The organism is uncultured Salinicola sp., from assembly GCF_937921195.1.
Lineage (GTDB): Bacteria > Pseudomonadota > Gammaproteobacteria > Pseudomonadales > Halomonadaceae > Salinicola.
Map to the genome: position 1 here is coordinate 1 of NZ_CALFQK010000082.1, position 57,430 is coordinate 57,430.

Genomic DNA, 57,430 nt, shown 5'->3' on the forward strand with positions numbered 1-57,430 from the left:
GAGGGTCAGCAGCCGCTGGGACTGCGACAGGTCGATGTCGAAGGTGTCGAGTAGGTCGTTGAGCATGTTCTCTTCCTGATGACGGGACTCAGGTTTTCGTGTGGCCCGGGCAACCGGCTACGCTCTGTCCGAAAAATGCCTGCGCTCACCCATACGGCGTTAAAAATCGACTGGTGCGCCAGCCCGGTCAAAATGCTCATTTACCCGCGTAAACTGGAGCGCCAGCCCGGTCCTTTTTTCGCCGATTTTTGCCTTGTCTGGCCATCGCTCGTCGATTTTTCAGACAGAGCTGGGCGATGACCGTCAAAGATACCTTTCGGTAGGATAATGCAGATTACTAGAAAGGTTTGTAAGAGAATTGCCATTGATGACTAAGATTTTTGATGATTTGACGGCTCTCTCGATGAGTCGGGGTCATTTGAAGACTGCCGGGCCGAAGCAGATCGACATGGCCCCGCATCATTCGGTGTTGACTCCATGACTGCGCCATCGCGTAATCTAGGTCGATTCGTTCACACGTCGTCTCGATAAGAGATATCACTGTATGGCACCTGCCATCCCGCAGACTTTCTCGACCTTCAATATCCCCCCGACGCGAAGACATGTCGAAACCATCGACTTTCTGCTCGCGCGACCGTCGCTGGAGCTGCTGCCGGAGGCGTTGCGTCCCAGCGCCCGAGGTTTTCTGTTCTATCTCGCCACGTTACCCTCCAGCGCACCCCATGAGTGTCCGGCCTGCGCGAGCCGCTCGATCGCCTTGGCCACACCCGCTGGCACGCATGGGTTAAGGCGCGATGGCTATTACTGCCGGGACTGCAACAAGCGATTCAATGTCCTCAGCGGGACTCCACTTCGCCTGCTGCGCTCGGAAGATAAGTGGAAACCCTGGATGAGTTATCGGTTCCAGGGGTTCTCGCAAGAGCTGATCGCAACCTTCCTCGGTATCAGCAACAAGGCCTCCATGACCTGGAGCCGGGCCTTCATGGCGGCCATGGCCGACTATGACACCGAATTGCACCGGTGGTGGGAGGATCATCAGTCCACGCATATCTCCGAGCTGACGGATGAAGCCGAGAAGGCCTTGGAAGCGTGTGTCGCGACACTCACCGAGCTCGCCGCCCTGACAGACAGGCACTGTCCCTACTGCGGCTCTTCATCGACCCAGGTGCTGACCAGCCGGCGCGCCACGGAGTATCAATGCCATGGCTGTGAGCGCCGCTACAACAACCTGACCGAAACGCCGCTTTCGCATATCCAGCACATGGAACTGTGGCCCGAATACCTGCGCCTTCTCGTGGTGGGCTATCACGATACGGAGATCGGGGAGCGATTGGGGTTGAGCAAATCGCTGACCAACCTGTGGCGGCAACGTTTTCTCGAGTTCATGCAGGCCCGTTGGCCGCTCTTGGTTCACTGGACCCTGTGGCAATGGTCCCGGCGTCGCGTCAGCGTACCGAGCGGGCCGCAGACCTGAGGCGCCTTGCGGTCCGAACAAGACGTGTCTGCGAACACCAAGTACATCCACTTGGCAGCCTGGCGGCCCATCGACCATGCTGAGAGCCCCGAACCCGGCAAGGAGACCCGCATGAAACCCCACACGCTCTGGACCATCATCGGCACGTCCACGGCCATCATCTCGGGCGTGGCGACGCGAGAAGCGCTCAAGCGCACCACTAGACGCCACGCCTTCGAACCGCCGGTCAATCCGGACGACCCCGATGTACGTTGGCGCGAAGCGCTCTTGTGGGGCGCCGCTTCCGGCGTCGCGGTAGGGGTGGGTCGTATCCTGGGCTGGAAAATGGCCTCCAGCGGACTGCGCCGCGCCCGCCGGACTCGCCGGGGCCAACGCCTGCTCTCGCGTCTAGAGGATTGACGGCTTGGCGCATCACCGGTCGCCCCGGACAGGAGCCTGGCACATCACGCCCAAGCATGAACGCGAATCTAACTGAGAAATATTATTGATTGCATGAAGATCTCTAAGGATAATCCCCGACTCCGCCACTAAAAAACCGCGGGCCGATAAAAAGGGATCATTCACTCTTGGGGATCAACACGATGAGCGATCGCAATCGCACGATCGTGAGCCGTGGGAATTCGCCTTGGTGGCACCAGACCACCATGGCGGTTTTCTGCGGCTCGACACTATTCACCCTTCCCGCGACCGGTAACGCGCAGCAGTCGGGAAGCGACGACGATTACCGCCTCTCGCCGGTCACGGTTAACGCGCAGGCCGTGGGGGATGACAACGCCGATACCATTCTCGCCCGCGAACTCTGGGTCGGCGGCAAGGTCGCGACCAGCATTCAGGACACCCCGGCTTCGGTGTCGGTGATCACCGAGAAAGAGATCGAGCAGCGCAACGCCAAGACCACCGAGGAAGTGCTGCAGTACACGCCTGGCGTGGTGACCGGCTACTACGCCACTGACGATCGCAACGACTACTTCACGATTCGCGGCTTCCAGGCCACGACCTATCGCGATGGAATGACGCTTGGCTCCATGCGCGGCGTGCGTGAAGACCCTTACGCCTACGAGCGTATCGAGGTCCTGCGTGGCGCCAACTCGACGCTGTTCGGCCCCGCCGATCCGGGCGGCTCGGTCAATTTCGTCAGCAAACGTCCTCGCTTCGAGTCCTTCGGCGAGGGTTACCTGGGCTTTGGCTCGTTCGACCATCAGGAAGTGGGACTGGATATCGGTGACACCCTTGGCGACGGCAACACCGTGGCCTGGCGACTCACCGGCAAGGCCAAGGACAGCAGCTACGAGTACGACCATTCGGATGACGACGATCAGTTCATCATGGGCGGAGTGACCTGGGAGCCAACCGACCGAACCTCGGCCACGCTCATCTTCGACTATCTCAACCGCGACGGCACCGCCAACAGCGGCGGCTACCCGTTCGATCGCGAATATGACCGCAGCGATTTCTTCGGCGAGCCCGACTACAACTACCACGATGTCGAGCGCACCAATGTCACCGGTCTGTTCACGCATGACTTTGACAACGGTCTCATCTTCCGTGGCAACGTGCGCTACAGCGACCTGACCGACGATTACGGTTATGTCTATCTGACCGATAGCGCAGGCCGCGTCGGCAGCGAAGTGGACCGAGGCTATATCGGCTCGGACACGGACGCCGAGGAGCTGATCGGCAATGCCATGCTGCAGTACGATGCCGACCTCGGCGAAGTCGACAGCAACACCGTGGCCGGCGTCGAGTTCCGCGACGGCGAGTCCACCGGGTACTCCGTCTACGCCGCTGGCACGCCGATCGACATCGACGATCCCGTCTACAGCGGCGCGCCCGCCTCGCTGACGCCGTACGACCACGAAAAGCAGGAGTACGACACCCGCGCCGTCTTCCTGCAGCAGAACTTCTCGTTCTACGACACCTTCGTGGTCACGGCCGGCGTGCGTAACGACGATCTCGATCTCTCCAGCACCGATTACCTCACCGGCACCAGCGACTCTGACGACATCTCGGAAACCACCTGGCGCGGTGCCCTGACCTACATCATCAATCCGGAAGTCTCCACCTACGTGAGCTACGTGGAATCGGTGGCACCGCCCACCATCGGGGTCACACCGGAGCGCGGCAAGCAGTACGAAGTCGGCGTGAAATATTCACCACTATGGACCGACGCGCTATTCTCCGCCGCGATTTATGACCTGACTCGGGAGGACGTCGGCATCGCCGTCACCCAGGACGACGGCACCATCGACCAGCAGACAGTCGGCGAATACCGAGTGCGTGGACTCGACCTCGAGATCAAGGCCGAAGTCACCGATAACCTCAGCGTGATCGGCGGCTACACCTACATGCAGCCAGAGGTGGAAGAGGGCTCGATCACCGTCAGCGGCGTCGTGACCCCGATCGACGGCAACGACATTCAGATCGCGCCTAGACACAGCGCCATGCTGTGGGGCTACTACACCTTGCCCGACCTCGACATGAGCTTCGGCCTGGGCGCCCGCTACACCGGCACCTACTACTTCAATGCTGCCAACGACGCCAAGAGCGAAGCGGCGACTCTGTTCGATGCAGCCTTCGACTACGAGCTCCTGCCCAACACCGACTTCAGCGTCAACGTCACCAACCTGCTGGACGAACAGCACGTCGTCGGATCCGGCACCGCGGACTACTACAACCAGGGGCGCGAGATCTTCGCCAAAGTGCGTTACCACTGGTGATGGCGTGTGGCGCCACCCGAGCGGCCCCGGTCGCTCGGGATCCTTGTCCGTTCCTCTGCCATACGCGTCATCGGATTCTCGGGGACAAACGAGATATCAGTCTGGCGATGATCTGGGATCGGACCGGTGCCAACCAGCGGTTCGAGACCTCCCACACCTGCGCCATCTCCCGCGTCATCGAGAGGGTCGCGCTGGCATGCGCTCATCCTTCTCCCCTCATCCCCCGGCCTTCACTCCGGACTCGGTAACAGCGAGCGATTCGCCTCGACGACCTCCTTCAACACCTCAATGAAACGCTCCGCCGCCGGCGTCAGCTCACGGCGGCGAGACGTCAGCACGCCGATGTCACGATAAAGCCTTTCCCGGATCGGAATCAGGCAGACATCGTCACGGCGAAACATCATCTTGAGCGACGACGGCAGCGCACTGACGCCGATATCGTTGGCGACCATGCCAAGAATGGTCGACTGATAGGCGGCGACCTGTACCGGCAGCATCGGCCTGCCAGTCATGGCGAACCCCTTCTCGGTCAGACGCCGCATGCTGGTCCGGGTCTTCATGGCGATGAACGGCCACTCGACGATCTGCTGCCAGCTCACTTCGGAAGCGCCGGCTAGGGGATGGCGCGGCGAACAGACGAAGTAGAGGTAATCCTTGTAGATCGGTTGGAAATCCACCTCGTCGACGGCGGTTGGCGCCACGCTGACGCCGAAGTCGACATCCCCGGCCATTACCTGCTGATAGATCGGCTCGTCGCTCTCCTCCAGATACTCCAGCACGATATCGGGATAGCGCGCCTGAAACGAGGCCATGGCGGCAGGGACCAGGCTACCGCCAACGGTGAGCAGGGCCGCGAAGCTGAGGCGGCCCCGCTGGCCACTGGCGAGTGCGCGCATGTCTTGCATGCCCCTCTCCAGCCTTGCAAGCACCCGCTCCGCCACCGGTAGAAACTCCTGCCCCGCGGCGGCAAGTCGCACTTTTCGCGTGGTCCGCTCGAACAGCCTCACGCCGAGAATGTCCTCGAGCTGGCGAATCAAGTGACTTAGCGAAGGCTGAGAAAGGTGAAGCTTTTCAGCGGCTTCGGTGAAGCTGCCGAGGTCGGCAACGGCGATTAGCGCCTCGAGCTGACGTGCGGTTACATTATTCATCGGGATATCCAATCAATCCATTCTTCATTCGAATTTATCCGATTAATTGCGCCACGTATTCTGCTTCTACACCCAAAATCCCTCCTTGGCATTCAAGGGCGCAACATGCTCAAGCAAGTCATCGATCTCCACGAAATCCTCGACAGCCCCGGCGCCTCGGGGGATCGCGTCAAGGCGTACCTAGTCGCGTGCGGTGCGATGCCGGAAGCGATCAAGGTCACCCGCGTCACCTCCGACAAAGGCGCTTCCGACTTCCTGCATGTGACGATCGCAGGCAATCGCGGCAAGCAGACCGGCGGCGACGCGCCGACACTGGGCGTGATCGGTCGGCTCGGAGGGGTCGGCGCGCGTCCGGAGATCACCGGTTATGTCTCCGACGGTGATGGCGCACTGGCCGCCACGGCGGCGGCGGCAAAGCTGATCGGTATGGCCGCAAACGGTGACCGGCTCGCCGGCGACGTGATCGTGACAACGCACATCTGCCCAGACGCGCCGACCCGTGAACACCATCCGGTGCCGTTCATGGATTCACCGATCAGCTTCGAGGACACCTGGGGGCACGAGATCGATGCCGCCATGGACGCCATCGTCTCCATCGACACCACCAAGGGCAATCGCATCATCAACGTGCGTGGCGTGGCGATATCACCGACCGTCAAGCAGGGCTACATCCTGCGTACCAGCGAAGACCTGATGGATATCCTGTCCCGTGTCACCGGCCGCCTGCCGGAAGTGTTCGCGCTGACCCAGCAGGACATCACGCCCTACGGCAATGGCCTGCATCATCTCAACAGCATTCTGCAGCCCGCTGTCGCCACCTCGGCACCGGTGATCGGCGTGGCGCTGGCCGCCGAAATCGCTGTTGCGGGCTGTGCCACCGGTGCCAGTCACGAGGTGGATATCGAGCAGGCCGCGCGTTTCGCCGTCGAAGTGGCCAAGGACTTTACCGCCGGCATCTGCCAGTTCTTCGATGCCGACGAATTTTCGCGGCTGATCGAGTTATACGGCGATCAGACCCGTTTCCAGCAGGGTGGCGCGCGGGGATGAGCGACGCAGCCTGCAGAGCGCGGCTCGGTATCGTCACCATCGGCCAGTCGCCGCGCAGCGATCTGCACGACGACCTCGCCACGCTGCTTGATGCGAGCATCGAGTGTCTCGAACGCGGCGCGCTGGATGCGCTGACGCTGGAGCAGATCGAGAACCGCTATCCGGTGAGCGACCAACCGCAGGTACTGGTCTCGCGAATGCGGGATGGCCGCCAGGTCACCATCGCCGAACCCGATCTGGAGCCGCTGCTGGACACAGCGATCCGCATCATGGCAAGCGACGACGGCGTCGACGCCATCGTAGTGCTGTGCACCGGTGAGTTGCCGGATTATCGCCATCTGGGCCTGCCGGTGCTGTCGCCGAAACGACTGGTACGCCATGGCATTCAGGCGCTGTTCCCCGGTGGACGACTGCTGGTGATGAGCCCGGAGCCGCGGCAAATGGCGAACACCCGAACGCGTTGGGAAGCGGCAGGATTCAGCGTCGAAACGCTCAGCGCTTCACCCTACGGTGATCCCGCCGAACTGGAGCGGGCCGCGAGGCAAGCCGCCGAGATGCACGGCGACCTGCTCTACCTGGACTGCATGGGATACACGCTGGCCCATCGGCGACGCATCGCAGCACTCTCCGGCAAGCGCACCGTCACGCCCAGGCAGCTCGTCTTCGGCGCGGCCAATCTGCTGCTGGCCGTCTGAAAGCATCGAACACAACAATGAGCGCGATAACGACATGAACGACACCACATCGCCGGCCACGCCCGGCACCAGCGGCACTCAGGGAAAACACCGCCATCCACGCTTCTTCGCACCAGGCCAGATGGTGGTCAACGTCATCGTCTGCGTACTGGGGGCGATCATCGGCATGGAGCTGATCACCCGCGTCGGCATCACACCCAATACCTCGATCATCGGTGCGCTGATCGCGATCCTGCTCTCCTACATTCCACTGCGGCTGTTCCGCCGCTACCGTTCGCTGGAGAGTCAGACGCTGGTACAGACGACAATATCCGGTGCCACCTTCTCGGCGGCCAACGGCCTGCTGCTGCCGCTGGCGATCCCGTTTCTGATGGGCGAATCCGGGATGCTGGTGCCAATGCTGATCGGGGCGGCGCTGGCGGTGATCACCGACGCCTCAATCCTCTATTTCTCCTTCGACAGCAAGGTCTTCTCGGCCCGCGCGGCCTGGCCGCCGGGGCTGGCCACGGCGGAAGCGCTCAAGGCCGCCGCCAACAAGGGACGTAACGCGCTGCTACTGCTGGTCGGCATGGTGGGCGGCGTGGTCGGCAAGGCGTTCGGCATTCCCGCGGACATGTTCGGTATCGCCTGGATCGCCAATGTCTTCGCGATGTGTGCGCTGGGCGCGGGCCTGATCCTGCGCGGCTACTCCGAAACGCTGTTCGGCTTCGATATCAGCACCGCCTACATCCCCCACGGGATCATGATCGGCGCAGGCCTGGTGGCGCTGATCCAGATCCTGCTGCTGATGCGGCGTGACCGCCGCCAGAGCGAGGCCGATGGCGAATCGACCCAGCGCCCGACCCGATCGGCCCTGCAGATGCGCACCGCCATGCTGAGCGGCTTCGGCGCCTATCTGGTCATCGCGCTGATTCTGGCGCTGGGTACCGGCATCTATACAGGCATGTCAATCGGCATGCTGATCGGCTGGCTGGTGTTCGCTGCGCTGGCCGCGATGGCATCGGAGTTGATCGTGGGCATCGCGGCGATGCACTCGGGCTGGTTTCCGTCGTTCGCCACGGCGTTGATCTTCCTGGTCATCGGCATGCTATTGGGTTTTCCAACCACCGCACTCGGCATTCTGGTCGCCTTCACCGTCGCGACCGGCCCGGCGTTTGCCGACATGGCCTATGACCTCAAGGCGGGCTGGACCATCCGTGACGAAGGCAGCGATCTTGAATACGAGATGGATGGTCGCCGCCAGCAGTACTTCGCCGAGCTGTTCAGCTTCGGCGTGGCGATCGTGATCGTGGCGTTCGCGTTCCAGGCTTACTTCGCCGCCGATCTGGTACCACCGGTGGCGCGCGTCTACGTCGCCACCATCGACGCCGGTGCCAGCCTCGACGTCGCCAGGCAGCTGCTGATCTGGGGTGTCGTCGGTGCCATCATTCAGTTCGCCGGCGGCGTGTCACGTCAGATCGGCGTACTGCTGGCGACCGGGCTGTTGATCACCTCGCCCATCGCCGGCATCGTGATCTACCTCGCCCTGCTGGTGCGCTGGATCGTGGTCCAGCGCTTCGGCGAGACCGGCAGCCACAAGCTCTATGTCCTGGGTGCCGGCTTCATCACCGGCTCGGCACTCTACAGCTTCTTCTCCTCGACCCTGAAACTGGGCTCGAAATAGATCCGATAAAGGCGCCCTTGGCGCCGAGGAGTCTTCCAATGTCACGCCTGCTGCTACTAAGCAGTTCTCGCGCCGGCACCACCGGCTATCTCGATCACGCTCAACCGCTGATGGCCGATTTCCTCGAAGCCAATCCGATATCCATCGAGCGTGTGCTCTTCATCCCCTTTGCCGGCGTGGGCAAGACCTTCGATGCCTATCTCGAACAGGTGCGCCCGGCATTCGCGGCCATCGGGCTCGAGGTCGACGGTATTCATCAGGCGCCGGATTCCAAGAGCGCCGTGCGCGAAGCCCAAGCGATCGCCGTCGGCGGCGGCAATACCTTCGCGCTGGTCAAACGGCTCTACGAGGCCGACCTGCTGGGCATCCTCCGCGAGCGTGTCGAGGCGGGCACGCCTTATATCGGCTGGAGTGCCGGTTCCAACATCGCCGGGCCAACACTCTGCACCACCAACGACATGCCGATCGTCGAGCCGCCGAGCTTCGTCACGCTCGGCCTGGTGCCGTTCCAGCTCAACCCGCACTTCCTGTCCGGCAAGCCCGCCGGCCACAACGGCGAGAGTCGCGAGGAACGTCTGGCGGAATATCTGGCGCTCAACCCCAAGGCGCTGGTCGTCGCGCTGCGCGAGGGCACCGCACTACGCCGGGAAGCAGATACGCTGACGCTCGTGGGTGAACTCGACGGGGAAGCGTTCGCCAAGGATGGCCAACAGCCGCTGGCCGCCGGTAGCCGGCTGGATCATTTGCTGGCTCCGGACGCCTCTGAATGAAGCGAGTCGGTATCCGGCGCGTGGTGACCGGCGAGGGCCGGGGGCTGTCGAGCATCACCAGCGCCTGATTCGGGCCAGTCTCGACGCCCGACACGCCGCTGCGGCGCGAGATCGCAAGCGGTTCAAGAAATCGATGCTATCGCCGATAATCGCTGGATGGACGATGACCGCTCGTCTGCCGCCAGCGCACGATTTTCCGAAGACGCCATGACGGCAAACCGTTTCTGCCAGGACTTAGACGGATCGACACGAACATGGCGTTCGACCCTGCCACGATATTGACCCTGACCATCGCCATCTCGGCCGCCGCCGCGCTCTATCTGCTGATGGAGTGGCGCTGAGCATCGGCGCCACGCGCTTCGAGCGGCCACCCGACGATCTCGAAGCCCTGATCGGCCACGGGGACGTGGCACTTTACGACGTCAAGCGCAGCGGCCGGAACGGCACGCGCATACTCGAACTGACCGAACGGCGATCGCCGACATCCGCGTCGAACGGCCTGCCCGGCCGCCCGGGCTTCCCTGGCCGGTGATATCAACCCTCCACGCTTTGTCTCGGCAAGCGGGATGATACCGGTGACTTGCGAACACAAGACATGTCATGGTCGACGACATCGAATCGAGCACCATGGTAGGAGGTTGGGTCATCGGAATCGCAGATGGCCGGCATCAGGAAATCCTTCAACACCCGCTGCATTCGTCGTCGCGCGCTCCGATTCTCCAGATCGAGAAAATGCCCGGCATCGGGTAGCGTGCAAAATCGGCTGCCGTCGATGTAATTGCCCAGTTCACGCACCGCTTCCGGCGACGTATGTTCGTCCAGCTCACCGTTGATAAACAGGATCGGCACGTCGATTTTCCGATAGAGGTCAGTGTAGTCCTCATCGTCCAGCGACAGGATCTGCTCGATGTGAAAACAGGCCTGGTGGTATTCACGACTATCCAGCGACGAGAGATGCCGATGATTGACGTGCTTGAGCAGCTTCGGCAGGTAGCGTCCCACCTCATCGTTCATCAGTTTGGCCACATCCCCGAAGCGCTCGTCCATCACCAGATCGCGTGCCTTCGAGACATAATTGCGCATGGGCTCGTTGAGATGGCTGGAGAATGAAGCCACGACCGCACGCTCGATGGAAGGCGGACGGCGGGCCAGAGCCATCATCGCGGCGTAGCCGCCCCAGGAGACGGACAACATCGACTGGGGCTGGTAACGATCGATCAAGGCCAGCAGGATCTCGACTTCCTCATCCTTGGTGACGACCCCCCCTGCCGGGTTGTGTGGACGGGACTGCCCCGTGAAAGGCAGATCGAACAAGATGATATCCAGATCATCGCGCAGGTATTTCACGCAGTGATTGAACGAGCCGGTCGTGGCCAGCGCCCCGTTGATCAAGATGATGCTCTTGCGGTTTCCCTCGCGGCGATACTGTTCTACGTGAATTCGGTATTCTTTGACTTGAACCAATTCTGTCGACGGTTTCATGCGATCCCCTGACGTAAGGCAGTTTGGACGGAAAGACTCCTCTCTCCCGCCGTCTCGGTCTGATTTCCTTTATCGTTAGACTGACTTTCAACTACTCTTATTAGTGTCAGTTTCTACTTTAGCATAAGATTAGTAAAATCTAATTTATGTTTCCATGACCATACAGGGTCATTTTCGAGTCTGGCCTCGATCGGGAAGTGTCGGGGTGAAACTCGTCGCGCGTCGCGGATGATCGACGTCGGCACACGCCCTGGGCGCCGGCGTCGAACCTCGTGGCAGTGGTGATCAGTGGCGGTCATCGCGCCGGCCAGCCGGGGCCTTCCGAATGCAAAACGCCCCGATCCGGAATCGGGGCGTTGCGACAGCAGGGGCGACGACGCCCGCCGGGCGGGCTACAAGGCGCCGTCGGCGATCGCCCTGGCCATGGTCGGCGAGAGCTTCTCAGCGGCGTCGGTCTCAGGTTTGATCGAAGCGAAGGACGTTATCGAGTTCAGCATCGATGGCGGCGGCCTGCTCCGCGCTCGTTGGCGGCATCGGCATACGCGGCCGCCCGGTCTGCACACCTTGCTTGCTCAGCACGTACTTGACGTTGGCAGGCAAATTGTCGGCGAAGATCGTATTCCAGAACGCTAGCAGCGCTTCGTGAACCTCTCTGGCGAGCTTGTGATCCCCTGCCTTGACGGCATTCCAGAGCGTTACGCAGACCCCGGGCACCGCTGCAGGATTGGCTGCTATCGTGCCGTGGGAACCAATGGCGAAAGACGGGTAGAGTAGCGCATCGACTGCCGTGAACACTCGACGGCCTTCGGGCACGCTCAGCATCAGATCAGCCATCAATTTGAGATCGCCGGCGCTCTGCTTGACCCCGATGACCTGGGGCAGGCCCTTCATGATCCGTACCAATAGCTGGGGCGAGAGATAGTTCCAAGGCACTACATTATAGATGATGACGGGGATATCGACTTCACGAGTCAAACGCTCGAAGTGTGCGTAGGTAGCATCCTCAGTGGGCTTGAAGACATAATGCACCGGGGTAATCTGCAGCGCGGCGACATCGAACTTCGAAACGGCCTTGGCCGCCGCGATCGCATCACGTGTGCTATTGGCGATGATCCCCGCGACAACCGGGATTTTACCGTCGATCTCCTCGCAAGCGATCTCGATGGAGCGCGCAAGCTCCTCGACGGATAGCGTATGCCCCTCCCCCGTACTACCCCCCAAGCAGATACCGTGGACTTTCTTCTTCAGCATGAAGCGGATGTTATCGCGCAGCGCCTCTTCATCCAGCGTCTCGTCCTCTTTGAACGGCGAGACCAGTGGCGGAATGATACCTTCAAGCTCGTGTTTCATAGCGGAGTCCCTATCAATGGAGTGATGTAAACCGATCGCCGACTCAGTCGCGATCTGGCGGGCATTATTGCCGCAACTCGCCGAGCACGCGCTCAGTTTGCTGTTCATGTTCGGCCATGAAGTCACCGAGTTCTTCGGCATTCATCCATACCGGACCAAAACCCCGATCTCTCATACCCTGCTGAAAAGCCTCGGCATCGAAGGCAGCTTTCACCTGCGCCTCGATGGCCTCTACCAGCGCCGGTGACATGCCCGCCGGCCCAGCGACGCCGCGCCAAGTCCCGCCGGTCACCGGCTCACCGACGGCCTCCTCGACGGTCGGGACGTCCGGGTAGCGATCCAGGCGCTGCTCGGCGAATACGGCAACGTTTTCGACTAACCCAGCTTCGCGCAACGAGTCGGTCTCAGGTAGCGACGACAAGACGACGTCCATACCGCCGGAGGTCAGCTCCTGTAGCCCTGCCGCGGCCCCCTTGGCCGGCACCAGATTGAGCTGAGTGACATCGACCCCCTCGTCGAGCATCAGAGAAACGAAAGGAATGTCCCAGCTGGCGTTGCACGTACCGCCGCAGGAAATCGTCAAGCTGGTGGGATCGGCTTTGAGTGCGTCGACGATGTCTTGTAACGATTCGAGATTGGAATCAGCAGCGACGTGAACTGCGGCCGGATCCATGTTCACCAGCGCGATGGGAGTGAAGCTCTCGCTGGTGAAATCGGCCTGCCCTAGTACGCGATACTGAGCAAAAGGCGACATCTGGCCGAGTGTGTAGCCATCGGGCTCCGCGTTGGTATAGGTCGTCATGCCGACAACGCCACCGCCCTGAGCCTGATTGACCACACTGAACGCCTGCCCCGTATTTTTCTCCAGTTCACGGGAAAGCAACCGGAAGACGTAATCGCTGCCGCCACCGGCCCCGGCGATCACGACCATCTGTACGGGCCGGGTTGGCCAGGCATCCTGCGCTTGCGCCGAGGATACCCACGCACTGCCAGCCATCATCGCAATCATCAGCATGGTCGTTTTCATTCGATGCCTCTCCTTTATTCCACGGCCCAGCTTCACTCGACACCCCGTCGCTAGAGGCCCTTGGAGATTCGCGCCGGCCCCCTTGGTCGCTTATCAAACTACCGGGTCCATACTTCCATTTTTATCGATTAATAGAAATTGAACTATCGTATAATTCCGAAATTCGGAATATCATTCGGTGGGTTTCGACTTAAGTTTCCTTTTAGGCCAAATTTGCAGCAGCACGACTCCCGCCCATACCGCGATAGTGACAATACCCAGCACAGCACCGATCTCGCGATCGAAGAAGATGCTCAGATCTCCCTGCGACTTGAGCATTGTCGTCATGAACGTTTCCTCGATCATCGGCCCCAGGATCAGGCCGAGAATCGCCGGTGCCAGCGGTATTTCGTTGGATTCCATGACGTAGCCGAGCAAGCCGAAGAGCGCGATAAGCCCTACCGAGAACAGCGTGTTCTCGACCGAGAACGCCCCCAGAATGCAGAACATCAACACCACGGCTGAGACATACGCGCGCGGCAACCGAAGGATGTAACCGAAGCCTCGAATACATAGGATGCCGAGAGGAATCAGTGCCAAGTTGGCAATAAAGAAGATCCCGAAGATCGTGTAGATGACCTCCGGCTGATTCAGAAACAGCGTCGGGCCAGGGTTGATGCCTTTGATGAACATGACCGATATGACGATCGCGGTGATGGCGTCACCGGGTATGCCGAAGACCGTGGCCGGAATGTAAGCCCCACCGAGACTCGCGTTATTGGCCGCGCTGGCCGACATAATCCGCTCCGACGCTCCTATATCGTCCTCCCGCCGCCCCTTCCGGCTTCCTCGGCGTGCAACCGCATAGGAGATCCAGGCGGCTATGTCCGACCCTGCGCCCGGCAGAGCACCGACCAATGTACCGATCGAGCCACCGCGCAGCGTGCCTAACCGGTGTCGCCATAGATTTATGAGGCTTGGGACGAGTATCGGCCCGCTGATGCTAGGTAACGCCTCGGCTCGGGGCGGGTTGGCCGCATTACGTAGCAGTTCGGAAACAGCGAACAGGCCGATCAGCACGGGGATCAGCCCAAAACCACCCAGCAGGTCCGGAGATCCGAGCGAGAACCGCGGAATGCCGCTGACTGGGTCCATGCCTACCGTTGCCAGCGACAGTCCCAGAAACAGTGACACCAACCCCTTGGCCAGAGAGCCGCCGGATACGAAAGTCGCACAGCTGAGCCCAAGTACGCCCAGCCAAAAATATTCGACGGAGCTGAATATCAGAGCGATCTTGGCCAGTGATGGCGCTGCCAAGGAGAGCACCAGCGCGCTGATCAGACCACCCAGTGAAGAGGCAATCAGACCGGCACCCAGGGCCACAGCGCCCTTGCCTCGGTGGACCATGCCATTGGCCTCGTTGGTGTAGGCCGCGGATGCTGGCGTACCGGGCATGCGCAGCAGCGCCCCGGGAATGTCGCCGGCGAATATCGCCATGGCCGACGCGGTGATAATGGCAGCGACCGCGGGTATCGGCTGCATGAAGATGACAAATGGCACCAACAGCGCACTGGCCATCAATGCGGTCAACCCAGGTATGGCGCCGATGATTAGCCCATAGGCAGCAGACAGGAGAATCACCAGCAACAGATAGCCATCGGTCAACTGCGATAGCACGGAATAGAACATCACCATATCAACCACCCCGACACCGCAGTCAGCGGTCCCCAAGGCAACGGCACGTGCAATATCGAGGCGAACAGCAAGTTGATAGCCAGGGCGATGATCAACGCGACGACTGCCGAGCGTCGCGGATGCACCCGATTGGCGGTCATCAGGGCGAACAGCAATAGAGTCGCGGTGATGAGAAAGCCCAGCGGCTCCACCAGTAGTACGTATGCAATGATGGCCACGGGGATCAACCAGAAATTGATCGCGAGTCGCCAGCGCTTCGACCAATCGGGTCGCTCGAACAGCGGTCCCATACGTCGCTTCTTGATACCGGCGAAAAGTATGGAGAGCCCTGCCAGTGCGAGACCACTGCCGGTGAGCGTAGGAAAGAGATTAGGGCCGTAGGCAAAGCCTTGAGGTTGCGGCAGTGCGGTGGCCCAGACACAGAGCCCAACCCCCGCCAGAACCACTGCTGGCCCCAATATGATGTCATGTACCCGCATAACGCAGTCTCCATGGTGAGAAGCCAAGACGCTGGTTCAATCTGTCTTTGGGTCCCAGCGCCACCTACCATGGAAAATACGCTTTAAAAAAACACTATCAATCCGCAATTCGGATTATAGACTCACCTTCCCCCTCTCAATTCTTGACGCCGACTTACGGCTTTCCCGCCCAGCCCAGTTCGCGCGAGATGGCGTCGGCAGTGCGTATGACGGTCGGAGCCAAACCGTCCTGACGAGCGAGTGGCAGCCGACTGGCCGGGCCTGAAACACTGATGGAGGCGAACACCCGTCCTCGACTGTCTCGGATAGGTGCACCGACACAGCGCACGTCGAGCTCGTTCTCCTCGTCGTCACGGGAGAAGCCACGCTCACGAATACGCTGCAGATCTTCGCGGAGTGCAGACATCTCGACCAAGGTATGTTCCGTTCTGCGCTCCAGCCCCTCCTCCTCGACGATACGTTCGATCAGGGCCTCGCTTTGAAAAGCCAGGAACGCTTTGCCAACGCTAGTGCAGTGGACCGGCGCGGCCTCGATGGTGGTCAGCGTTGTCAGGCGAGCATCGCCCATCTCCTCGCGCTCGATGCAGACCATCTGGCTACCGTCGAACATATGCAGATGCACGATATCTCCAGTGATCTGATGGAGCTCGAGCACGTGAGGCCTCGCGTGACGGTCAAGATCCAGATTGGCGAGTACTGCACTGCCGTAATAGAACATTCTCAGCCCAAGGCGGTAGTCACCTCGGCGATGGTCCTGATCGATCATGCCAATCTCGCGCAGAGACGCCACGATGCGGTGAATAGTCGTTCTCGGCAGCCCGGTCATCTCGACCATGTCCGTAATCGACAAGTGTCCTTTCGAACGCGAAAAACAATCGAGCACTTTCGCCATCTTGTAGAACGATTTGGCACCGGCATCGCGGCCGTCCTGTATGGCCGACCTTGGAATATCGTTCATCGTGTCCCTCCTGAATGAAAGCAAGATCGCACGTTCATAGCCGGCTATCAACGTAACCAATGTCTTAAAGTTCCATTTTTATTTTCGATCTGGCCACAAACGGAGAGATATCAGCATAAAGTGGATATTGACTTATCCAACACCAAAGTATTCCGTATAACGGAATTGAAAATGGAGATGGCAGTGAAGAAGCTAATCAACGATCCGCGAGATGTGGTACACGAACTGCTCGAGGGACTAGCAGATACCAATCCGACGATTGCCCTGCTCGAAGGCGAGAACGTGGTCGTGCGCTCGGACCTGCCCGACTCGCCGGACGCGAGACCGGTGGCTGTCATCTCCGGCGGCGGCAGCGGCCATGAGCCGGCCCACGCCGGCTTCGTCGGCGCTGGCATGCTCTCTGCCGCCGTCGCCGGCGACGTATTCACCTCCCCAAGCGTTGACGCGGTTCATGCCGCCATCCGGGCCACGGCGGGTCCAAGAGGGGCACTGCTGGTGGTCAAGAACTACACCGGCGACCGGCTCAACTTCACCCTGGCGGCCGAACTCGCCAGCGCCGAGGGCATCCCCACGGAAGTGGTGATGGTCGCCGACGATGTCGCATTACGCGAGACGCTACCCGCCGATCGCAGCAGGGGCCTGGCCGGTACGGTGCTGGTTCACAAGATCGCCGGTGCCAGTGCGGCCCGCGGCGACTCGCTCGAGCGGGTAACGAGCCAGGCTCGCGAGGCAGCCGCATCGCTCGTCACCATGGGTATCGCCCTGGGCTCGTGCATCGTACCCACCGCAGGCCAGGCGGGTTTCTCACTCGGTGAGCGGGAGATCGAATTCGGCCTGGGTATCCACGGCGAAAAGGGCGTCCGCAAGGCCGAACTGATGACGGCGGACGCCATCGTCGACGAGATACTCGACACGCTGCTGGGCCACTTCGACGACTCGAGCAAGCGTGTCGGACTGCTGGTCAATGGCCTAGGTGCCACGCCACCGATGGAACTGGCGATCGTGGCTCGGCGCGCCATCGCCAAGCTGCGCGAACGCGGGCTGCGCGTCGAGCGGCTGTGGAGCGGCAACTTCATGACCGCGCTCGAAATGGCCGGTTGCTCGCTTACCTTGCTGCCACTTGACGATACCCGGGTCGAACAACTCGACGCAGCCACCGAGGTACGCATCTGGCCACGCGCGGCCACCGTCGCCGAGGCGCGCCATACGCGATCGTTGTCAGCCGCACCGACGACAGCCCGCGCATCGGCAACCCGTGGTGAACCGGATCCTGTACTCCAGCGCGCCGTGCTCGACGTCGCCACTTGCCTGATAGCAAACGAATCCCACCTCACCCGGCTCGATGCCGCCACCGGCGACGGCGACCTGGGTGCGAGCATGACGCGAGGCGCCCAAGCCCTGCGCGATCTGCCAGACGCAGTCTTCGCCTCGCCCAAAGTCTGTCTCGCCGCCGCCGGGGATACGCTGCGCCGGGCCATCGCAGGCAGCTCCGGCCCCTTCTACGCCACGGCACTGTTACGTGCCGCACAGGTGCTGCCGGAGGAGAGTGCGAAAGCGGAGGACTGGTCGGCAGCGCTGGTCGCAGCGCAGCGGATCATCTCGGAGATCGGCGGTGCCGGGCCCGGTGACCGAACCATGGTGGATGCGCTGGCTCCCGCCAGTGATGCCTTCGCGACAGCGATAGCCAGGGGCGAGGACGCCCTGTCTGCAATCGACCAAGCGGTGACAGCAGCTCGAGAAGGCGCCAAAGCCACTGCCGGGATGCTGCCGGCCTTCGGTCGCGCGGCCTATCTCGGCGAACGAGCCCTGGGTACGCCGGATGGCGGCGCCGTCGCGGTATCGCTCTGGCTGGAAGCGCTGCACGACTCGCTGACCAGGCACTCGAGCTGAAGGCGCCTCGCACTCTCACTGGAGGCGCGTTACCGCAAGAATCCAGGTAGAAGGCTCGCAGGGTTCATCACCAGGCCGGCGAGCGGCATCACCCACGAACCACTCGGGGACTTTGTACATGAAAACGATAACGGTAACCCTCGCCTTGGCCCTGGGCCTGAGCTGTGGCGCCGCAAAGGCGCAGGAATATACGCTCAAATACTCCTTCGCCGACGTGGACCAACCAGCCGCCAACGCCGCCGCCGCACATGCCTACGTATTCGAGGAGGCGCTGGAGCGTCTCAGCGGCGGGCGCATCGAGGTCGATGTCTTTCCCAACGGCCAACTGGGCGACGCCCGCTCCATGGCCCAGCAGGTCCGTCGCGGCACCATCGATGTGGCGAGTTTCTCATCGGGTGTCTTCGCCTCGCTCTACTATCCCGAGCTTGGCATCATCGACCTGCCATTTCTCTATGCCACCCGCGCGGACATGGTCGAGAAGCTCTCCACCCACCAGCCCTTCATCGCCGAACTGCTCGACGACGTCGCCGAGTCCACTGGCGTGCGTATTCTCGGCTTCGAGCCATACGGCTTTCGCAACTTCACTACCGCGGATACCCCCATTCAACGCCCAGAGGACATTCAGGGTTTGAAAATGCGGACCCAGGAGATCGTGCCGCACCAGGAGTTGATGCGAGCGCTCGGTGCCTCACCCACTCCGATCCCCTTTCTCGAACTTTACAGCGCATTACAGACCGGCGTCGTCGACGGCGAGGAGAACCCGCTAGCCACCATCCAGCAGCAGAAGTTCTATCAGGTACAGAACCATCTCACGCTCTCGGGCCATCTCATGACCATCGCGGCGATTTTCGTCAACGAAGCATGGTACGCCGGGCTGCCCGATGATCTACGCGCTGCCGTCGATCAGGCCAATGCCGAGGCATCGCTGGCCTATGCCGGCGTGGGTGCGACCCAGGACGTCCTGGCACTCGACCAGCTCGAGGAGGAGGGTATGACGATTTATGCGCTCTCGCCCGAGGAGCGCCAAGCGTTTCGAGATGCCACCGCCAAGCCTCTACGCGAATGGGCGATCGACGAGTACGGCGACGAGTTCGCCCAGGGATTCTTCGACTACCTGGACAGCTTCGACAAGGCACCGTGACGCGGTGAAGGCCCAAGCCGAGCCCGCCCACTGCGGTTTTCCTCACTACCGGGGCATAGCGCATGAAAGCGACGTTCAGTCCTGCATTGCCACTCGCTCTCGTCGGCGCTCCGAACGCGGCCTCGGCGCCTCTCACGCGGCCACGCCTGTCTGCCGTGCGCTCTAGAGCGCACGGCAGACAGGCGTGGTGGATGGCCAGCGCTCCTGGTGGTGATACAGCAGCAAAAGCACGACCAGGTGCAGGGCCAACCGACCCGCCCGGGTCATCTCATGACCATCGCCGTGACCACCGCCGGCGTGGTCGTCAACGAGCAGTGGTATCAGCCTCTGCCCGAGGATCTTCGCCCGCCCGCGGACGAGGCTCAGACGGAGGCCACCCTCCCCATGCCGGCATCAGCGCCCTGCAGGACGTGCTCGCGCTCGAGACTCGGATCGGCGAAGGGTGGACATCGACACCCGAGCGGCTCGAGGTCCTTCACGAGGTTCCCTCCCCCAGGCCAGTCGGTGTGCGATCGACGAGACTGGAGAAGCGTTCGTGAACGACTGCTTTGACACTATCGACTCGGTCGACGACTGATTTTCCCAGTGCGGCGCATTCGCCGGATTTCGAGGTCTCCTCATGCAACGACTCACGACTTTTCTCGGACATGGTGATCGCGTCGTGTTCTGGATCACCGCCACCCTCGCTGGCGCGCTACTTCTGATGATGTCGATTCTGGTCATCTGGATGGTCGTCGCTCGCTACTTGTTCAACGCTCCGGTGTTCTGGGGCGATGAGATGTCGCGCTATCTGATGTTTTCTCTGGTGATGATCGGCAGCGCCATCGCCCTGCGGCTCCAGCAGCATCCTCGGCTGACCTTTCTGCTTACCGCTCTGCCGGCACGTCTGCAGATCACACTGGAGTGGTTGATAGATACCATCGTCATCGGCACGCTGCTGGTGATTCTGATCCAGGGGGCACTGTTGGCGATCGATGAATCCATCATGCGAACGCCATCGCTGCGTGTCTCCTACTTATGGGTCTATCTCTCTTACCCGCTGGGGGCGGGGCTGTCGATCCTCCAGGTGTTCGGCCGGCACTTCGGCCCCGATAGACGCGAAGCACTGGGCGAGATCGAGGGAGTCGTCTGATGTCTCTGACACTCTTTCTCATCGGCTTCGTCGTCATGATGGCGATCGGCATTCCGCTGTCGTTCGCCATGCTGACCAGCACGATCCTGTTTTTCGTCGTCCAGGATCTGCCGCTCTTTCTGGTGGTTCAGCAGTTCTTCATCGGCATCGACAATTTCACGCTGCTTGCCATTCCCTTTTTCATGCTGGCCGGCGACCTCATGGTGGTTTCCGGCACCGCCGACAAGATGATGAATTTCTCGAACGCGCTGGTTGGACGCACGCGCGGCGGCATGGGCTATGTGACCATCGTCTCCTCGATGCTGTTCGGAGGCTGCTCCGGATCGGCTATTTCCGAAATCGCCGGGCTGGGCAAGATGCAGGTCAAGATGATGGAGAAGAACGGCTTCACGCGGGCATTCAGCACCGCGCTCGCCGTCGCCTCTTCGATCAAGGGTGCGATCATTCCACCATCGATCCCGATGGTGCTGGTGGGAGCCATCACCGGCACATCCATCGGCGGCCTGCTCGTCGGCGGAGCCATACCCGGCACGCTGGTCTCCGTCGCCATGGCCATCGTCGTCTTCTGCTCCTCGCGCAGGATGACGCCAGTCAGGGACCGGCGCATCAGCATCGGTGAATTCTTGAAAGTCACTGCCTCATCGCTGCCCTTCCTGGCCATGCCGATCATCATCCTCGGAGGCATTCTGTCAGGGGTCTTCACGCCCACCGAGGCATCCGCCGTGGCGGTCGGCTACGGGTTTCTGCTGCTGTTGATCCGCCAAGGCCGGGCGATTCACTGGCTGACGATCTTGTTCCTGATGATTCGAAGCGCCGTGCTCTCCGCCGTGGTGCTCCTGCTCTCCGGCGCCTCGGCGGTGTTCTCCTGGGTGCTCGCCTCGGAGAGGGTGCCGGACCTGATCGCGAGCTTCATTTTCAGTTTCACCGACAACCGCTATCTCATTTTGTTGATCATCAATGTGTTCTTGCTGCTCTGGGGCATGGTGATGGACATGCTGCCGGCGATTCTCATCGTGGTACCCATGCTGATGCCGCTGGTGGTGGATCTGGGGGTCGATCCCATCCATTTCGGCGTCGTCGTGGTCTTCAACCTGGTCATCGGTCTGATCACGCCGCCTTATGGCGCAGCCCTGTTCACCGGTGCCATCGTGACCGGCATGCCCATTGGTCAAATCGTGGGCGCCATGTGGCCGCTGCTGCTTTCCGCCGTCGCCACACTGCTCCTCATCACCTACGTGCCGGAGACCGTTCTCTATCTGCCCCGCCTGTTCGGACTGGACTGAACGCAACGCCTCTTACAGGAAGGAACCTCATGAGCCACATGCCATCGATTCGACATACTGCACTGCCGGACAACTTCATCGAGCGCCTGCGCAAGATCGTCGGCGAGCGGGTCAGCACTAGTCCCTCCGAGCTCGAGCGTATGGGCCGCGGCGAGTGCTGGCATCCCTCTATTCCGCCTCAGGTTGGCGTCTATCCCGAGTCGACCGAGGAAGTCGCCGCTCTCGTCAAATTGGCGGCTATAGAGAACGTGGCAGTAGTCGCCATGGGCGCGGGTACTTCGCTGGAGGGCCATACCGCCGCCCTTCATGGTGGGGTCTGTCTCGATCTCAGCCGGATGAGCGAAATTCTCGAACTGCGCGCAGAGGACCTCGACGTCACGGTGCAAGCCGGCGTCACCCGCCAGACGCTGAATCAGTATCTGCGCGCCACCGGGCTGTTCTTTCCCGTCGACCCCGGGGCAGACGCGACTCTCGGCGGCATGGCCGCCACCCGGGCCTCCGGAACCAATGCCGTTCGCTACGGCACCATGCGCGAGAACGTGCTCAACCTTACCGTTGTGCTCGCCGACGGCAGCGTCGTGAGGACAGCAAGTCGTGCACGCAAGTCTTCCGCTGGCTATGATCTGACCCGGCTCTTCGTGGGCTCCGAGGGCACGCTCGGTATCGTCACCGAAGTGACGGTACGCCTGGCCGGCATTCCCGAAGCAGAGAGTGCCGCCGTGTGCGCGTTTCCCGATACCGCCAGCGCTATCACCACGGCTACCGAGATCATCCAACTGGGGATTCCGGTGGCGCGCATCGAGTTCATCGACGACGTCGGCATGGCTACCGTCAACGACTTCGCCGGGCTGGACTATGTCGTGGCGCCGACGCTGTTCTTCGACTTCCACGGTACCGAGGCGGGCGTCGAGGAGCAGGCCGCGCTCGCCTCGGCCATGGCGCACGACAACGGTGGTACCGACGTCCGCTGGGCGAGCACGCGCGAAGCGCGCAACAAGCTCTGGCAGGCCCGTCATGAATTCCACTACGCCATCCTGTCGCGTCGTCCCGGTGGCGGAATCTGGGGAACCGATGTCTGCGTGCCGATTTCGCGCCTCACCGAATGCATTCTCTTCGCCCAGCATCAGGCCAAGCGAGCGCCCTTCATGGCGGTCGCCCTAGGCCACGTCGGCGACGGCAACTTCCACATGAGCTATCTCATCGATCCCGACGATGATGCGGAGCGCGCACTGGCCGACGAACTCGCCTCGGAACTGGCGCATCACGCCATCGCGCTGGGCGGAACCTGTACCGGGGAGCACGGTGTCGGCTACGGCAAGAGCCGGTATCTGGCCGAAGAATTCGGCGACACCGGGGTGGCACTGATGCGAAAACTGAAAAGGGCACTGGATCCGAACGACATCCTCAATCCGGGAAAGATTCTACCGCCACAGTCATGAGTCCAGATCGACGGCGCTCGCCGGATCGTCGTGCTGGCCGAACCCGTCAAGGCGGCTGAAACCAGCGCGACGATGAACCGACACGACAACTCAAAAGGAACCCATCATGAAACCCTGTCTCGCCTTTATTGCCTTGAGCCTGCTCTCCGCATCGACATTCGCCGCGAACTTCCCGGAGCGCCCCGTGACGATCATCGTTCCGGCAGGGGCCGGTGGAGGCGGCGATACCACGACCCGCCTGCTGGCCCGAGGCCTCGAGAAGCAACTGGGTCAGCCAATCACTATCATCAACCAGGGCCAGGGCGGCGGTGTCGTTGGTCTCACATCGATCAAGAATGCCAAACCGGACGGCTACACGGTGGGGCTGCTGTTTCCCTACGCTGGCTATCACTACACCGGCCAGGCTACTTTCTCGGTCGATGACTTCACGCCCATCGCCAGCTTCAACGGCGACAGCTCGGCACTGATCACCGCGAAGGACTCGCCATTCGACTCACTCGAGGAGGCCATCGACGCACTGCGAGAGTCGCCATCGGAGTACACCATCCACTGCGCTGGCGGCTGCGGAAGCGTGTGGGACGTACCGATGGCGAGCTTTCTGCTGGACGAAGGGGTGGATGTCGCCGAGATCCGCTGGATTCCCGGCCAGGGCGCGGCAAGCGGCTTATCGGAACTAATCTCTGGGGGCGTCGATTTTCTGACCGCGTCGCTGCCCGAGGCTGGCGCCATGATCGACGCCGATATGGCGCGCGCTCTGACGGTGCTGAGTCCGACCCCGGTCGAGAACTTCGAAGACGTGCCACTGGCCGGTGAGATCGCGGACGAAGTCGTCGACGGCGGTACCTGGCGCGCGCTCGGCGGACCAGTGGGCATGCCGCAGGAAGCAGTCGATACCTGGGAAGCGGCCGTACTCGCCGTGGTCGACTCCGACGCTTTCCGTCAGGCGATGTCTCAAGCCGGGTTCGGCATCCGCGCACTGAATGCCGGGCAGCTCACTCGTCTGATGCAGGAGCACGAAGACGACACTGCACGGGTAATGAAAGCACTCGGATACGAAGCGCCCTGACCTTGCCATCGCCGTTCTGTAGTGACCGCTACCGGCAGGACCCGTGTCGTCCCCAGCCTGGACTCGGTCCTCATTTTTTTGGATGACACCACCGTCTTCGGCGGCGACAACCGGCTTTTGAAGCGCGGTGGCCGGGGCATCGAACGGCCCGTCCGGTTGATCGCCGTTCGATGAGTACGCCGCTGGTATCCGGTGCTGCCGAGCGGAATGACGCCATACGACGGTCCTCGGGGTCCGGATTTCCAGCCGTCTAGCATCACGCAGGTTGCTACCGATGGGCTGTCGCCGGATAGCGATGGATCAGATCCAGCAGCACGCCATTGGTCCAGCCGAACCCATCGACGACATCGTATTCGCCGCCGCCCCCCACGGCGGGGTCGACCACGTCGTATTTCTCGACCAGTTTGCCGGTCTGCCGGTAGACCTCGCGGTTGGTCTCGATCCAGCGACGGGCGATGGTTTCGGCCAGGTCTTCGTGTCCGTAACGGTCGAGCCCCGCAACCGCCAGCCACTGCAGCGGCGCCCAGCCATTGGGCGCGTCCCACTGCTCACCGGTATCACGCGTGGTGGTGACCATGCCGCCGGCACGCAGCAATTCGCGCCGCACCGTTGCAGCCGTGGCATCAGCCCGGGCCGGGTCGGCGACACCGAACGCCAGCGGGTACACCATGGCGGCGGAAATCGCATCGGTCAGGCGCCCCTCCCGCCAGTCGTAGTCGGTGTAGTATCCCCCGTCCTGCTGCCAGAAGACCCGGTTGATCGCGCTCTGGCGGCGCTCGGCCATCGCCTCGAAGCGCTCGGCCTGGGCAGCGTCGCCTTGCACCCGCCATGCCCGAGCCAGGGTGCGCTCGAGCTGATACAGCAGGGCGTTGAGATCCACCGGCAGGATATCGCGGGTCTCGATGGTGGTCTGGTGCTGGCCATCGGCCATCCAGCGCGAGCTGAAATCCCAGCCACTTTCGGCGGCGGCTCGCAGATGCCCGTACAGTTCGGGCGCCGGGCGGTCGCTGCGCGCGGCCAGCTCCCGTTCGGCGGCATAGGCCTCCGGCCGCGGCCAGTTCTCGCTGCCGTGGTAGCGGTTGAGCAGGGTGCCGTCGGCCAGCTCGACCACGTGCTCGCGCGCCTCGCCGGGGCCGATCTCATCGGCGCCGCGCATCCAGTAGTCGTGTTCTCGCAACAATTCGGGCAGGTAGCGGCGATAGACGTCGTCGCCGTCGTGCTCCGCCAGCAGTGCCACCATCGGGGCAAAGAACGGCGGCTGGCTGCGGGTCAGGAAATAGGTTCTGGTGCCATTGGGGACGAAGCCGTAGGTATCAATCAGCCAGGCAAAATTGCCGACCATATCACGCACCAGATCGAAGCGGTCGCTGCGCGCCAGCCCCAGCATGGTGAAGTAGCTGTCCCAATAGAACATCTCGTTGAAGCGTCCACCCGGTACCACGTAGGGCTCCGGAAGCGACACCAGGCTGCTCCAGGGGCCTTCGTCGGTGTCCGCCGGATCCCGGGTCAGGTAGGGCCAGAGGTTGACGATATGGGCCTCGATCGAGGTATCGGCGTCCTCGCCAAGCCGCGTCTCGTTCTCCGGGCGCGGATCGAAGTTGGCATCCACGAAGGCCTGCAACCGAGCCTTGCCGACTGTCCCTTCCCGCTGTCGCAGTTGCTCGAAGTCGGCCACGATCGCCGCCGGATCGCGCTTGGGCACCAGGTCGACCACCGACTTCCCGTCTGGATAGAGTCTCGCCATGGCGACCGCTTCCATGACCGGCCCCCAACTGCGATCCGGGGATTGTCTGGCCGTCTTGGCGGGTGGCTCTCGCGAAGGCTCCCGCTCGAGGTTCTGGGTGCTGCAACCGCCCAGCAGCAGGCTCGCCAGCAGCAGCGTGGCCCACCCTAGCCTCACTTGCCGAAAATCCCCAATCATTGTCATCGTCGCGCTCCTCACGGCCAAGTGTCGGAGGTCCTAGCTAGCCAGAGTTCGGCAACGAAGCCCATGCCGCTTTCGGGGTAGGCGTTTGTCCGAATGAAAAACGCCCCGATCCTGGATCGAGGCGTGACGGCAGCGGGGACGGAGGCACCCGCCGGGCGGGCTACAAGGCGCCGTCGGCGATCGCCCTGGCCATGGTCGGGGAGAGCGGCAGTCGCGGCAGCAGCGTCGCCTGATAGGCATGGTAGAGATCGGCCTTGCCGCTCCAGACTTCGCTGGACGGCCGGTTGTGACGGTCGAGCTCCTGCCACCAGCTGCCCCGTTCGCGATCGATCAGGAAGCGATCGATGTAGTCCCAGAAGCGGCGATACCAGACCTCGTAGGTCGCGTTGCCGGTGCGCTTGAGCAGCACGGCCGCGGTGGCGGCCGCTTCGGCCAGGGTCCAGTGCATGCGCTCGTGCACCACCGGTCGATTGTTCCAGTCGTGGGTGTAGACCAGCCCCGGTTCTCCATCCACGTGCCAGGCCAGTTCGGTGGCGCTGCGGAACAGGCCCTGGGCATCCTCCAGCAGCCACCCGGGCGTCGCTTCGCCGTGGCGCAGCAGCCCTCCCTCGAGATGCAGCAGCAGCCGGGACCACTCGAAGGCGTGACCGGGCGTCGCGCCATAGGGCCGGAACTGATCCTTGGGCGTGTCTTCGTTGTAGTCGCGCCACTCGTTCCATTCGCTGTCGAAATGCTCCACGACGCGATAGTCGTTGGGCCTGGCGTGGGCGTGGATGATCCTGTCGACGATGGAGAGCGCACGAGCCCGCCACTTGGGCTCGTCGAGGACGTCGGCCAGTTGCAGGAAGGCTTCGGTGGCGTGCATGTTGCTGTTGCCGCCGCGATAGGCCTCTTCCTCGCGCCAGTCGCGGGAGAACCCCTCGCGCATGCGTCCTTCGTCCTCCGACCAGAATCGGGTCTCGATCACATCGACGATATCGTCGAGCAGCGGCCCGGCAGCTTCATCGCCGGCCTGCCAGGCACTAGCCGCCGCCAGCGCCACGAAGGCATGGATGTAGGCCTGTTTGGTCTGAGTCTCCCCCGCCTTCGGTCGCGCGCCATACCAGCCACCGTGCTCGTCGTCCCGCAGGCCGCACCGCAGCGCCGCCACGCCGTGCGCGACCAGCGGCATCATGCCGGGCTCGCCGCGCATGGCGGCCAGGGCAAAGCAGTGGGTCATGCGGGCGGTGATCATGGTGTCGGGGTTGGCCTCGGCAGGCAGCCTGCCGTCTTCATCTAGCGCGGCGAAACCGCAGTCGGGATGACGCGAGGCGCGGTAGAACGCCAGCAGACGCTGGCCCTCGCTCTCCAGCCAATGATGGTGCGCCGGCCGGTCCAGCCAGCTCTCCTGCCGCGGCGGCAGATTGGGAGTCGTACCTGGCATGCTGTTAGGGCCTCCTCTGCCCTGTCTTCTCTTACGCTTTGTCTGAAAAATGCCCGCGCTCACCCATCCGGCGTTAAAAATCGACTGGTGCGCCAGCTCGGTCCTTCTTTCGCCGATTCTTGCCTTGTCTGGCTATCGCTCGTCGATCTTTCAGACAGCGCTTGGACGATGTCTCATTAGGATCGTATCGCGCGCCTATTCACTCCGCCCGGGCGGCAAAAGTCCATTCCACCTTCGCCGCCCCTGCTGGCTCACATCAACCATTGACGACCATTCCGCCGTTGGGATGCAGCGTCTGACCGCTGATGAAGGAGGCGTCGAGCGAGGCCAGGAAGACGTAGCAGGGACCCAGTTCGGAGGGCTGTCCGGCGCGGCCCATCGGCGTGTCGGAACCGAAGTCCTCGAGCATCTGCGGGTCGTGGGCGCCCAGCGTGGCGGGCTGGAGCGGCGTCCATACCGGGCCCGGCGCCACCGCATTGACGCGGATGCCGCGACCGACGACCTGATTCGACAGGGCACGCGTGAAACTGACGATCGCTCCCTTGGTCGCGGTGTAGTCCACCAGGAAATCGGGTCCGATGTAGGCGTTGACCGAGGTCGTGTTGATGATCGCGTCGTCCTCGCCCAGATGGGGCAGCGCCGCCTTGGTCAGATAGAACATGCCATGCATGTTGGTGGCGAACGTCTCCCGCCACAGCTCGTCGTCGAGCTCGGTGAGGTCGGTACACACCTGCTGGGTACCGGCGTTGTTGACCAGCACGTTGAGTCCGCCGAAGGTCTCGATCACCCGGTCGAGCGCACCGCGACAGAAGGCGGCGTCGCGGATGTCGCCCGCGATCAACAGACAGCGGCGACCCTCTACCTCCACCAGGCGGCGGGTCTCCTCGGCGTCGTCGCTCTCGCTGAGATACATCACCGCGACATCGGCCCCTTCCCGGGCGAAGTGAATCGCCACCGAGCGGCCGATGCCGCTGTCGGCGCCGGTAATCAGCGCGACCTTGTTCTCCAGCTTGCCGCTTCCCCGGTAGCCTGGGCGGATGAACTCCGCCGGCGGCTGCATGAGGCTCTCCTTGCCGGGTAGGGTCTGGCTCTGGGCATGAATCTCCGTTTTCTCGACCACGTCACGATCTCCCTGTAACTGGGTTGGATGAATCGAGTCACTTCCGATGGCCGACCGGAAGCGACGGTTGGCAAGCGGTGAATGCCGAAGGGGTTTGCTTAGTCCTAGTCGAGTCGCTTCGATGGCGCAAGCCGGAGGCGGTTTCCAGCCATGGCGACACCGCCCGGTAGCATCGAAGCTGCATGCCGTGGCGCCGGGGTGGCTAGAAAGTTCGGGGGCGGGGATGTGAGGCGTGACAGAGATGATGAAGCATCGGAAAGAGATTCGGTGGGTCGATCCACGACACGATCGCTTCCGTCGATACCGCTCGTCCTGAGCGCCACCGAATCGTCAAGCGGTCCTTCGTTTGACTTCAAAACGTTCGACTACAGTAACGTTCCGACTCCTGCCACACGATGATCCGAGGCACCGGTGGTCCGCCGAGGGGCAGGCTGCCTGCCCGTCTTCAAGGGATCCTTCCCCTGTTGCGCCTTCCTGGCGCCCCCTCGCGGTAACACCAAGATAGGCGGTTCAGGGTCGGGGCCATAGATTCAAATGCCCGGGTGGAGCCAGTGCATTTGCGGGGGAAAATACGTTTAACAACACTAGGTTACTTTATGTTTCAGAGCCACCCTGGAAACCCCGCTGACGCGCCCAGACGATCGCCTCGCCACGACTGTGAACGCCCAGCTTCTGGTACAGCGAGGCCACGTAGTTGCGCACGGTGCTATGGGCCAGTTCCAGCCGGGCGGCGATGCGCTTGTCCGAGAGCCCTTCGCAGATCAGTCCCAGCACGTCGCGCTCCCGCACGCTCAGGTCGGCCAGTGCCGCCTGGTCGGATAGCGCGGCGTCGTTACCCGCATCGCGGACATTGGCCAGCTTCTCCACCAGCGTGCGGGTGAACCAGGAGGCATCCTTCATCACCGTCTCGATCGCATCGGACAACTGGTTCTCGTAGCGCTTGCGCTCGCTGATATCCACCAGCGTCAGCAGCAGGCAGTCGCGGCGATTGATCTCGACCGCTTCCGCCGCCAGCACGTAGATCGTCGGGTTGTTGGCATCATCGACGCCATGCACCTCCATCTCCTCCACGTGACTTGCCTTCTCGAGCGCTTTCAGCAACTGCCTGCGCGTCTGCGGGGTGAAGGGGGAGTAGTCTTCCAGACCGGGCGGCTCCGAGGCATCGGCGCGCCGGACCAGGTCACGCTCGAATGCCGCATTGGCCTCGATCAGCGTCAGGCTGTCGGCGGATACCAGGGCCGTGGGGACCGGCGACATCTGGAATACGGTGGCGAACAGCGCCTCGCTCTGGCGCAGGGCGTGCTGCGCCTGCCGGGCGGGCTCCAGGTCGGTGAAGGTCAGCAGCATACAGGGGGCGTTCCCGACATCGATCGGCTGGCCGGCCACGATCACGCACTTGCTGCCGTCGCCCCGCCCGCCGAGATGCAGGACGGCTTCGGTCTGGGGAATCGACCGGCCGGCGCACAGCCGCTGGATCGCCGATTCACGCTGGGGCGAATGGGCGAATACGTCGAACTCGTAGATCGAGTGCTGCAGGATCTCCTCGGCTTCCAGCCCGGTCATGTCCAGGAAACCCTGGTTGGCGCGGATGAAACGCTGGCTGTCGAGCCGGCAGATCAGCGCCGGCGCCGGGTTGGCATTGAACGAGCGCTCGAAGCGCTCCTCGGCGCTCATCAGCTCGGTGATGTCTTCGATGATCAGGGCCAGCGCATCGGGACGCCCTTCCCGCGACAGCGTCCTGCCGCGCACCCGGTGATAGCGATTGGGCAGCTCGGGGTCGCCGGGCCGGACCTCGAGAATCACATCCTCGAACGCCTCGCCGTCGAGCAGGCGCTCCATCGGGGAGCGACCCTCGCCAACCTCGTGGTGGTTGCGGTAGTAGAGCTCGAAGCGTCGGCGGTAGGCATCGACGTTCGACCCCAGTTCCCCGAGCGATTCGACCCCGTGCATCTCCAGCGCCGCGGGGTTGGCCCAGCGCAGGCGCCCGTCGGGATCCAGCAGCACGATACCGTCGGAAAGCTCGGCAATGAGCTGATGCAGCGGCGACTGGATCGCGCCAGGGTCCTTCTCCGATTCGGACATCTCGTTTCACCACGCTCGGTCATGCTCGGCGTCGATCGCGACGCAGGGCGCTGTTTGAATCGAACAAATCGAATACGCAGTTGCCGCGTCGGCCAACGCACTTACTCAGGGGGTCAGCCGCCCGCCACGCCGAATCCCCACCCCACCGATGCCGTGACGCCCATCGCCAGCGCACCCCAGAAAGTCACCCTCACGATGGCCACGCGCAGCCGCGACCCACCGATTCGGGCCGATAACGCGCCCAGCAGGGCCAACGCCAGCAACGAGCCCAACGCCACCACGACGGGGGTCGACGCAGTGAACGGAGCGACCAGCACGCAGATCAACGGCAGCGCCGCTCCGGACAGGAACATCAATGCCGACGCCATGGCCGCCTGAAGCGGCTTCGCCTGATTGACGGTGCTGAACCCCAGCTCGTCGCGGGCATGGGCAGCCAGCGCATCGTGATGCATCAGCTTTTCGGCGACGTCGTGAGCGAGAGCCGGCGTCAGGCCACGCGCTTCGTAGATCGACGCCAGCTCCCGCACTTCGACGGCGTAATTGGCATCCAGCTCGCGCCGCTCCCGCGCCAGGTCGGCGCGTTCGGTATCCTTCTGCGAACTGACCGAAACATACTCCCCCGCCGCCATCGACATCGCACCGGCCACCGCCCCCGCCGCACCGGCCGTGAGCACGCCTCCCAGACCCGCACCCGCCGTCGCCATGCCGATCACCAGGCTGGCGGTGGAGACGATGCCGTCGTTGGCGCCCAGTACCGCGGCCCGCAACCAACCCACGCGGTCCGAATAGTGGCGCTCCTTGGGTATGGTCATGCCTGGTTCCTGTCCTGACTCGGATTTCATGACGCTCCCCGTCGACTTCCGATGTGCCGAACCCGTGCCGCTCTTCTCTGCGCCACTGTCTCGACGTCTGACCCGGACATAGTAAGCCAAGCCGTCCATGGAGAGACACGCTTTCTGAATCCGCATGACGTTATCCGGCGAAGCGCTCCCGTCGTCTCTTGCGATTTGTCGAAATGATTTCGATTTCGGCCGGGAGACACGCTCAAAAACCTCGTTCCCTCATCGCGGAGTCTTTGCTCCTTTTTCATTCGCTCTTCATTCCTCTTCATTAAGACTGAGCGCCGTGACCTAGCACAAATCGATATTGATGATATTTACCACCTTGGTATGAAAGATATCTCCTACAAACCAACCCGCCTCAATGCAATATCTTGATTTCAAAAGAGTAAAATCCATACCAAATCAAGATAGTTTAGACTTTTGTCTTTATAGACCATGGTTACAATGAAAGTTTACGAAGTAATAGAAATAATGGCCCTCCACAAGAGAGCTGAATGCTCCGACAACGATCAGCACGACACACGGGGAACATCACCGGCCACAGCCGAAATCAGGCGCTACAAGACAGAATACCGAACCGGCTTCGGCGCCTCCTTTCGGCTGTTTTTTGCCGTTGACACCAGGCAACAAGTGTCGATAACGACGCGATTTCTTCATCGTCGGCAGAAGTCACGATGGAAGTGATTCCGAGGGAATAAGACAACAACATCCACAGTTAATAAAAAATGGATTGACTCATATCTCTTTCGATATCGATCGCGATACTGAGTACGCCGAGCACGACGCCTTGGCAGAGCCACTCACGTGGCGCCGATACGCCGACCACACGCTTTCCGGGGCGCCTTGCGTAGCCGATCGACTCACTCCGGCTGCCAACAACAGCAATCAACGACAAGACCACGAGGGACAGAAACAATGATTGCCTCACACTCCGTGCTACGCCGGCCACTCCTTGCCGCCGTCCTCGGTGCATCCTGCACCGTGCCGGTACTGGCTCACGCCGACATCAACCCCGAGTTCTTCGGCTACGCCCGATCCGGCATCGGCTCGACCTCCGGCGGCGGCAGCCAGACCTGCTTCAAGGCCTCCGGTGCACCGGCCAAGTACCGCCTGGGCAACGAATGCGAGACCTACGCGGAGATCGGCCTGGGCGCGCAGCTCTACCAGCAGCAGGATACGTCGTTCGACTTCGCCAGCCGGGTCGCCTACGTCACCGCGCAGGACAACGACGACGAATCGCTCAAGGACGACGACAACAACATCTCGCTCCGGGAGATGTATGTCTCCGGCAACAACGTCGTCGGCGGACTCCCCGGTGCCTCGCTCTGGGCGGGCAAGCGCTTCTACAAGCGTCACGACATCCACATGAACGACTTCTACTACTGGGATGTGTCGGGCCCGGGCGTGGGGATTTCGGATATCGATGTCGGCACCGGTAACCTGAGTTTTGCCTGGACCCGCAGCTCCGGCAGCGACGATGGCGACGGCCTGTTCCCCGATTCCGGCCAGCAGATCTCGGACGACACCCTCGATGCGCGCTGGAGCGACATTCCCGTCAACCCCGGCGGCACGCTGGAACTCGGCGTGGACTACGGCCGCTCGTCGCTGTCCGAGTGGCAGGAGGACTACTACGACGACCAGGGCGTCGAGTACGACGAGGGCGACAAAGGCTGGATGGGCACCATCGAGCACACCCAGAGCGGCTGGTTCGGCGGCAGCAACACCTTCGCGGTGCAGTACGCCACCGACGGCATCATCACCCGCGATGGCAATGCGGTGGGCCGGGGCACCGGTGCCCTGCGCCAGGAAGGCAGCATGTGGCGCGCGCTCGACCACGGTCAGGTCTGGCTGATACCGGACCAGCTCGACATGCTCTACGCCCTCATCTACGAGGATAAGGACATGGACGACAACACTGGCCGCAAGTGGTTCTCCGCCGGTGTGCGCCCGGTCTACTACTGGAGCGACATCATGAGCACCGCGGTGGAGCTGGGCTATGACCATATCGAACCGCAGAGTGGCGTGACCGGCTACAACGACAGCGATCATCACCTGACCAAACTGACCATCGCCCAGCAGTGGTCGGCGGGACGCGGTGCCATGATCCGCCCGACCATCCGTCTGTTCGCCACCTATGCCAAATGGAGCGGTGACGCCTACACCGACGCCCGCGATGCCAACTCGCTCGATACCGGTGCCGGCCCCAACAATGTCGATTTCGACGACACCGACGGGCTGACGTTCGGCGCCCAGATGGAGGTGTGGTGGGGTAGCTGAGCCCCGACCGCGAGATCCACGCTCGCGCTGTTTCGATCCCTTGGGCTCCGGAGACTTGCCGCTCCGGAGCCGTTTTCGTCTCCAGCAGGAGTTCCCGAATGTTGAGTTCGTATCGCCTCGCCGTGCCGTTGGGCACCCTCCTTTTCGCCCTGGCGGGATGCAGCACGCCGCTGATGGCACCCCAATCCCCGACCATTCCGGCCCAGCAGGGGCAGCAGGCCCTGGCGAGCGCGCCGGACTGCTGCACGTCGCTGGCCAGCCTGCCGTATCAGCCGATATCGGCCCAGGAGACCCTGACGCTGGACTTCACGCCCCAGGCGCCGGTTCACGATTTCGGCGACGGCAAGAGCTTCTTCCGGGCGTTCGAGCTGCCCCGCAACAACGGCCCGGTGGCGATCAGCGTCACCAGCCCGATCCGGGACGGCCAGGTGTTCGCGCCCACCATCCTGATCCTCGATTCGGCGTTCCAGCCGGTCAGGCAGATCCCGAGCGACTCGCTCCAGGTACGTCGTCCCACCGGCTTCTCCACCGCCCGTCTCGAGGGTCAGTTCAGCCTGACGCCCGGCCCCGACGCCCAGTACCTCGTCATCTACTCGAGCGAGCAGGATCGCCGGGGCTCGACGAGCTATGAGTCGGAAGCGAAAGCCTATGCCAGGGTCAGAGGTCTCGCCGAGCCCCCCGGCCCGGATCCTCTCGCCGTGCATGCCGCCACCGGCACGCTCACCCTCGAGATCGCTTCGCTGACCGGCAACCCCGGCCTGACGCCGCTGACCGCCGCCGCACCGCCGCCAGCCAACCGACCGACACCGTCCGGAGCGGGTAGCGTGGCCCCGGCAGTGGCCCCGCCACCCGCTCCGGCCACGACCAACGAGGCCGCCGACTTCGACTACCGCCGCATGATCGATGCCGCGCTCAAGGCCGGCGATATCGAGCTCGCCCTGGAGCTGGCCGATCGCGCGGAACGCAGCGGACATCCCGGCACCCGCGCCTGGCTGGCGGAGCGACTGCAGACCCGGACGCCCTGAGTCACGCCCAAGGGTCGGGGCGCCCCGGTAGCCCCGTATTGCCGTCGTGATGGTGCCGTCGTGGTGGTGGTGCCTTGCCGCCACGACGGCAAGCCAGGGTTAAGTCAACCCTAAGCCGGTGCCGCTTAGGATGGGGCGACCTTGTCCATCAAAGGATTGCCCGTCGTGAACGACACGCTACCCAACCGCTATTCGGCGAAGGCCCGCCATTTTCACTGGACCGTTGCCGCCCTGGTCGTGCTGGCCTATGCCCTCATCCTGTCGACGGACATCTTTCCGCGCGATACCGGCATACCCGCCCTGCTGCTGCAAAGCCACTTCTGGGCCGGTATCGGCGTGCTGCTGCTGGCGATTCCCCGCCTGATCGAACGCCTTCGTCATGCGCCCCCGTCCGTGTCGCCGCCACTGCCCCCGAAGCTCGAACTGCTGTCGCGACTCACCCATTGGGCGCTCTACGCGTTTCTGTTCGCCCAGCCACTGCTGGGCATCGCGACGGTGTGGCTGAGCGACGGCGCGATCCCGGTTCCCGGGACATCGCTGGCGATACCCTCGCCCTTCGGCGTGTTGCCGCACTGGGGCCACTCGCTGGAATCGATCCACCAGACGCTGGGCACGGTGTTCTACTACGTGATCGGTCTGCATATCGCGGCAGTGGCCTGGCATCAGCTGGTGCGCAGGGACGACCTGCTCAAGCGGATGTGGTGACGTGATGGCGTGAAGCGCAGCGACGATGTAATCGGGTGAGGGGCGGCACGACGCTAGTCGCGCCGCCACGGACCATCACTCGAGAATATGGAAGCCATCGAGATAGCGTTCGTTGAGGGAGAGGCCGAGCCCCGGCACGTCGTCGGCGAGATCGAGATGCCCCTCGACCGGTTCCGGGTCGCCCTCGAACAGGTAGTAGAAGAGCTCGTTGCCGATCTCGACGTCGTGTACCGGAAAGAACTCCGACATCGGCGAGGCCAGTGACGACATCGTCAGGTGGTAGTTGTGCATCTGCCCGGCATGGGGGATCACCGGCACCTCGAACGCTTCCGCCATGGCGTTGATCTTGCGCGCCACGGTGATGCCGCCGACCCGATTGGTGTCGTACTGGATCACCGAGACCGCGCGCTTCTCCAGCAACTGACGGAAACCGTGGACGGTGAACTCGTGCTCGCCGCCGGAGATCGGCATCGGCGCGATGCGATTGAGCTCGGCATAGCCGTCGACATCGTCGGCGATCACCGGCTCCTCCAGCCAGCGCAGCTCGAACGGCGCCAGCCTGGGCAGCATCCGCCGGGCGTAGTCGAGATTCCAGCCCATGTAGCAGTCGGCCATCAGGTCGATATCCTCGCCGATCACCTCCCGCACCGCGGCGACGCTCTTGAGGTTCTCGCGCATGCCTTGCGGCCCGTCCTTGGGGCCGTAGCCGAAACGCATCTTCATCGCCTGGAAGCCCTGGTCGAGGTAGCGCTGCGCCTCCGCCTGCATGGTGTCGAGATCGTCGTGGTAGAGCTTGGAGGCGTAGCAGGGGATCTTCTCCTTGGTGCGCCCGCCGAGCAGCTTGAACACCGGCTTGTCGAGCGCCTTGCCCATCAGGTCCCAGATCGCGATATCGACGCCGGAGATCGCCGCCATGCCGATACCACGCCGGCCCCAGGCCAGCGTGGCGCGGTACATGCGCTGCCACAGGTATTCGTAGTCGAACGGATCCTGCCCCAGGATCAGCGGCGCCAGATGCTGATCGACGATGGTCTTGGCGACCCTAGGGGCCAGCGCCACGTTTCCCAGGCCGACCAGACCGCTGTCGGTCTCGATCTCGATCACCGTCCAGCCGTGGAAGCGGAAACTCTGCATCGCATCGCCGCGATCCCACAGCGCATCCATGGCGTTGGTGCAGAAGTGCGCCTTGGGCGCCACCGTCTCGCCCTTCCATTCGAATACGCGGGCGCGGACTCGAGTGATTTTCATTGCATGACTCCTGTTCATTGAGGGATGTCGTTGGCGTTTTTCTCTCAACCCACGAAGGCATTGGCGATCAGCAGCGCCACCAGGCCGGTGGCCCAGCCCAGCGTGGTCGGCACCGACAGCACCAGCAGCTGATGCTTGGCGGTCTTGACCCCCAGCAGCCGGTTGACCACCCAGAAGTAGCTGTCGTTGAAATAGCTGAAGAAGAGCCCGCCGAGACACGCCGCCTGGGCCGCCAGCACCATGTTGACGTCCGGCATCGAGGCCAGGATCGGCGCCGAGATCGACGCGCCGGTGATCATCGACACCGTGCCGCTGCCCTGCACGAAGCGCACCAGCGTGGCGATGAGGAACGGGATCAGCACCGCCGGCAGCGCCAGCCCGGCGATGCTTTCGCCGATGTAGTCACCGGCGCCGCTGGCCCGCAGCACGGCACCCAGCGCGCCCCCGGCACCGGTCACCAGCAGGATGATACCGGCGCTCTCGACGCCCTTTTCCAGGTGCGCCAGGACCTGGTCCTTGGGCATCTTCGGCACCAGCCCGTAGACCGCCACCAGCACGCCGATGCCCACCGCGATCACCGGGTGGCCGACGAACTGGACCACCTGCACGAACAGGCCAGGCGCATCGCTGTCGCCCACCACGGCGGTGACCAGGGTGTTGAAGAAGATCAGCGCGATCGGCAGCGCGATCGGCAGCACCGACTTGAACAGCGTCGGCAGCTCGCTCTCCTCGAGGGGCGCCGCGAGCGGGTCGTCTTCGGTGTCCCGCTTGAGCGAACCCGGCACGTCGCGTTCGATCATCGCCTCGATACGCGGCCCCATGAAGCGGGCATAGAGCACCATCACGATCAGCGCCGGCGCGGTGAAGACCAGGCCCCAGGCGATCATCAGGCCGATATCGACACCGAAGATACCGGCGACGCCCAGCGGACCCGGCGTCGGCGGTACCGCGCTATGAGTGACCGCCAGCCCCGAGGCCAGGGCGATACCCAGCGTGAGTACCGAGCGACCGCTGTTGCGGGCCAATGCCCGCACCAGCGGATTGAGGATCACGTAGGCGGAGTCGCAGAAGATCGGAATCGAGACGATATAACCGGTGAGCGCCATGGCCCAGTCCTCGCGCTCCTTGCCGAGCAGCCTGAGGATCGAATAGGCCATGCGCTGGCCGGCGCCGGAGACCTCGAGAATCCGCCCCATCATCACCCCGAAGCCGATGACCAGGCCAATGGTGGAGAGCGTCTTGCCGAAACCGGTGGTGATGGCATCGATCACCGCGTTGGGTGACATGCCGCCGATCAAACCGGCGATCGAGGCGGCGATGACCAGGGCGAGCAGCGCGTGAACGCGGGTCTTCAGCACCAGCGCGATCATCACGAAGATGGCGATACCCAGGCCGATGATGACCTGGGGGCCTGCGACAGCATCTGTCATGGCGTGAACTCCTTGTGGGCTTTATTGAGTGTTGTTGCCTGTCTGGTTCAAGGAACGGCGCTATCGGGTGCGGAGCGTCTCTTCGGGGAGCGTTTCAGTCATCGAGTTCGTCCCCGCGCTCGTCGTCGAGATAGGCGTGGATGATGGCGTCGAAATCGCCGTCGGCCTGGAAGCCGAGACCCAGCGGCCCCTCGACCTCCAGCCCGCCCGGCCAGCTGGCGACGATGGCGTCGATGGCGGCGTCCGGCTCGAATCGCACCAACTGGCGGGCCGAGGGGCCGGCCACGCGCTCCAGCGCATCCAGCATCTCCGCCACCGTCACCGTGATGCCGGGCAGGTTGAGCGTGCGCCAGTCGCCCAGCGCCGCCCCCTCGAGCGCCAGCGCATGGACCAGATTGGCGACCACGGTGCGCGGCGAGGAGAGCCACAGCGGCAGCTCGTCGGCAACCGGACAGATCGCCTCGACGCCGGACAGTGGCTCGCGAATGATCGAGCTGGCGAACGACGACGCCGCCCGGTTGGGCTTGCCGGGGCGCACCACGATGGTGGGCAGGCGACAGACACGGCCATCGACGAAGCCGCGACGGCTGTAGTCGTTGACCAGCAGCTCGCCCATCGCCTTCTGCGCGCCATAGGAGGAGCGCGGCTGCGGGCCGATCGCCTCCGCCACCGGCTGGGACAGGCCCGGCCCGAACACCGCCAGCGAGCTGGCGAACAGGAATCGCAGCCGCGTCGGATGCGCCCGGCACGCTTCCAGCAGGGTGCGCGTGGCATCCAGGTTAACCCGCATGCCGAGCTCGAAATCCGCCTCCGCCTGGGCGCTCACCACCGCCGCCAGATGGCAGACGGCGCCGGTGTCGTCGCCAAGCGCTTTCGCTATCAGCGCCGGATCGGCGACATCGCCGGTGAGCGATTCGACCCGATCGTCGGCCACCGGGCACGCTGCCAGATCGATCGACGTGATTCGCGTGATGCACTCCCCATCGATCGGGGCACCTTCGCCCAGCAGGCGCTGAATCAACCTCGCGCCAAGAAAACCGGCGCCTCCCGTCACGATCACATGCATCCGCTCTCTCCTGATTGCCGTTGGTTGTTGCGCATCCCTGCGGCCGTCGATCGTCTCGAATTGACCAAAGGCGAATTGCGCTGCCCTTTGCGATTTAACATCTTGTCTGACAAATTTAGCGCGCAGGCAATATCGCCATTGGTCGGAGAGCCAGCCGAACGCCGTTGCTACGGCTTTCAGCGCCTCGCCCTTCGACGAACGCATGAGGAATTCTGCATCGTGAGTGAAGACACGGAACAACCATCGCGCGGCCCGCAGCTTTCCGAACAGGTGGCCCAGCGCCTGAGCGATGCCATCCAGGCCGGCGAATGGGGACGCGGCGCGCGCCTGCCCACCGAGGCGGCGCTGGGCGAGCGCTTCGGCATCAGCCGCTCGGTGGTGCGCGAGGCGATCTCGATGCTGCGCAACGGCGGCCTGGTCACCTCGCGTCGCGGCAGCGGCAGCTTCGTCGCCGAGTCGCCCACGGTATCGCTGCGCCTGGCGATCCCCGATCCCGGCCTGCAGTCGGTGGTCGAGGTGCTGGAGCTGCGCCGGCCGCTGGAGGTGGAAGCCGCACGGCTGGCCGCCGAACGCCGTACCCCCTCGCAGCTGCGGCGCATCCGCAACGCCATGGTCGATATCGATGAGGCGGTCGAAGCGGGGCTTTCCGGCGTCGATCAGGATCTCGCCTTCCATCGCGCCATCGCCGAGGCGGCCAACAATGCCCACTTCACCGCGGTGCTCGATTTCTACAACCGCTTTCTGCACCACGCGATCCGCGTGACGCGTACCAACGAGTCGCTGCGCGAGGCCTTCATGCAGCAGGTGGTCGCCGAGCACCAGGCCATTCTCGACGCCATTGCTGCCGGTGACGCCGAGGCCGCCGCCCGCGCCGCCGCCACGCATCTGGCGCACGCCGAGGCGCGACTGCGCCAGGCGCCAACCGATCTGCTCGAGCGCGTGGAAGCGCAGCGTGGATCGACTTCGACATCATCGACAGAACCCACGGGAGGCAATTCGCGATGAGCACCACACAACGACCGCGCGTCGGGGTCATCGGGCTGGGCTCGATGGGGATGGGCATGGCCACCTCGCTGGTCCGCGCCGGCTTCGAGACCTGGGGCTGCGACCTGCGCGACGAGGCGCGCGCTAACTTCACCGAGGCCGGCGGGCGCGCCGTGGCGACTCCCGCCGAGATGGCCGCCGCCGTCGAGATCGTGCTGACCGTGGTGGTCAACGCCGAGCAGACCCGGGCGGTGCTGTTCGGCGATGACGGCCTGCTGCCGGGGCTCGCGCCGGATAGCCTGGTGATCTCGTGTGCGACCTGCGCACCGGATGTGGTTCAGGCGCTGGGCGTTGATCTCGCCGCCCACGGCATTCACCTGCTCGATGCACCGATCTCGGGCGGTTCGGTCAAGGCGGCCGCCGGTCAGCTGACGATCATGGCCTCCGGCCCCGGAGCGCTGTTCGCGCGTGCCGAAAACGTGCTCGACGCCCTCGCCGCCAAGGTGTTCCGACTGGGCGATGGCCTGGGCCAGGGCTCGCAGGTGAAGCTGGTCAACCAGCTGCTGGCCGGGGTGCATATCGCCGCCGCCGCCGAGGCGATGGCCTACGGCATTCGCGGCGGCTGCGACCCGCAGACGCTGTACGAGGTGATCACCCAGAGCGCCGGCAACTCGTGGATGTTCGAAAACCGGGTGCCCCACATCCTGGCCGGCGACTACACCCCGCACTCGGCGGTGGATATCTTCGTCAAGGATCTGGGGATCGTTCACGATACCGCCCATCGCGACAAGTTCCCGCTGCCGCTGACCGCCCAGGCGCTGAGCCAGTTCACCCTGGCCTCGGCCCAGGGGCTGGGCCGAGAGGACGACTCGGCGGTGGTCAAGGTCTATCCCGGCATTACCCTGCCCGGCACGGCGGCCAACGATGCCGGTTTCGATTTCGATAGCGGTCCCAACGCCGATCCCAACGATCATGGAGGCGCTTGAGCGATGGCGAATGCTCTTTCAAAAGCGGATGAGCGACGGCCCAGCACGCGGCCCATCCTCGGCTGTATCGCCGACGACTTCACCGGCGCCACCGATCTGGCGAGCATGCTGGTCAGCGCCGGCATGCGAACGCTGCAGACCATCGGAATTCCCGAGACGCCGCTGGAGGCGGATGCCGACGCCGTGGTGGTGGCGCTGAAATCGCGCACGATTCCGGCGAAAGAGGCCGTCGACCAGTCGATCCAGGCGCTGGACTGGCTGCGCGAACAGGGCTGCGAGCAGTTCTACTTCAAGTACTGCTCCACCTTCGATTCGACCCCGGCCGGCAATATCGGCCCGGTGACCGAGGCGCTGATGGAAGCGCTGGGCACCGACTTCACCGTCGCCTGCCCGGCCCTGCCGGCCAATCGTCGCAGCGTCTTCAACGGCTATCTGTTCGCCAACGGCGTCCCCCTCAACGAAAGCGGCATGCAGGACCACCCGCTGACACCGATGACCGACGCCAACCTGGTCCGTGTGCTCGGCGCGCAGACTCGCCACGACGTGGGCCTGATCGACTACGCCACGCTGCGCCAGGGCGATGCCGCCGTCACCGCGCGCATCGAGGCGCTCAAGGCCGAGGGCGTCGGCATCGCGATCTGCGACGCCATCGATAACGAGGACCTGTTCGTACTGGCGCGAGCCTGCCGCGACCTGCCGCTGGTGACCGCGGGCTCCGGCCTGGCGCTGGGGCTGCCGGCCAACGTCGCCGAGCGGCTCGATCACACCCGGGATGCCGCCCGGCTCGAGCCCATCGCCGGTCGCGAGGCGGTATTGAGCGGCAGCTGCTCACGGGCCACGCTGGCCCAGATCGAGCACGCCCGGCAGCGCATGCCGAGCGTTCACCTGGATGCCCTGGCGCTGGACGACGACTATCAGGGCGTCGTCGATGCGGCGCTGGCGCATGCCGAGGCACATTTCGTCGCCGATGCCGGCAACCGCAACGCGCCCGGCCCCATGCTGATCTACGCCAGCGCCTCGCCGGAGGAAGTCCGCCGGGCGCAACAGCGGCTCGGCGTGCAGGAAGCCGGCGAGCTGGTCGAGCGCGCCATGGCCGAGATCGCCGCCGAGCTGGTCGGCCGCCTCGGTGTGCGCCGGCTGCTGGTGGCCGGGGGCGAAACCTCCGGCGCCGTGGTCACCGCCCTCGACGTGAAGGGGCTGCGGATCGGCGAGAGCATCGATCCCGGCGTACCGTGGACGACGGCGCTGGGTACCGACGAGCCGCTGGCGCTGGCGCTCAAGTCCGGCAACTTCGGCGCCACCGATTTCATGACCAAAGCCTGGAAACTGATGCCATGACTGCGATCCACACCTCGACATCATCCACCGAAAACCGCCTGCGCGAGGAGATCGCCGAAATCGGCCGCTCGTTTCGCAACCTGGGCATGGCGCCGGGCACCTCCGGCAACATCAGTGCCAAGCTCGACGACGGCTGGCTGATGACGCCGACCAATGCCAGCCTCGGCGCACTCGATCCGGCGGAGATCTCCAAGCTCGACTGGGACGGCAACCTGCTGGCCGGCAAGCCGCCGACCAAGGAGTCGTTCCTGCACCGGGCCTTCTACGAACAGCGCCCGGATACCGGCGGGATCATCCATCTCCACGCCACGCACTCGGCGGCGGTGTCGTGTCTCAACGGACTCGACGAGCACTCCTGCCTGCCGCCGATCACGCCCTACTTCGTGATGCGGGTCGGCCGCCTGCCGCTGGTGCCCTACTACCGCCCCGGCGACGCCGCGCTGGGTGATGCCGTACGCGACTACGCTGCCGACCATGCCGCGGTGCTGCTGGCCAATCACGGCCCGGTCGTCGCGGGCAAGACCCTGGAAGCGGCGCGCAACGCCATCGAGGAGCTCGAGGAGACGGCCAAGCTCTATCTGCTGCTGCGCCAGCACGATGTGCGCACGCTGAACGAGAAAGAGATCGACGAACTGCGCGACGCCTTCGGCGCCCAGTGGTAAACGGGCGCCTCGCAGCGTCACGTCACGATCGACCGAATCACCGAGGAAATCAGGCCATGCCGCGTTTCGCTGCCAATCTCAGCATGATGTTCAACGAAGTCCCGTTCATGGAGCGCTTCGCCAGGGCCGCCGCGTGCGGCTTCGAGGGCGTCGAATTCCTGTTCCCGTACGACTTCGAACCCGAAGCGATCGCCGCCGAGCTCGAGCGTCACGGGCTCGAGCAGGTGCTGTTCAACCTGCCACCCGGCGACTGGGCCGCCGGCGAGCGTGGATTGGCCGCGCTCCCTGGGCGCGAGGCGGAATTCCGCGACAGTGTCGATACCGCCATTCGCTATGCCCAGGCGCTGAACTGTCCCCGCCTGCACGCCATGGCCGGGCTCATCCCGGCGTCAGCCACCGATAATGTTTCACGGGAAACATTCGTCACGACCGCGCGCAAGGTCTACCTGGAAAACCTGCGCTTTGCGGCCAGGAAGTGCGCCGAGCACGACCTGACGCTGCTGATCGAGCCGATCAACACACGCGATATGCCAGGCTATTTTCTCAACCATCAGGCCGATGGCCACGCGATCGTTGATGAGCTGAACGAGCCCAACGTCAAGGTGCAGATGGATTTCTATCACACCCAGATCATGGACGGAGATATCTGGAAGACCTACCAGCGCCATCGCGACGGGGTGGGTCATATTCAGATCGCCGGCGTGCCCGAGCGGCACGAGCCGGACACCGGCGAGGTCAACTATCCGTGGCTGTTCGAGCAGCTCGACCAGGCTGGGTACGACGGATGGCTCGGCTGCGAGTACAAGCCGCGCGATGGCACGGAGAGAGGTTTGGGATGGTACCGCGCCTGGCAGCAGCGCTGACAGGCGGGGATCAATCGCCCTCGATCAGCCGGATCCCGTCGTCTTCGATGACGATCCGGCGCTGCTTGTAGAGCCGGCCGATGGCCTGCTTGAAGGCGTTCTTGCTGACGCCGAGGCGGGCCTTGATGACGTCCGCCGGGCTCTTGTCACCCAACGCCAGGAAACCGTCGTTGGCGGCCAGCGCGGCCAGCACCTTGTCCCCGACGAGATCCAGACGCGCCTGCCCCGGCGGTAGCAGCGACAGATCCAGCCGGGCGTCGTCACGCACGCGACGCACATAGCCTTCCATGCGATCGCCGCGGCGCAGCGGGCGCGACATGTCGTCCTGGTACAAAAGCCCCCAGAAGCGGCTATTGACCACCGCCTTGGCACCGAGATCGGTCAGGTCGGCGATCACCAGCGAGACCCGATCGCCCGCATTCAGCCCTTCCGATTCATCCTGCAGGAACTTGTCGAGCTTCATGCTGGCCACCGGACGCATGCGGTCGTCGACGTAGATCATCACCAGCACCCGTTTGCCTTCGTCGGGGCGAAAGCGCTGCTCGCCGAACGGCAGCAGCAGATCCTTGGGCCGCCCCCAGTTCAGGAAGGCGCCGATATCATTGACCTTGGTCACGCGCAGGTAGGCGACGTCGCCCACGTTGACCTGTGACTCGGCAGCGGGCGGGGAATCGGCGGAAGCGTCGTCCCGAGGGTGGCGGGGCATGGCGTACTCTGGCTGGCAAGCGGTGGTTGGGATGTCGCCATTATGGCGGGCGCGTCGGCGCGGAGCAAAGACGGGCAGTCGCGGGAGCCGAAGCGGCACACTTGACCACGATCTCCGTCGCCACTCCCCATCCATGGGAAGAAGGTTTACACTTCAGCGCCACACCATGACTTCGACCTTCGTATCAATCCCATCGATAGTCGAATTCACTACGCGTGATTAGCAGACTAAAGAGTTGCCTCCCATAATGTCGTCATCGGTCAAGGCCGAGAGGCCATAAAAAAGACATTATCTGGAGGTAACGCCATGAAAACTCGCATTCTCGCAGCCATCGCAATCGCCGTCGCCCTGCCCACCGTCGCCCAGGCCAACAGCCTCGTGGCAGAGCGTCACTTCGATCAGCAGAGCGAAGCGCTCAGCATCGAGCAGACCGCACAGTATCACGCGCTGCCGACCCGCTATAGCGTCGACACCGTCACTGGTGGTCACAGCGCCGCTGCCGATCAGTCCCTGCAGAACGTCGCCGACTCGACTCAACTGAGCACCGACGTCCACCCGTCTCGCAACGGCCTGATCGGTGAAGGTCAAAGCGATGCCGCAGGCCAGGCACTGCAGAACGCAACGCAAACCGTCAGCAATGACCAAGGCAATGTCGAAGTGAACTTCGCCAGCCTGTGAGTCTCCGCCTTCGGGCATGAAGACAGCGCTAGTCCATCAAGGGAGCCTCCGGCTCCCTTTTTGGTTTTTTGGACTACATAAAACGAAATTTTCAGATGCCAAATCCAACATCATTGGCGTCGATAGTTTATTTCACGGCATTCGATTTTTGTTAGACGGCTAACGGAATCATAATGACATCACAGGTCAAGGCCAAGTGCCAGACACCAAGACAGATGATCATTGGAGGCAACACCATGAAAACTCGCATTCTCGCAGCCATCGCTATCGCCGTCGCGCTACCCGCTGCCGCCCAGGCCAGCGATGCCACCAGCGCCCTCTTCGACGCGCAGCGTGAAACGCTCAACCTCGAGCAGACCGCGCAGTACCAGGCGCTGCCGACTCACTACAGCGTCGACACCGTGATCGGCGGGCACAGTGCCGCGGCCGACCAGTCGCTGCAGAACGTTGCCGACGCCACGCAACTGGCCACCGACATCTCGGCAAGCCGCAACCCGCTGGTCGGTGAAGGGCAGAGTGACGCCGCTGCTCAAGCGCTACAGGGCACCGGACAGTTCGCCCACGACCCACGAGGCAACGGCGAGGTCAGCTTCACCACGCTATAAGCTCGCCCCTCGCAGTACCAACGCAACAGCCGCCGGCCCAGGCCGGCGGCTTGTCGCTCCCCCACGGGATCCCTCATCCTCTTCACCTTGCCTCTTAGCTCTTGCCCCTCATTATCCATTCCTTTGCCCCTGCCCGTCGTGACGCCGCCCGCCGCGGACGTTTTATGGGCGGTCATGATCCCTGTGGAGGCGAAGATGATTTGAACTCATCCACCCAACATACGTCATACAAAATAGCTTTGGCCTTGCAAAAAATGTCAAGGAAATCGGACACAAAAAATGCTCTCTCTTGCCGATGAAATTTGGCTAATCTGAATGTAAGCAAATATTAACGAATCGAAACACAGCTTGAATGACTCATGACCAGCATGGAGGATCCGGTTCAATGAGCAAAAGGACAAGGTCCATCAGTCATCGTTTAAGACAGGACTTCGTCCTTCGGGTAATCCTACTTCTGGGCGCCTGCGAGACACTGACCCTGCTACCGTTCAGCCTTTATCGATTCATTCAAGGCAGCTTCGACAAGGCGCTTTTCGATGGCGTCACCCTCCTCCTGATCCTCTGTATCGTCGGCTACTCCTGGTGGGCCGATGACAGCCGGCGAGGTGGCCTCATCCTGGCAGTGACCAGCACCGTTTTCGCCAGCATCACCACCAATGTGCTCGGTATCGTGGGTGTATTCTGGTTTTTCCCCATGATGCTGACGAATTTCTTTCTGACGGATGCCAAGCGCGCCCTCATGATCAATATCGTCATGTGCCTCGTGATGATTCCGATACTTATGCAGTTTTCGCCGCCCGAAAGCCTCTTCTCCTTTATCGCTTCCAGCATCACGGCAAATAGCTGTGCCTATCTCTACGCCAGAAGAAGCGACTTGCAGCAAAAATCCCTGGAGCGACTCGCCACCCATGACGCCCTGACCGGAGCCCGCAACCGCCGGTCGCTCGAGGACTCGCTGGCACTCGCCCGGGGCCGGCTGCTGAACGAGGGTCGCCCCAGCTCTCTCATACTCCTGGACCTGGACAATTTCAAAGGCATAAACGACCGGTTCGGACACACCCATGGCGATGAGGTGCTGGCGAAATGCGCCAATCTCATCCGCCGGAGCGTGAGGTTCGACGACTGCCTGTTCCGTTTCGGCGGTGAGGAATTCGTGCTGCTGCTGGCGGATGTCGAAGAGATCGATGCCGCGGACGTGGCGGAGGATCTACGGGGGATTATCGCCAGCCAGCTTGGCGATTCTTCCTGTCCGATCACCACGTCTCTGGGTGTCACCGGGCTGCACCCTTCGGACGACGTCAAGCGATGGCTGAAAAGAGCCGACGATGCGCTCTACGAGGCGAAAAATGGTGGCCGAAACCGCGTCGTTCTCAAACCCTCTAGAGAAGAGAACAATAATTAATCGGTCTCTAATCAGGTTAATACTATATAAGCGAAACCCAAAGAGACGGAGTAAAATCGAGACGATTTCGGCCAGCAATAATAGCCAAAATCTTTTGATCACTTGTTTGCCATCAGTAAATTACAATCGCTTACCCACGATGCTTCTTGTTATTATTTACCCTCATGGTCTGATTTTTGCCCAGCTTCGGCTGGGCTTTTTTAATGCCTCATTTCCCTCGCTATTGTCTTTCTCGAAGCATCCATTAAATCAATGAATACGGTGCGTTATGGTGTCATCGATGTGCCGGGCCTTGCCTGACGAGCATCGGTCTGTTCGACGGGATCTTCCGCGCCAGGCAGGTCTCCGACGGATGACGTGCCGCCGTCGGCCGCCAGGGGCGTCGCGGGACCGGCATTCGCCAGCAACCAGGCGGCAGTGAAGGCACCCTCGCTTGCCGCGGCCATTCTCAATGCATGGCAGGTTTCACCGGTGTACTCCGTGCGGGGTAGCCGCTCCCGGCGCAGCCACTTGCAGACAGCCGACGGCGAGACCCCGCAGACCCGGGCACAGCGTGATACGCCACCGAGTTGCTCCACCGCAAGACGGATCGCACTCATGACACCCCCTTGTACCTGTACTTCGAGTACATGATTATCAGGTACTGAAAGTACATTCAACCGGTGGGAACATTGAACCCATGGTTCACACCGGTAACCGGGATGAGTTCAGCTCCCGACTTCACAAGGCGCTCCGTCGCGCAGGCAAGGACGGCTATGGGATGGGCGCGCGCCTGGCCCGGGCCATGCGTGTCACGCCCAAGGCCGCCAGCAAGTGGCTCAACGGCGAAGCGCGCCCGGGCCATGACAGGAAAGTGGCGCTGGCCCGCTGGCTCGGTATCCGCGAAGAGTGGCTGGACTACGGCCGGGGGGAGATGCTGAGAGACGATGCTCCGACGCCCGCCGACGACGCCCGGCATATCGGCGAACCCTCCCCCATCCGCTCGCAGCAGCCTTCCGAAAGGTCCGCCGAGGCGCTGCGCCAGATCGAGCAGGCCGTACTGTCCGGCGACATGGATGAAGCGGATCTGCTGCTGCTCGAGCAGATCGCCAGACGCCTCTCCAGTCGCGAGCACCAGCGACATCGCAGCGAGGACGCCAGGGCGGACTACCGTACGACGACGGACGCCACGCGCCCATCCGACAGCGAGAATTGAACCCGCAGATAGCGGTGCCCCTCATCAGGTTTCGTATCCGGTGCGAAGTTTGTACTCGAGGCACCTTTTATGTACATTTGGTACACAAGTTATCTGCAGCGTTCACGTATCGAGGATGAAATGCGTCGCTCCAGTCCCGAAGGCCCGCCTCTACCGGAAAACGGTGATAGCACCCTGTGTCGCCACACCACGGCCCTGCAGCGGTTCTACTACGCCAGTCATCAGATCGCCATCGCCTACGATGTGCATATCTGCGAAGCGGGCGTGCCCGACGTGGAAACCAGCTACGGCGCCTGCCCCCGCCACGAGGGCGAGCGATTGGCGGCCTATCACCCCTCGTTCCATGTGCCTGGCAAGAACCACACCGTGGTCATCACCGATTGCCGGTTCGGCGAGGAGAACCTTGCCAGGGCCTGGATGGCCGATCGCATACGACAGCTCATCCTCAGCCGGCGCGGCCAGCGGCTGCCACCGGCCAGATACCGCCGACGCTGCTAGGCACTGTCTGAAAGGTCGGCGAGCGTCGCTCGGGCCTTCACGGCCACGCCCCTCGTGGGAAGCGGGAGGAGCGACGAAGCGGGAGGATCGACGCTGAACGCGACCGTCGTTCAGCCTTCAACCACCCGGTCGCTTCATCGCCAGCAGCCCCAGGCTGAAGACCAGCATCAGGCTGCCACTGGCACGGTTGAACCACTGCATGGCAGTTCCGCTGCGCAGGTACTTGCCGATCCTGCTGCCCAGGACGGCATAGATCGCGATCGCCAACACTTCCATTGCCAGAAACAGCGCCCCCAGGATCGTGAAGCTCAGGGCATAGTGATCGGGTGCGACGAACTGCGGAAGAAAGGCCGTGAAAATCAGGATCGCCTTGGGATTGCCGGCGGCGACCAGGAACTCCTGCCTCACCAGATGCCAGATGGAACGGGGCGCGGCATCCTCGAATGCCACGGCTCGTGGCTTGCCGAACAGCAGCTTCAGCCCCAGCCACGCCAGGTAGGCCGCCCCCACCCATTTGACCACGACGAAGAACCACATCGAGGTCGTCAACAGCGTGCCGAGCCCGATACCGGCGATCGCGATCATGGGAATGAAGGCAGCGATTCGCCCAAGCGAAGCGATCACCGCCTTGAGCGGCCCCACGTGGGCGGCGTTGGTCGTCGCCAGCAGGTTGTTCGGCCCGAAGACCATGTTCAAGGCAAAACAGGCCGGCAAGAACACCGGCAGGAAATCCCAATTCATGTTGCCCTCCTTGTTGACGGACTTTCGAGGCCTGCGCGGTACCGTCGTCGCCTCCACGCGGCCGGACAGTCGGCCGACAGGCATCGGGCGCGGCGGGTGGAACTGCCGATTGGTCGATCGCCTTGGATGGTGTTGTTTGGAACAGAGGCATTATCTGGCACGAACGAACCACTAGACTCTTCTTGTCATCGGGACATCCATCACACCGACCACAAGGAGTGCCGTCATGGCCGACCATACGCTTCAGAATAAAGTCGTGCTGATTGCCGGGGGTGCCAAGAACCTGGGAGGCCTGCTGGCCCGCGACCTGGCTCGCAACGGCGCCCAGGCAGTCGCGATCCACTATAACAGCGACGCCACCCGCAGTGCTGCCGAGGAAACGGCTCGCGAGGTGAAGGCCCTGGGCGCCGAGGCTGAGCTGTTCCAGGGCGATCTGACTCACCCCGCCAACGTCACCCGGCTGTTCGACGAGGCCAAGACACGCTTCGGCAGGCTGGACATCGCCGTCAATACCGTCGGCATGGTGCTGAAAAAGCCGATGCTGGAGATCAGCGAGGCCGAGTACGATCGCATGTTCGACATCAACGCCAAGAGCGCCTTCTTCTTCCTCAAGGAAGCCGGTCGCACGCTCGACGACCATGGCAAGATCGTGACCCTGGTGACGTCCCTGCTGGGCGCGTTCACGCCCTTCTATTCCACCTATGCCGGCGCCAAGGCTCCCGTGGAGCACTTCACCCGAGCCGCCGCGCAGGAGTTCGGCGAACGCGGCATTTCCGTCACCGCCGTCGGCCCGGGCCCGATGGACACGCCGTTCTTCTATGGCCAGGAGGGCGAGGACGCCGTGGCATACCACAAATCCGCCGCCGCCCTGTCGGCGTTCAGCAAGACGGGACTGACCGACATCGAGGACGTGGTACCGTTGATTCGTCATCTGGTCACCGAAGGCTGGTGGATGACGGGCCAGACGATCCTCACCAACGGTGGCTACACCACCAAGTAGTCTGGCGGACAAGCGTCAAAGGCTGGCGATACGAGGCGGAAGGAGAACGGCAGTGGCGGAACGCAACCACCCCCCGATACGCCGGGGCGGCGGCAGGGAAGCACCGGGGCGCTGCGTCGGGCTGCCGCTCGACCGGATCTACGCGATCGCGACTCTCCTGCTAGCCCCCGTTCCGCGCGCCAACCTGTTCACGTTCGCTGGATCGCAGAGCTTGCCGTGCCTCCCCGTCCCGGGGCTGGCCTCGGCAAGGGTATGGCCGCGAACATCCCGCCGGGAGGTGATCGCATGGTGACGCCTCCCGATGACCGCTCATCGCGGCACGCGGGCGGCTACCGCGCCGACAGAATCGACCGCTTGCGAGCGTTCGTCACGGTCGCCGAACTGGGCAGCTTCACACGTGCCGCGCACAAGCTGGAGTGGCCACGAGCCTCGATCTCGCTGGCGATCCAGCGCCTGGAGAAAGCGGTTGGCACGCGCCTGCTGAATCGCAGTACCCGGCAGGTTCACCTGACCCACGACGGTGAACGGCTGCTCGACCGGGCCCGCCACCTGATCGAGGAGAACGACCGTCTGGAGAGCCTGTTCCTGCCGCCCCATCTCGAATTGTTCGGGCGTCTCACCGTCGACGTTCCCAGCCGAGTCGGTCGTCGCCTACTGACGCCGGCACTCCCCGGCTGGTTGGCCCAGCACGCCAACCTCCAGTTGGAGTTGCGAGCGACCGACCGCCCGGTGGATCTGATCGCCGAAGGCATCGATTGCGCCGTTCGCTTCGGCCCTCTGCAAGACAGCGCACTGGTGGTCCAGCGGCTTGGACAGGTGAACGTCGTCAACTGTGCCAGTCGTGAATATCTCGCACGCCATGGCGTACCCCAGACGCTCGATCAACTCCTGACGCAGGCCCATTGTCTGGTCGGCTACGCCGCCAGCGAAACGGCCACCAGTGACGCCAGCACGTTCGACTACCATAGCGAGGGAGCCTCGCAGCACCTCGAACTGCCCTGCCAGGTACGAGTCAACAGCGCCGAGAACTACATCGCCTGCTGCGAGGCGGGGCTGGGGATCATCCAGGTCCCCCGCTACGACGTCCTGGACCAGCTCCGGGACGGCACGCTGGTCGAGCTATTGCCGACGTTCACCGCCGAGCCACTCGACGTCTCGATACTCTATCCCCACCGCCAGAACCGGACGCCGCGGGTCGACGCCTTCGTCACCTGGTTCCGCGAGCTGATGTGCCCCTATCTCGAGCCGGACGACGGCGGAGCTTGCAACCGCCCCCAGTGAAGCGGTGTGGAATATCGGACTGCGCCTCTTCGTGACGTTGATCGGCCGAGGCGGCGCAATCGCCCGCTCAAAAGGGCGGTGTCGCTGGACGTGGATCGAGGCTGTGGATGGTCTCGTTCCCAAACGAAATGATCAGGTTGAAAACCCAGCAGGATTCGATAATGATATCTATCCAACTGTTTTAGTTATAAATTATCCAAGTTAGATGATCTAGATATACCACTCGATATACCTATCAGCTTCAAAAGCTGTCTATATGGTTGCGCATCGCACGACCAAGTAGCTACGGCTCCACGCCGCTAAGCCAGCTCGCCTGAGGGCACTGTGTGCTCCAGAATGATCGCCCATGGCGATTTTCAATCGCTGCCAAGGGAATCGATCCATGCCAATTCAAGTGAGAGAAGCGAGAGAGACAGACATTGGGGAGATCTTCGCCATTCGCACCAGCGTGGCGGAGAACCACCTTTCACTCGAGCAGCTCGCCGAACTGGGCATCACACCCGAGGCCATTGCCGCAGAGATCGCCCAGGGCCCTTGTGTGTGGGTTGCAGAAATTGATGAAGCACCCGTGGGCTTTTCGATGGTTCGCGACGAGACCGGGTACGTGTTTGGACTGTTCGTCCGCACCGACCATGAAGGGCTAGGTGTGGGCCGCTTGCTCCTTGAGAGAGCCGAGCGCCACCTATTCGCCAAATTCGACGAGATTTGGCTGGAAACCGAGATTGGCAGTCGAGCCTATGCATTTTACGAGCGTGCCGGCTGGCTTCCCGTTGAGAAGGGGGATCGTGGCTTGATGAAATTCGTCAAAGTACGATCCGTGGCGAGTGACATGTGAGTGCCAAATGCGGACATTGACGGCCCCCGACGGTGCCGCAGCACAAGGCTTCTTGCTCTACTATGAATGGGGCTCTACCAGAGCCTCATCTGAATTGCTTCGCGGCGGCATCCAAAGTGTTGGCGGGATAGGCAAGCGATAGTGCCTACAGGCCGTCAAGAAAAGTGGAACCAGTCCTCGCTTCATCGCTGTCATTTCAAAAATTGCCCCACACTCCTCGGTTGCTAGGTTCAAGGCATCTGCAATCTCCGCATTTCCACGTGCAGGCGACAGGCCAGTCACGCAAATCCCATGGTAGGTATCACCACGCCAGACTTTCTGGTCTGTTTCCTCATCGGGGAACCATGCCTGATGAGTGCAGTCGGGTATTTTTTGCGAAATTCGACTGGAGAATTCTTCAATCAAATCTTGTTCGGCACCACACTGAAGCCACACGAACAGGTAGGGGTATAGGACACTGCCAACACAGGCCTCGTCACGGTATTCCTGCTCACTACTCGCAGGGTGAGCAAGCAGATCATTGTAATCGCGAAAACACGTTGGGTAGCTGGCATTGGTTAGAAGCGCGAACGATGTGTTCTCAGCCATGGCATGACACCATGGCATAAATCGCCTGACTGACGATGTCTGTTGAGCAAGATACATGACCAAGGCTGCCTCGATCATGTGATCGTCCTTAAACGGAGATCCCAAAGTCGGGTTGTTGTTGAGCAGGGCCACCAACATATTGAGCATCTTCTTTGTCTGATCGTTCAGGCTGCGAGCGAACTCGGGGTTCGCCTTCGATAGAGCCTTTCCGAACAAATCCGTCCAGATTGCACGGGCGGCCGCACGCCCGAGCAGGTCGAACATCGCAAGATTGGAATCGACCGCTTCTCGCGACTTTACCGAAACCGTTAGCGCATGAAGCGTCTCGGCGTGAGGATACAGTACTTTCTCGAAATACAGCTCGGACATGATCAAATAGAGCCGAACGTATTGATCCAAAATTGCTAATAGAGCGGCTTGATGCTTAGTGGGCTTCGGCTTGACTGGTTGTTCTCGCATTGCATCCCAGCAAAACAGCAAGCCCAATTCAGATATCCGATAAACGACATCGAGACTCTTTGCTTCAACTGCCCAGGCGCAAATAGCGTGGAGGCAAATATACGCCTGTCTTAGCCTCAATAGTCGCTCTTTGTCTTTCATCTCCTCTAACGGGAGAACGATAGCAACAAAACTTCTGGTATACTCGTAGCAAGCCTCTGGTTCGTTCACCATTGCGAGGGCTTTCTGGAAATGCCTGCGCGCCGCTTCGTCCAGCAACTCCCGAGCCAACAAAGATTTTTCCATAAATCCAGCTAACCGGTCTCCATTCCACAACTCAAAACCAATTTTCTCGCTTGCATAAGTCGCTGTGAGGCCGGCCCAGTTCCCTTCAACCGTTTCCTTTAATTCCCCCCCCATGCACAGGCAAATTTTGATCGGCAAATCTTGATGCTCTTTGGCAATCTTTGAGCGAATGTACACCTCTAGAATTTCTCGAAGTTCAGGGCCTACTGATTGTGGCCCCGCATCCCAATCATTGCGCCCAACATCTCCTGCCTTGACACAGAGCAAATATAGATATTTCTGCTCATCGTCTGGCAGCTGACCGACAGCGGATATATCAACTCCATCTTGGCGGGTTCCGATCATTGGGGTTTTTAGAACCTGCAACCCCATCGCGGAAAGCAGGTTTGGCAATAACGCTTGGTCAAGGTCACCTCGTTCCTTGAGGGATGCTAGATATTCTTTGAGTATCAGTTTCATTTTTCTTTTCTCTGCTCAACCCTACAAACCAAGAGCAACCGATTAAACCCAACCGGGTCAACTACGGCCAAACGAGGGAATTCAACGCTATAGGAGTGTTCGTTCAGGGGGGTGATACTTGGGAACCTTTTGCCATCAGCACCCGTGATCATACTAAAGCTCTTACGACCGTAGAGCATCGTCGAAGTAGGAAACATATCGACAAAGATAGACATTTTGCGCGCTTGCTTTTGAATATCCGTGTTCCTCTGGTTATCTTTGATCGCCGCCGCTCGTCTCGCTTCATTTGAGGGTTCAAGCTCGCTAAGGTCCTGCGCCTTTTCCAGCCCAGCAATATATGCTGAGTGGTGCGCTATCAGCTCTTGAGCCGCCTTAGCCACAGTTGGGGAAGCACTAGACGCTTGTTGCTCAAGATACGGCTTAAGCTCACTAGAGTAGCTAAGGAGCAGCGGTTCCCAAAGGAGATCTTCAATCACAGGGACAGCATCTGGATGCCCATGTTCGACTAGACTAAGCAGAATTGACGCTGCCGTGATCTCATGCAACCAAAGAAAGCCAATACATTTTCGGGCTAGAAAAACTTGATCTACCGCTTCTGGAGGTAAGTCTTGCGGCAGGAGAGATAGCACTGCTCCCTTATCTCCGCCGCTGACCATTTCGGCCAAGAAGCTGCACAAGGAGAAGTCGCCAGAATTAAGCCAGCGCACGAAAAGGTATGAAGTGTTTGCAGTGTCTTCCCAAACCCATTCGCAAAAGCTATGAAACTGCTTGCTCTTTGCTGGCTGCTCGAAGTGCGGAACCATGGCCTCTATGAACGCGACCACCTCCTTAAATGACCAGCGTTCATCTTTCCAAGTTAATGCGTTATTTATCCAGTGGCTTGCTATCTCGAAGCTGGAGGATATGCTTTGTGATCTACTCAATACTGCACTGATAGTTTTCTCTGTGGATGCATTCTTGTAGTAGAAAAGCATCGCGCACAGACGCACCAAGTCCTCATCTGTCGGCTGGGCGATAATGGACTTTATCGCTTCGTCTTGCCGATATTTTTCCTTGGCCGCATCATTGTCCCAAATGCGAAAAACGGCCTCAATAGCAGCATTTCGCGCATCACCAGAGGACGGGCTTTGAATTTCCGAAAGGCAAGCATCTATACCAGTTTGGTCGTCCTGTGATGTCATGTTCTTGAGCCTTACTAAGGCGCGAAATCCTATAGATCGGAATTCCGCTCTACTGTCCTCTAAGAAATCTACCAAGTATCCAAATTCATTGAGACCTTGTAAGGCAAACACACAGGAACGTTGGCAATCCTCTTGGCCGTCTTTTGCGCCTGTAATTATTTTTTTTGCTTGAGAAGGATGTTTTTCGCACCAACGAACGAATGACACAAACGGAGTGTTAGAAGCCCCATCGTTACCTGCTCTCTCGACCAGACACTCAGCAAACTGCTGTACAGCAGGGTAATCATCCACCACGTGCTCAATTGCGTCAGACAACGCGCCGAACACCATCCAAAAGTCGTTGTGCTCAAGCTGTCGTATGGCCGCAAGGTTGACGTCCGAGAACAGAGCGATCTCACCCGAGTTGTTCAAATCAGCCAAGAAACCGCCAAGGTGCCGTTTTCTGTTTTTGTACTCAAAGTCGAGAATGGTTGGGATAAGGCGTCCGGCGGCATCCCCATCGATAATCAACTGAGCTAAATCACTTTTTTCTGTCACGCTGCCGGCCTCGTTCACTAATGCATTCTTTACACAACCAAACTGCGCAGACCAGTCGTTGGAAACTACTGCCTCTCAACAAGGTGCAAGTAATTTTCACACAGACTGTCGCGACTTTTTACCTACGGCGAACGGCAGCTATCCGCCCTCCACGTCGATGATTCGACATATGCCGCATCCTGCATGACGGCCCGCTTTGGGTCGGCCTGCGCCACTACAACGTAGCGACTTTGGCGTCGACGGGGGCGATTGGCTAAGGCTGCAATCAGGCTTTTTTCATGACGACGACATCCGTGGTTCCTGAAGGCAAGCTCGAATAGCCAGCGTAACCAGGATATCCCGGATAGCCAGGGTATCCTGGATAACCGGGATATCCGGGGTAGCCACGATACGGCCGTCCGATAATCTTGTACAGGCGATTACCGGGATGAATAGTCCCTAGATAGTCACCATCCACGGTAACAACATCGTTATCGTCCCATGGAAGCCATCCAACCCACTCAGCGTCCGAATCGTAGACATTCTTCCCAATTCGAAACGCAATCCACTCCCCGCTTGAATTAAATA

50 protein-coding genes and 1 pseudogene (1 of these 51 cut by a window edge) are annotated in these 57,430 nt (G+C 62.0%); 30 read left to right on the forward strand and 21 right to left on the reverse strand.

Annotated elements, in window-relative coordinates; genetic code table 11:
- Positions 1–544: 544 nt before the first annotated feature.
- The 3 genes and pseudogenes from Q0602_RS25345 to Q0602_RS07055 all read left to right on the forward strand — a co-directional run.
- Positions 545–880, forward strand: a pseudogene (locus Q0602_RS25345) (hypothetical protein); the annotation flags it as partial.
- A gap of 705 nt (positions 881–1,585) precedes the next feature.
- A complete protein-coding gene (locus Q0602_RS07050; protein ID WP_149435006.1) occupies positions 1,586–1,873 on the forward strand; it encodes a DUF4235 domain-containing protein in 288 nt (95 codons plus the stop codon).
- Positions 1,874–2,055: 182 nt separating this feature from the next.
- The gene (locus Q0602_RS07055) at positions 2,056–4,191 is read left to right on the forward strand and encodes a TonB-dependent siderophore receptor (RefSeq protein WP_298840798.1); all 2,136 of its coding nucleotides are present in this window, start codon (positions 2,056–2,058) and stop codon (positions 4,189–4,191) included.
- A 230-nt stretch (positions 4,192–4,421) separates the two neighbouring features.
- Here Q0602_RS07055 and Q0602_RS07060 read toward each other — a convergent pair whose 3' ends face one another.
- The gene (locus Q0602_RS07060) at positions 4,422–5,339 is read right to left on the reverse strand and encodes a LysR family transcriptional regulator (protein WP_298840801.1); all 918 of its coding nucleotides are present in this window, start codon (positions 5,337–5,339) and stop codon (positions 4,422–4,424) included.
- A gap of 105 nt (positions 5,340–5,444) precedes the next feature.
- Between Q0602_RS07060 and Q0602_RS07065 the strand changes: the two genes are divergently transcribed.
- The 5 genes from Q0602_RS07065 (at position 5,445) to Q0602_RS07085 (ending at position 10,046) form a co-directional block, all read left to right on the forward strand.
- Complete coding sequence (locus tag Q0602_RS07065; RefSeq protein WP_298840804.1) at positions 5,445–6,386, forward strand: DUF1177 domain-containing protein; 942 nt, start codon at positions 5,445–5,447, stop codon at positions 6,384–6,386.
- Positions 6,383–7,081, forward strand: coding sequence for an AroM family protein (locus tag Q0602_RS07070; protein WP_298840809.1), 699 nt, complete (start codon positions 6,383–6,385; stop codon positions 7,079–7,081). The genes Q0602_RS07065 and Q0602_RS07070 overlap by 4 nt, the downstream gene beginning before the upstream one ends.
- Positions 7,082–7,115: 34 nt before the next feature.
- Positions 7,116–8,744, forward strand: a complete 1,629-nt coding sequence (locus tag Q0602_RS07075) for an OPT/YSL family transporter (RefSeq protein WP_298840812.1) — start codon at positions 7,116–7,118, stop codon at positions 8,742–8,744.
- A gap of 38 nt (positions 8,745–8,782) precedes the next feature.
- Complete coding sequence (gene pepE, locus Q0602_RS07080; protein ID WP_298840815.1) at positions 8,783–9,514, forward strand: dipeptidase PepE; 732 nt, start codon at positions 8,783–8,785, stop codon at positions 9,512–9,514.
- 331 nt (positions 9,515–9,845) lie between these two features.
- Positions 9,846–10,046 (forward strand): hypothetical protein, encoded by a 201-nt coding sequence (locus Q0602_RS07085; RefSeq protein ID WP_298840818.1) that lies wholly within the window; start codon positions 9,846–9,848, stop codon positions 10,044–10,046.
- Between the two features lie 2 nt (positions 10,047–10,048).
- On the opposite strand, the gene Q0602_RS07090 is transcribed toward Q0602_RS07085, so the two are convergent.
- The 6 genes from Q0602_RS07090 to Q0602_RS07115 all read right to left on the reverse strand — a co-directional run bounded on the left by Q0602_RS07090 (position 10,049) and on the right by Q0602_RS07115 (position 16,484).
- Complete coding sequence (locus Q0602_RS07090; protein ID WP_298840821.1) at positions 10,049–10,996, reverse strand: alpha/beta hydrolase; 948 nt, start codon at positions 10,994–10,996, stop codon at positions 10,049–10,051.
- A gap of 456 nt (positions 10,997–11,452) precedes the next feature.
- Positions 11,453–12,346 (reverse strand): dihydrodipicolinate synthase family protein, encoded by an 894-nt coding sequence (locus tag Q0602_RS07095; protein WP_298840824.1) that lies wholly within the window; start codon positions 12,344–12,346, stop codon positions 11,453–11,455.
- Positions 12,347–12,410: 64 nt separating this feature from the next.
- A complete protein-coding gene (locus Q0602_RS07100; RefSeq protein ID WP_298840827.1) occupies positions 12,411–13,373 on the reverse strand; it encodes a tripartite tricarboxylate transporter substrate binding protein in 963 nt (320 codons plus the stop codon).
- Between the two features lie 171 nt (positions 13,374–13,544).
- Positions 13,545–15,047 (reverse strand): tripartite tricarboxylate transporter permease, encoded by a 1,503-nt coding sequence (locus Q0602_RS07105; protein WP_298840831.1) that lies wholly within the window; start codon positions 15,045–15,047, stop codon positions 13,545–13,547.
- A complete protein-coding gene (locus tag Q0602_RS07110) occupies positions 15,041–15,526 on the reverse strand; it encodes a tripartite tricarboxylate transporter TctB family protein (protein WP_298840834.1) in 486 nt (161 codons plus the stop codon). Before Q0602_RS07110 ends, Q0602_RS07105 begins: the two co-directional genes overlap by 7 nt.
- Before the next feature lie 154 nt (positions 15,527–15,680).
- Positions 15,681–16,484 carry an IclR family transcriptional regulator gene (locus tag Q0602_RS07115; protein WP_110601452.1) on the reverse strand — a complete coding sequence of 268 codons (804 nt, stop codon included), beginning with the start codon at positions 16,482–16,484 and terminating at the stop codon, positions 15,681–15,683.
- A gap of 183 nt (positions 16,485–16,667) precedes the next feature.
- Here Q0602_RS07115 and Q0602_RS07120 point away from each other — a divergent pair, with 183 nt between their 5' ends.
- The 6 genes from Q0602_RS07120 to Q0602_RS07145 all read left to right on the forward strand — a co-directional run bounded on the left by Q0602_RS07120 (position 16,668) and on the right by Q0602_RS07145 (position 24,435).
- Entirely contained in the window at positions 16,668–18,374 is a 1,707-nt protein-coding gene (locus Q0602_RS07120; protein ID WP_298840841.1) for a dihydroxyacetone kinase family protein, read from the forward strand.
- Between the two features lie 118 nt (positions 18,375–18,492).
- Positions 18,493–19,515, forward strand: coding sequence for a TRAP transporter substrate-binding protein (locus tag Q0602_RS07125; protein WP_298840846.1), 1,023 nt, complete (start codon positions 18,493–18,495; stop codon positions 19,513–19,515).
- A gap of 619 nt (positions 19,516–20,134) precedes the next feature.
- Complete coding sequence (locus tag Q0602_RS07130; RefSeq protein ID WP_298840849.1) at positions 20,135–20,647, forward strand: TRAP transporter small permease; 513 nt, start codon at positions 20,135–20,137, stop codon at positions 20,645–20,647.
- A complete protein-coding gene (locus tag Q0602_RS07135; protein ID WP_298840852.1) occupies positions 20,647–21,930 on the forward strand; it encodes a TRAP transporter large permease in 1,284 nt (427 codons plus the stop codon). Before Q0602_RS07130 ends, Q0602_RS07135 begins: the two co-directional genes overlap by 1 nt.
- Before the next feature lie 29 nt (positions 21,931–21,959).
- Positions 21,960–23,369: an FAD-linked oxidase C-terminal domain-containing protein gene (locus Q0602_RS07140; RefSeq protein ID WP_298840855.1), complete on the forward strand. Its 1,410-nt coding sequence runs from the start codon at positions 21,960–21,962 to the stop codon at positions 23,367–23,369.
- A 106-nt stretch (positions 23,370–23,475) separates the two neighbouring features.
- Positions 23,476–24,435 carry a tripartite tricarboxylate transporter substrate binding protein gene (locus Q0602_RS07145; RefSeq protein WP_298840858.1) on the forward strand — a complete coding sequence of 320 codons (960 nt, stop codon included), beginning with the start codon at positions 23,476–23,478 and terminating at the stop codon, positions 24,433–24,435.
- A 268-nt stretch (positions 24,436–24,703) separates the two neighbouring features.
- On the opposite strand, the gene treA is transcribed toward Q0602_RS07145, so the two are convergent.
- From treA to Q0602_RS07170, 5 genes are all read right to left on the reverse strand, one after another.
- Complete coding sequence (treA, locus tag Q0602_RS07150) at positions 24,704–26,362, reverse strand: alpha,alpha-trehalase TreA (RefSeq protein ID WP_298840861.1); 1,659 nt, start codon at positions 26,360–26,362, stop codon at positions 24,704–24,706.
- Positions 26,363–26,522: 160 nt separating this feature from the next.
- Positions 26,523–27,785 carry an AGE family epimerase/isomerase gene (locus tag Q0602_RS07155; protein ID WP_298840865.1) on the reverse strand — a complete coding sequence of 421 codons (1,263 nt, stop codon included), beginning with the start codon at positions 27,783–27,785 and terminating at the stop codon, positions 26,523–26,525.
- A gap of 256 nt (positions 27,786–28,041) precedes the next feature.
- Positions 28,042–28,845, reverse strand: a complete 804-nt coding sequence (locus tag Q0602_RS07160) for an SDR family oxidoreductase (RefSeq protein WP_367276939.1) — start codon at positions 28,843–28,845, stop codon at positions 28,042–28,044.
- A gap of 654 nt (positions 28,846–29,499) precedes the next feature.
- Entirely contained in the window at positions 29,500–30,987 is a 1,488-nt protein-coding gene (locus Q0602_RS07165) for a helix-turn-helix transcriptional regulator (protein ID WP_298840871.1), read from the reverse strand.
- 113 nt (positions 30,988–31,100) lie between these two features.
- Complete coding sequence (locus Q0602_RS07170; protein ID WP_295036950.1) at positions 31,101–31,799, reverse strand: VIT family protein; 699 nt, start codon at positions 31,797–31,799, stop codon at positions 31,101–31,103.
- A gap of 945 nt (positions 31,800–32,744) precedes the next feature.
- Between Q0602_RS07170 and Q0602_RS07175 the strand changes: the two genes are divergently transcribed.
- The 3 genes from Q0602_RS07175 to Q0602_RS07185 all read left to right on the forward strand — a co-directional run bounded on the left by Q0602_RS07175 (position 32,745) and on the right by Q0602_RS07185 (position 35,836).
- Positions 32,745–34,106, forward strand: coding sequence for a maltoporin (locus tag Q0602_RS07175; protein ID WP_295036952.1), 1,362 nt, complete (start codon positions 32,745–32,747; stop codon positions 34,104–34,106).
- Between the two features lie 98 nt (positions 34,107–34,204).
- Positions 34,205–35,131: a MalM family protein gene (locus tag Q0602_RS07180; protein ID WP_298840876.1), complete on the forward strand. Its 927-nt coding sequence runs from the start codon at positions 34,205–34,207 to the stop codon at positions 35,129–35,131.
- A 165-nt stretch (positions 35,132–35,296) separates the two neighbouring features.
- Complete coding sequence (locus Q0602_RS07185; protein WP_295036957.1) at positions 35,297–35,836, forward strand: cytochrome b; 540 nt, start codon at positions 35,297–35,299, stop codon at positions 35,834–35,836.
- Between the two features lie 75 nt (positions 35,837–35,911).
- Here the strand turns inward: Q0602_RS07185 and Q0602_RS07190 are convergent, their stop codons facing one another.
- The 3 genes from Q0602_RS07190 to denD form a co-directional block, all read right to left on the reverse strand.
- Positions 35,912–37,084 carry an L-rhamnonate dehydratase gene (locus Q0602_RS07190; RefSeq protein WP_298840880.1) on the reverse strand — a complete coding sequence of 391 codons (1,173 nt, stop codon included), beginning with the start codon at positions 37,082–37,084 and terminating at the stop codon, positions 35,912–35,914.
- A 44-nt stretch (positions 37,085–37,128) separates the two neighbouring features.
- Positions 37,129–38,514, reverse strand: a complete 1,386-nt coding sequence (locus Q0602_RS07195) for a GntP family permease (RefSeq protein ID WP_295036960.1) — start codon at positions 38,512–38,514, stop codon at positions 37,129–37,131.
- A 94-nt stretch (positions 38,515–38,608) separates the two neighbouring features.
- A complete protein-coding gene (denD, locus tag Q0602_RS07200; protein ID WP_298840884.1) occupies positions 38,609–39,580 on the reverse strand; it encodes a D-erythronate dehydrogenase in 972 nt (323 codons plus the stop codon).
- Positions 39,581–39,799: 219 nt separating this feature from the next.
- Between denD and Q0602_RS07205 the strand changes: the two genes are divergently transcribed.
- The 5 genes from Q0602_RS07205 to otnI are packed head-to-tail and all read left to right on the forward strand — an operon-like array spanning position 39,800 to position 44,413.
- Entirely contained in the window at positions 39,800–40,585 is a 786-nt protein-coding gene (locus Q0602_RS07205; protein ID WP_298840887.1) for a FadR/GntR family transcriptional regulator, read from the forward strand.
- Complete coding sequence (gene ltnD / locus Q0602_RS07210; protein ID WP_298840890.1) at positions 40,582–41,550, forward strand: L-threonate dehydrogenase; 969 nt, start codon at positions 40,582–40,584, stop codon at positions 41,548–41,550. Before Q0602_RS07205 ends, ltnD begins: the two co-directional genes overlap by 4 nt.
- 3 nt (positions 41,551–41,553) lie before the next feature.
- Entirely contained in the window at positions 41,554–42,888 is a 1,335-nt protein-coding gene (otnK, locus tag Q0602_RS07215) for a 3-oxo-tetronate kinase (RefSeq protein ID WP_298840893.1), read from the forward strand.
- Positions 42,885–43,550: a 3-oxo-tetronate 4-phosphate decarboxylase gene (gene otnC, locus Q0602_RS07220; RefSeq protein ID WP_149435020.1), complete on the forward strand. Its 666-nt coding sequence runs from the start codon at positions 42,885–42,887 to the stop codon at positions 43,548–43,550. The genes otnK and otnC overlap by 4 nt, the downstream gene beginning before the upstream one ends.
- A gap of 56 nt (positions 43,551–43,606) precedes the next feature.
- A complete protein-coding gene (gene otnI, locus Q0602_RS07225) occupies positions 43,607–44,413 on the forward strand; it encodes a 2-oxo-tetronate isomerase (protein WP_298840905.1) in 807 nt (268 codons plus the stop codon).
- 10 nt (positions 44,414–44,423) lie between these two features.
- Here otnI and Q0602_RS07230 read toward each other — a convergent pair whose 3' ends face one another.
- Positions 44,424–45,119: a S1-like domain-containing RNA-binding protein gene (locus Q0602_RS07230; RefSeq protein ID WP_298840908.1), complete on the reverse strand. Its 696-nt coding sequence runs from the start codon at positions 45,117–45,119 to the stop codon at positions 44,424–44,426.
- A 306-nt stretch (positions 45,120–45,425) separates the two neighbouring features.
- Between Q0602_RS07230 and Q0602_RS07235 the strand changes: the two genes are divergently transcribed.
- From Q0602_RS07235 to Q0602_RS07245, 3 genes are all read left to right on the forward strand, one after another.
- The gene (locus tag Q0602_RS07235; RefSeq protein ID WP_295036979.1) at positions 45,426–45,797 is read left to right on the forward strand and encodes a hypothetical protein; all 372 of its coding nucleotides are present in this window, start codon (positions 45,426–45,428) and stop codon (positions 45,795–45,797) included.
- A gap of 236 nt (positions 45,798–46,033) precedes the next feature.
- The gene (locus Q0602_RS07240) at positions 46,034–46,402 is read left to right on the forward strand and encodes a hypothetical protein (protein WP_298840912.1); all 369 of its coding nucleotides are present in this window, start codon (positions 46,034–46,036) and stop codon (positions 46,400–46,402) included.
- A 385-nt stretch (positions 46,403–46,787) separates the two neighbouring features.
- Positions 46,788–47,804, forward strand: coding sequence for a GGDEF domain-containing protein (locus Q0602_RS07245; RefSeq protein WP_298840915.1), 1,017 nt, complete (start codon positions 46,788–46,790; stop codon positions 47,802–47,804).
- 266 nt (positions 47,805–48,070) lie between these two features.
- On the opposite strand, the gene Q0602_RS07250 is transcribed toward Q0602_RS07245, so the two are convergent.
- Positions 48,071–48,403 carry a YdaS family helix-turn-helix protein gene (locus tag Q0602_RS07250; RefSeq protein ID WP_298840918.1) on the reverse strand — a complete coding sequence of 111 codons (333 nt, stop codon included), beginning with the start codon at positions 48,401–48,403 and terminating at the stop codon, positions 48,071–48,073.
- 80 nt (positions 48,404–48,483) lie between these two features.
- On the opposite strand from Q0602_RS07250, the gene Q0602_RS07255 reads away from it, so the two are divergent.
- Both Q0602_RS07255 and Q0602_RS07260 read left to right on the forward strand, forming a co-directional pair.
- Positions 48,484–48,999, forward strand: a complete 516-nt coding sequence (locus tag Q0602_RS07255; RefSeq protein WP_298840921.1) for a hypothetical protein — start codon at positions 48,484–48,486, stop codon at positions 48,997–48,999.
- A gap of 120 nt (positions 49,000–49,119) precedes the next feature.
- The gene (locus tag Q0602_RS07260; RefSeq protein WP_298840924.1) at positions 49,120–49,497 is read left to right on the forward strand and encodes a hypothetical protein; all 378 of its coding nucleotides are present in this window, start codon (positions 49,120–49,122) and stop codon (positions 49,495–49,497) included.
- Between the two features lie 117 nt (positions 49,498–49,614).
- Here Q0602_RS07260 and Q0602_RS07265 read toward each other — a convergent pair whose 3' ends face one another.
- Positions 49,615–50,238 (reverse strand): LysE family translocator, encoded by a 624-nt coding sequence (locus tag Q0602_RS07265; protein ID WP_298840927.1) that lies wholly within the window; start codon positions 50,236–50,238, stop codon positions 49,615–49,617.
- Positions 50,239–50,464: 226 nt separating this feature from the next.
- Here Q0602_RS07265 and Q0602_RS07270 point away from each other — a divergent pair, with 226 nt between their 5' ends.
- The 3 genes from Q0602_RS07270 (at position 50,465) to Q0602_RS07280 (ending at position 53,354) form a co-directional block, all read left to right on the forward strand.
- A complete protein-coding gene (locus Q0602_RS07270; protein ID WP_298840930.1) occupies positions 50,465–51,238 on the forward strand; it encodes an SDR family oxidoreductase in 774 nt (257 codons plus the stop codon).
- A gap of 285 nt (positions 51,239–51,523) precedes the next feature.
- Positions 51,524–52,519 carry a LysR family transcriptional regulator gene (locus Q0602_RS07275; RefSeq protein WP_298840932.1) on the forward strand — a complete coding sequence of 332 codons (996 nt, stop codon included), beginning with the start codon at positions 51,524–51,526 and terminating at the stop codon, positions 52,517–52,519.
- A 382-nt stretch (positions 52,520–52,901) separates the two neighbouring features.
- Complete coding sequence (locus Q0602_RS07280) at positions 52,902–53,354, forward strand: GNAT family N-acetyltransferase (protein ID WP_298840935.1); 453 nt, start codon at positions 52,902–52,904, stop codon at positions 53,352–53,354.
- A 60-nt stretch (positions 53,355–53,414) separates the two neighbouring features.
- Here the strand turns inward: Q0602_RS07280 and Q0602_RS07285 are convergent, their stop codons facing one another.
- From Q0602_RS07285 to Q0602_RS07295, 3 genes are all read right to left on the reverse strand, one after another.
- The gene (locus tag Q0602_RS07285) at positions 53,415–55,145 is read right to left on the reverse strand and encodes a hypothetical protein (RefSeq protein WP_298840938.1); all 1,731 of its coding nucleotides are present in this window, start codon (positions 55,143–55,145) and stop codon (positions 53,415–53,417) included.
- Complete coding sequence (locus tag Q0602_RS07290) at positions 55,142–56,863, reverse strand: hypothetical protein (RefSeq protein WP_298840941.1); 1,722 nt, start codon at positions 56,861–56,863, stop codon at positions 55,142–55,144. The genes Q0602_RS07285 and Q0602_RS07290 overlap by 4 nt, the downstream gene beginning before the upstream one ends.
- A gap of 265 nt (positions 56,864–57,128) precedes the next feature.
- A protein-coding gene (locus Q0602_RS07295; protein ID WP_298840944.1) for a 4-fold beta flower protein crosses the window boundary here: on the reverse strand, positions 57,129–57,430 show its 3' portion. 16 nt of this gene lie beyond the right edge of the window; the window shows 302 of its 318 coding nt (coding positions 17–318); its start codon lies beyond the right edge, outside the window; it ends in the stop codon at positions 57,129–57,131.

Excerpts from the sequence above, each read along its gene's own strand:
- otnI (WP_298840905.1), top strand. The coding sequence starts at position 43,607 with ATGCCGCGTTTCGCTGCCAATCTCAGCATGATGTTCAACGAAGTCCCG.
- Q0602_RS07050 (WP_149435006.1), top strand. The coding sequence starts at position 1,586 with ATGAAACCCCACACGCTCTGGACCATCATCGGCACGTCCACGGCCATC.
- Q0602_RS07135 (WP_298840852.1), top strand. The coding sequence starts at position 20,647 with ATGTCTCTGACACTCTTTCTCATCGGCTTCGTCGTCATGATGGCGATC.
- ltnD (WP_298840890.1), top strand. The coding sequence starts at position 40,582 with ATGAGCACCACACAACGACCGCGCGTCGGGGTCATCGGGCTGGGCTCG.
- Q0602_RS07275 (WP_298840932.1), top strand. The coding sequence starts at position 51,524 with ATGGTGACGCCTCCCGATGACCGCTCATCGCGGCACGCGGGCGGCTAC.
- Q0602_RS07130 (WP_298840849.1), top strand. The coding sequence starts at position 20,135 with ATGCAACGACTCACGACTTTTCTCGGACATGGTGATCGCGTCGTGTTC.
- pepE (WP_298840815.1), top strand. The coding sequence starts at position 8,783 with ATGTCACGCCTGCTGCTACTAAGCAGTTCTCGCGCCGGCACCACCGGC.
- Q0602_RS07110 (WP_298840834.1), bottom strand. The coding sequence starts at position 15,526 with ATGCGGGTACATGACATCATATTGGGGCCAGCAGTGGTTCTGGCGGGG.
- treA (WP_298840861.1), bottom strand. The coding sequence starts at position 26,362 with ATGACAATGATTGGGGATTTTCGGCAAGTGAGGCTAGGGTGGGCCACG.
- Q0602_RS07155 (WP_298840865.1), bottom strand. The coding sequence starts at position 27,785 with ATGCCAGGTACGACTCCCAATCTGCCGCCGCGGCAGGAGAGCTGGCTG.
- Q0602_RS07070 (WP_298840809.1), top strand. The coding sequence starts at position 6,383 with ATGAGCGACGCAGCCTGCAGAGCGCGGCTCGGTATCGTCACCATCGGC.
- Q0602_RS07115 (WP_110601452.1), bottom strand. The coding sequence starts at position 16,484 with ATGAACGATATTCCAAGGTCGGCCATACAGGACGGCCGCGATGCCGGT.
- Q0602_RS07090 (WP_298840821.1), bottom strand. The coding sequence starts at position 10,996 with ATGAAACCGTCGACAGAATTGGTTCAAGTCAAAGAATACCGAATTCAC.
- Q0602_RS07245 (WP_298840915.1), top strand. The coding sequence starts at position 46,788 with ATGAGCAAAAGGACAAGGTCCATCAGTCATCGTTTAAGACAGGACTTC.
- Q0602_RS07260 (WP_298840924.1), top strand. The coding sequence starts at position 49,120 with ATGCGTCGCTCCAGTCCCGAAGGCCCGCCTCTACCGGAAAACGGTGAT.
- Q0602_RS07095 (WP_298840824.1), bottom strand. The coding sequence starts at position 12,346 with ATGAAACACGAGCTTGAAGGTATCATTCCGCCACTGGTCTCGCCGTTC.
- Q0602_RS07075 (WP_298840812.1), top strand. The coding sequence starts at position 7,116 with ATGAACGACACCACATCGCCGGCCACGCCCGGCACCAGCGGCACTCAG.
- Q0602_RS07270 (WP_298840930.1), top strand. The coding sequence starts at position 50,465 with ATGGCCGACCATACGCTTCAGAATAAAGTCGTGCTGATTGCCGGGGGT.
- Q0602_RS07255 (WP_298840921.1), top strand. The coding sequence starts at position 48,484 with ATGGTTCACACCGGTAACCGGGATGAGTTCAGCTCCCGACTTCACAAG.
- Q0602_RS07170 (WP_295036950.1), bottom strand. The coding sequence starts at position 31,799 with ATGACCATACCCAAGGAGCGCCACTATTCGGACCGCGTGGGTTGGTTG.
- Q0602_RS07055 (WP_298840798.1), top strand. The coding sequence starts at position 2,056 with ATGAGCGATCGCAATCGCACGATCGTGAGCCGTGGGAATTCGCCTTGG.
- Q0602_RS07100 (WP_298840827.1), bottom strand. The coding sequence starts at position 13,373 with ATGAAAACGACCATGCTGATGATTGCGATGATGGCTGGCAGTGCGTGG.
- denD (WP_298840884.1), bottom strand. The coding sequence starts at position 39,580 with ATGCATGTGATCGTGACGGGAGGCGCCGGTTTTCTTGGCGCGAGGTTG.
- Q0602_RS07105 (WP_298840831.1), bottom strand. The coding sequence starts at position 15,047 with ATGGTGATGTTCTATTCCGTGCTATCGCAGTTGACCGATGGCTATCTG.
- Q0602_RS07240 (WP_298840912.1), top strand. The coding sequence starts at position 46,034 with ATGAAAACTCGCATTCTCGCAGCCATCGCTATCGCCGTCGCGCTACCC.
- Q0602_RS07280 (WP_298840935.1), top strand. The coding sequence starts at position 52,902 with ATGCCAATTCAAGTGAGAGAAGCGAGAGAGACAGACATTGGGGAGATC.
- Q0602_RS07190 (WP_298840880.1), bottom strand. The coding sequence starts at position 37,084 with ATGAAAATCACTCGAGTCCGCGCCCGCGTATTCGAATGGAAGGGCGAG.
- Q0602_RS07195 (WP_295036960.1), bottom strand. The coding sequence starts at position 38,514 with ATGACAGATGCTGTCGCAGGCCCCCAGGTCATCATCGGCCTGGGTATC.
- Q0602_RS07250 (WP_298840918.1), bottom strand. The coding sequence starts at position 48,403 with ATGAGTGCGATCCGTCTTGCGGTGGAGCAACTCGGTGGCGTATCACGC.
- Q0602_RS07125 (WP_298840846.1), top strand. The coding sequence starts at position 18,493 with ATGAAAACGATAACGGTAACCCTCGCCTTGGCCCTGGGCCTGAGCTGT.
- Q0602_RS07235 (WP_295036979.1), top strand. The coding sequence starts at position 45,426 with ATGAAAACTCGCATTCTCGCAGCCATCGCAATCGCCGTCGCCCTGCCC.
- otnK (WP_298840893.1), top strand. The coding sequence starts at position 41,554 with ATGGCGAATGCTCTTTCAAAAGCGGATGAGCGACGGCCCAGCACGCGG.
- Q0602_RS07065 (WP_298840804.1), top strand. The coding sequence starts at position 5,445 with ATGCTCAAGCAAGTCATCGATCTCCACGAAATCCTCGACAGCCCCGGC.
- Q0602_RS07285 (WP_298840938.1), bottom strand. The coding sequence starts at position 55,145 with ATGAAACTGATACTCAAAGAATATCTAGCATCCCTCAAGGAACGAGGT.
- Q0602_RS07230 (WP_298840908.1), bottom strand. The coding sequence starts at position 45,119 with ATGCCCCGCCACCCTCGGGACGACGCTTCCGCCGATTCCCCGCCCGCT.
- Q0602_RS07145 (WP_298840858.1), top strand. The coding sequence starts at position 23,476 with ATGAAACCCTGTCTCGCCTTTATTGCCTTGAGCCTGCTCTCCGCATCG.
- Q0602_RS07265 (WP_298840927.1), bottom strand. The coding sequence starts at position 50,238 with ATGAATTGGGATTTCCTGCCGGTGTTCTTGCCGGCCTGTTTTGCCTTG.
- Q0602_RS07060 (WP_298840801.1), bottom strand. The coding sequence starts at position 5,339 with ATGAATAATGTAACCGCACGTCAGCTCGAGGCGCTAATCGCCGTTGCC.
- Q0602_RS07140 (WP_298840855.1), top strand. The coding sequence starts at position 21,960 with ATGAGCCACATGCCATCGATTCGACATACTGCACTGCCGGACAACTTC.
- Q0602_RS07180 (WP_298840876.1), top strand. The coding sequence starts at position 34,205 with ATGTTGAGTTCGTATCGCCTCGCCGTGCCGTTGGGCACCCTCCTTTTC.
- Q0602_RS07165 (WP_298840871.1), bottom strand. The coding sequence starts at position 30,987 with ATGTCCGAATCGGAGAAGGACCCTGGCGCGATCCAGTCGCCGCTGCAT.
- otnC (WP_149435020.1), top strand. The coding sequence starts at position 42,885 with ATGACTGCGATCCACACCTCGACATCATCCACCGAAAACCGCCTGCGC.
- Q0602_RS07160 (WP_367276939.1), bottom strand. The coding sequence starts at position 28,845 with ATGCAGCCGCCGGCGGAGTTCATCCGCCCAGGCTACCGGGGAAGCGGC.
- Q0602_RS07175 (WP_295036952.1), top strand. The coding sequence starts at position 32,745 with ATGATTGCCTCACACTCCGTGCTACGCCGGCCACTCCTTGCCGCCGTC.